Below are 57,671 nucleotides of genomic sequence, written 5' to 3' on the forward strand. Positions count from 1 at the left end.
CCGTCGACGACGCAAGCCGTACCGTGCGCGCGCTCGCGGCCGCCTCCGATGATCCGTCGGCGGTCGACGCCGCGTACTTCGACGCGGTCGCACGGCGCGCACTTGCAGCCGCGTTGAGCGACGGCCAGCAAAAAGTGCGCGACGCGACGCGGGCGATGCTCGAGGCGAACCTGCGGCTCGTGCTGTCGATCGCGCGCAAGTACCTGAACCGCGGCGTCGATCTGTCCGACCTCGTGCAGGACGGCTGTCTCGGCCTGATGCGCGCGATCGAGAAATTCGAATACCGGCGTGGGTTCAAGTTCTCGACCTATGCGACCTGGTGGATTCGCCAGGCGATCGCACGCGCGGTCGCGGATCGCTCGCGTACGATCCGCGTGCCGGTGCACGTCGGCGATCAGTACCAGCGCGTGCAGCGGCATGCACTGCGCTTTCGCCAGCGCACGGGCCGCCGCGCCACGCCGGCCGAGCTCGCGGCTGAAACCGGCCTCGCCGAAGACAAGCTGCGTGCGGTGCTCGCGCTGCCCGCCGAGCCGGTCTCGCTCGATACGCCGCTGCCGGACGCAGACACCGGCCTCGTGGAACTGATCGAGGACCAGGCATCGGCCAGCCCGTTCGAGCAACTGGCCGACACGCGCATGCGCGACTGCGTGCGATCGCTGCTGCGCTCGGTCACGCCGACCGAGGCCGACGTGCTGCGCCGGCGGTTCGGCCTCGGCGGCGCCGAGCCCGACACCTACGACGCGATCGCGCAGGATGCGGGGATGTCGCGCGAGCGTGTCCGGCAGATCGAGAAACGGGCGCTCGCCGCGCTGCGTACGGCCGCCGAAGCCGAGAACGCACAGTCGTTTCTCGACGCGTAAGCGCATCGCGCAACGCGCACGGTCGTGCCGCGTTCCGGCACGACCGTGCGCCGCGCGCCTGTGTTACGTTTGCCATTGACGCGCATCAAGTTTTCTTCATCGCGCGTCGCGACAATGGTTGACAGCCGACCGGCGCATCGTTCGCCGCGTCCATTCCGTTTGTGCTTTCCGGGTCCCTTGCCATGCAGTCGACCGTCAGCCAGACGTACGAGGAAAACCGGCCTGTCGCGGCCTGCCTGCGCGAGGCCGCGCAGTGGCTCGTCGACCAGGGCGCGAACCCGTACCGGGTGGCCGCGTACCGCGCCGCAGCCGATACGGTCGACGCGCTCGACCGCGACATCCGCGGCGTGTTCGACACCGGCGGCGTCGAGGCGCTCGGCGCGCTGCCCGACATCGGCGCGGGCGTCGCGCAGGCGATCGCCGAGCTGCTGGTGACGGGCCGCTGGCGCCAGCTCGACCGCTTGCGCGGTGACGCGGAACGCGCGTCGGCGTTCGAAGCGGTGCCGGGCATCGGCCACGCGCTCGCGCTGCGCATTCATGACGCGCTGCACATCGACACGCTGGAGGAGCTCGAACGCGCGGCGCGCAACGGCCAGCTCGAAACGATCGCGGGCGTCGGCCCGCGGCGCGCGGTCGGCATCCGCGCCGCGCTCGACGACGTGCTGAGCCGCCGCCGGCGCTGGCAAGGCCACATGCAAAGCGCCGGCCCCGGCACGGAACCGCCCGTCGAACTGCTGCTGTACATCGATCGCCAGTACCGCAACAAGGCGGCCGCGGGCGTGCTGCCGACGCTCGCGCACCGACGCCTGAACGCGGACGGTTACGTGCCGCCGCCGGTGATGCACATGACCAAGGGCGGCTGGCATTTCACGGCGCTGAGCCAGCACGCGGCCATGCGCACGCCGGAAGCCGATCGACCGACCGACTGGGTCTCGCTCTACTTCTACGACGCCGTGCAGTGCGAGCACCAGCGCACCGTCTTCACCGAAACGTACGGCGCGCTCGTCGGCAAGCGGATCGTGCGCGGGCGCGAGATGGAATGCCGCGTGTATTACGCGGGGTGAGTCCGGCGTAGGCGGCTTCGCTTAAATCGAAAGCCCCACTGACGGCTTCGCCTTTTCTCGACCCGGCACGTCAAGCCGATGGCGTCGCCACGTCGCCGCCTTCCTGCCGACCCGCTACCGCACCGCCCGCTTCGCGCCGGCCCGCCGGCTACGCACCTTCCCCCTTCGCCCGGCGCGCCGGATGACGATGTGCGGCAATGCGCAGCAGTTTCTGGAACGACGGACATTCGAGATGGTTCGCGGCCGGGCACACGGCCGCATGCCGCAGCGCATCGCGCACGGCGCCGAGACGGCGGATCGTGCGGTCGAGCTCGTCGGCCTTGCCGTCGAGTTTCGCGCGATCGATCGCGGGTCGCCCCTCCGCGCCGACCATCGCGAGGATGTCGTCGAGCGAGAAACCGGCCTCGCGGCCGAGCGCGATCAACGCCAGGCGCTCCAGCACCGCCTCGTCGTATTGCCGCCGCAGCCCATGCCGGCCAATCGGAACGATCAGCCCTTTTTCCTCGTAGTAACGCAGCGTCGATGCGGGCAGCCCCGTGCGCCGCGCAACGTCCGCAATGTCCAGTCGGCTCATGCTTGACCTCAAGTGAACTTGAAGTTGCAAGATAGTCGCTCGACTCCATGAAGACAAGCCCGGACCGCCATGAAACCGTTGAACCCGCGTCGTATTCCGTCGTGCCGCATCGCCATCGCCGTCCGTAGCGGAGGTGTGCGATGAGCCCATCCGACATCCTGCTCAAATTGCTGTTGATCGGCGCGGGCGCCACGCTGTTGATGGACCTATGGACGCTGTTCCGGCGGCAAGCGTTCGGGATTCCGTCGCTCGACTACGCACTGGTCGGCCGCTGGCTCGGCCACATGATGCACGGCCGGTTCCGGCATGCGTCGATCGTCGCCGCCGCACCCGTGCCCGGCGAACGCGCGCTCGGCTGGGTCGCGCATTACGCGATCGGCATCGCGTTCGCGGCACTACCCGTGCTGATCGCCGGCCCGGCATGGATCGATGCGCCGACGCCGCTTCCCGCACTCGTCGCCGGGCTCGCGAGCGTGGTCGCGCCGTTCTTCGTGATGCAGCCGGCGTTCGGCTTCGGCATCGCGGCGTCGCGCACGCCGCAGCCGGGTGTCGCGCGCCGGCGCAGCCTCGTCACGCATCTGTCGTACGGGGTGGGACTCTATCTTGCGGCGTACATGCTGGCGGCGCTGTCGCGTTAAGCAGCGCACCGGCATCCCCTCGGCCTCCTTCACCGTCCCCGTACACGCGGCCGGGATTCACCACGCATTCCCGTTGCCCGGTGCGCCCGGCCGGACACCCGCGTCACTCGCCGCCGCAGTCGATCAGGTTGCGGCGCACCCGCCCGAGCAGCCGCACCAGCGTATCGCGCTCGTCGGGCGTGAAGCCGCGCAGCCCGTCGTCGGCGACGGTATCGCCCACCTCCAGCATCTGCGGAAAGATCTCGCGCGACTTGTCGGTCAGCCGGATCACGAACGCGCGGCGGTCGTCGTCGTTCGCGATGCGTTCGATCCAGCCATAGCTTTCCATCCGGTCGAGCAGCCGCGTGAGCGAGATCGGCGTGATCTCGAGCCATTCGGCGAGCCGCGCCTGGTTCATCTCGCCCTTCCACGTGAGGTACGCGAGCACGCGGCTTTGCGCCCGCGTCAGCCCGATGCGCTTCGCGCGCCGGTCGAACAGGCGTCCGTTCAGACGGGCCACGTCGGCGATCAGGTAACCGATCCGGTTCTCGTAGGTCTTGTCCATGCGGCGATTATAGGGTCAAGCCGGAACCGGCCCGTGGCTCGCGACCCAGCGATAAGCGGCTATATAATAAGCATGCTTATAATTTACGCCATACCGGATCGCTGACCACGGCGGCCGCCCCACGGAGACACCGCTTGAACCCCGCCGCCGACGCCGCCGATACCCCCTCCTCGCCCGCCCTGAACCGGCCGATGCTGACCCTGTCGATCATGCTCGCCACGCTGATCCAGACCCTCGACAGCACCATCGCGAACGTCGCGCTGCCGCACATGCAGGGCACGCTGTCCGCGTCGCAGGACGAAATCACGTGGGTGCTGACCTCCTACATCGTCGCGGCGGCGATCGCGACGCCGCTCACCGGCTGGCTGTCCGACCGGCTCAGCGTGAAGCGGCTGCTGATCGTATCGATTGCGGGCTTCACGGTGGCGTCGGCGCTGTGCGGGCTGTCGGAGACGCTCGTGCAGATCGTCGGCGCGCGGCTGCTGCAGGGTGTGTTCGGCGCCGCACTGGTGCCGCTGTCGCAATCGATCCTGCTCGACATCAATCCGCGCGAGAAACAGGGCCAGGCAATGGCGATCTGGGGAATGGGCGTGATGGTCGGCCCCATTCTCGGCCCGACGCTCGGCGGCTGGCTCACCGACAGCTACAACTGGCGCTGGGTGTTCTTCATCAACGTGCCGATCGGCGCGTTCGCGCTCGCCGGCGTGATGACCTTCCTGCCGGCACGCGCGCCGCGTCCGCACGTGAAATTCGACGCGTTCGGCTTCGCGACGCTCGCGCTCGCGATCGGCGCGTTCCAGGCGATGCTCGATCGCGGCGAGCAGCTCGACTGGTTCGGTTCGTACGAGATCCGCATCGAGGCGCTCGTCGCGGCCCTGAGCTTCGCGTTCTTCCTCGCACACACGGCGACCGTCGGCAAGGCGTCGTTCTTCAAGTCGGAATTGCTGCGCGATCCGAATTTCGCGACGGGCACGCTGTTCATCTTCGTGGTCGGCGCGGTGCTGTATGCCACTCGCGCGCTGCTGCCGCCGATGCTGCAGAACCTGATGGGCTATCCGGTCGCGACGACGGGCCTCGTCACCGCGCCGAGCGGCGCCGGCACGATGATCGCGATGCTGTTCGTCGGGAGGCTGCTGAAATACGTGGATGCGCGGATGCTGCTGCTCGCCGGGCTGGCGATTTCCGCGCTCGCGCTGTGGCAGATGATGCAGTACACGATCGTGCTGTCCGAAGCGGACATCGTATGGCCCGGCGTGATCCAGGGCTTCGGCCTCGGGCTCGTGTTCGTGCCGCTGAGCGCGCTGTCGTTCTCGACGCTGCCGCCCGAGCTGCGCGCGGACGGCACGGCCACCTACAGCCTGATGCGCAACATCGGCAGCAGTATCGGCATCTCGATCGTGCAGACGCTGATGACGCGCAACACGCAGGTCGCGCATGCCGACCTCGCGACCCACATCACGCCGTTCGACCCGGCCGTGCAGGCGCTGGCCGGCAGCCGTGTCGACCTCGCGCTGCTCGACCGCACGATCAACCAGCAGGCCGCGATGATCGCGTACCTGAACGATTTCAAGCTGATGTTCGTCGCGACGCTGCTGATGATCCCGCTGTTGCTGCTGATCCGCCCGCCGCAGAAAACGGCGAGTGTCGACGTCGCGCATGCGGCGCTGGATTGACGGGCGCGCATGCGCCCGTCCGAGGCCGCGTCAGGCCTTCATCGTCCCGGTGCGCACGTAGCGTTCGTGCCACGACAGCGCCTCGGCGAGCAGGTGCGGCGTGTGCTTGCCGAAGCTGTCGCGCGACGCCCGCTCGAAGTAGTCCTCGAGCATCGGGCGATAGTCCGGGTGCGCGCAGGTCGCGATGATCTTGCGCGCGCGCTGCTTCGGCGACAGGCCGCGCAGGTCGGCCAGCCCCTGCTCGGTGACGACCACCGCGACATCGTGCTCGGTATGGTCGACGTGGCTCGCCATCGGCACGATCCGCGAGATCGCCCCGCCCTTCGCGGTGCTCGCCGACATGAAGCACGACAGGTAGCCGTTGCGCGCGAAGTCGCCCGAGCCGCCGATGCCGTTCTGGATCTTCGTGCCCATCACGTGCGTCGAGTTCACGTTGCCGTAGATGTCGGCTTCGATCATCCCGTTCATCGCGATGCAGCCGAGCCGGCGCACGAGCTCCGGATGGTTGCTGATCTCCTGCGGGCGCAGCACGATCTTCTCGCGGAACGTCGCGATTTCGTCGGCGAAACGCTGCACGGCGGCCGGGCTCAGCGACAGCGCGGTGGCCGACGCGAAGCTCAGCGTGCCGTCGTCGAGCAGGTCGAGCATGCCGTCCTGGATCACCTCGGTGTAGGCCGTCAGGTTCGAGAAGCCGGCCGAGCTGAGCTCCGCGAGCACCGCGTTCGTGATGTTGCCGACGCCCGACTGCAGCGGCAGCAGGTTTTCCGGCAGGCGGCCGCGCTTCACTTCGTGGCGCAGGAAATCGATCAGTTGCAGCGCGATCTGCTTGGACGTCGCATCCGGCGCGGAGAATGCATTGCTGCGATCGGGCGCGTCGGTCTCGACGATCGCGACGATCTTGTCGGCAGGACAGCGCAGGTACGGCTCGCCGATCCGGTCGTCGCTCTTCGTCAGCGGAATCGGCTTGCGGTGCGGCGGCAGCGCGGTGCCGTAATAGATGTCGTGCATCCCGTCGAGGCCGAGCGGCTGGCGCGCATTCACTTCGAGGATCACGTGCTTCGCGCGCTCCAGCCAGGTCTTGTTGTTGCCGATCGACGCGGACGGGATCAGCAGGCCGTCCTCGCGGATGCCCGCGACCTCGACGATCGCGACGTCGAGGTCGCCGTACAGCCCGAACCACGCGTATTGCGCGACGTGGCTCAGGTGGACGTCCTGGTAATCGACTTCGCCGCCGTTGATCTTGTCGCGCAACGTCGGGTCGGACTGGTACGGCAAGCGCATCGAGATGCCGTTGGTGCGGGCGAGCGCGCCGTCGAGTTCCGGTGCGGTCGACGCGCCCGTCAGTACGTTGATCCGGAAGTCCTCGCCGCGCGCGTGCGCCGCGTCGATATGGGCGGCCAGCGCGGCCGGCACGGCCTTCGGATAGCCCGACCCGGTGAAGCCGCTCATGGCGACGGTCATGCCGGGGCGGATCAGCGCGGCGGCTTCGTCGGCGGTGCGGACGAGCGAACGCAGGGCGGGAGCGAGGATGCGTGAAGAAGACATGGCTGGTTATCTGACGCTTGGGTCTGTCGTTGACGTCGCGGGGGGTGTCTCCTGAGCGACGCGAAGCCCTTGGGGCCGCGAGGGGCGGCCCGGCACCACGGGCACGGTCCGGAGTATCGCAGAGGCCATCGCTGCGAAATGTCCGCTGGATGCAAAAGATCCTTGCCGGATTTGCCGGGTATCGAACGACCGTTCTGTGACAGGCGATCCGCCCGCGCCGGGCGCACGCGAAAGGCACATGAAAGCATCGAGCGAATCGCCGGTTCGCGATCGCCGACCGGCGCGAAAAACCCGGTCGGATCGGCCTACGAGGCCCGTCCGGCCTTGACAGCCGCGCGATGCGGACCACACTGGAAGACGGGTCCGGCGGCCCGGTTGGCCGCCTCGTTCATAGGTGTGTTTTTGAACCGGCCGATGCCTGCAAGACGCGGTAACACTCCCGTATGTCAGGACATTGATCGAATAAAAAGCACCAAATTACAATTCCGTATATATTTCGCCGATGGACCAAAGAAAAACCGCCACACGACCCGAGCCGCCCCCGCCACGCACCTGGGATGCGCGGCTCGCGCGCTCGCTTGTCCGACCGCTCGTCGATACGCCGGTCACCCCGAATCACCTCACTACCCTTCGTCTGCTGATCGGCCTCGCCGGCGCCTGGTGCCTCGCGCACGGCGGTTTCGGCTGGAGCAATGCAGGCGCGTTCCTGATCGTGCTGTCGAACTTCGTCGACCACACCGACGGCGAGCTCGCGCGCATCAGCGGCAAGTCCAGCAAGATCGGTCATTTTTACGACCTCGCGGCGGATGCGCTCGTAACGGTCGCGCTGTTCGTCAGCATGGGCGTCGGCATCGTCGCGCAGGGCGGCCAGATGGCCGCGTCGCCGGTGCTGCTCGGCGCGGTGGCCGGCGCGGCCGTCGCACTGATTTTCTTCCTGCGCATGCGGATCGAGTCGATCGCCGGCAAGGCCGGCACCAAGCAGGCGTTCGCCGGCGGCTTCGAGACCGAAGACGTGCTGTACCTGCTGCCGATCGTGACGCTCGTGGACGGCGTCGAGCCGTTCCTGCTCGCGGCGTCGATCGGCGCCCCGCTGTTCGCCGCCTGGGTCGTGATCGACTGGTGGCGCATCGTGCGGCGCGGCAACCTTCCGCAGAACCCGGCCGCGCAGAACCCAACCGAAATCCAGGCTTCCAAATGACTCCTAGCACGCGCGACGATTCCGTGCTGAGCCCGGCACGCCCCGCGCCCGTGCGCGCGGCCGCGGCCGATCCCGACCGCACCGTGGCCGACTGCGTCGGCCAGCTCGACCTCGACCGCCTGCGCGGCGACTACACGCGCCAGGGCTCGTTCCTCTATCTCGACGCGTTCCTGCCGCCCGACGCGCACGCGAAGCTGGCGAACGCCGCCCGCGCGATGCAGGCCGGCCTGAACCGCAATTACCTGCCCGGCCACAAGCAGGGCGGCAGCGTGAGCCGCCATACGATCGACGAGCAGGCGCCGTACATCGCCGAGCTGTACCGCTCGAAGGCACTCATCTCCTTCCTCGAGAAGATCACCGGCGACAAGCTGATGCTGTCGCCGGCCGACGATCCGCACGCGTACGCGCTGTATTACTACACGAAGCCCGGCGACCACATCGGCTGGCACTACGACACGTCGTACTACGACGGCCGGCGCTACACGCTGCTGATCGGCGTGATCGACGAATCGTCGTGCCGGCTCGACTACGAGCTGCATACGCGCAACCCGGACGTCGCCGACGAACCGGGCTCCGTGCAGATCGCCGACGGCGGCATCGTGCTGTTCGACGGCGACAAGCTGCGCCACCGCATCACGCCGCTCGGCCAGAACGAGATGCGCGTGTCGCTCACGTTCGAATACGTGACGAACCCCGGCATGCGGCCGTGGAAGCGCTTCATCTCGAACATGAAGGACGCGATCGCGTATTTCGGTTTCCGCCAGGTGTTCAAGCAACTGGCGACGCGACGCACGAGCGGGTCATGACACGCGCGGGCCTCATCCTGCTGTCCCTCGGGACCGCACTCTTCATCGCACTGCTGGCCTGGCAGGGCGTCGGCGCGGTGGCGTCCACGTTCCTCGCGGCCGGCTGGGGCCTCGCGCTCGTCGCGGCGTTCCACGTCGTGCCGCTCGCGATCGACGCGGTCGCGATCTCCGTGATGTTCCGCCGCGGGCAGCCGGGCGCCGAACTCGGCAACGCGCTGCGCGCGCGCTGGGTCGGCGAATCGGTGAACAGCCTGCTGCCCGCCGGGCAGATCGGCGGCCCGGTGCTGATGGTGCGCCACCTCGCGCAGCGCGGCACGCGGATGGCCGACGCGGCCGCCGCCGTGACCGTCAGCACGACGATGCAGGCGCTCGCGCAGATGGCGTTCGCGCTGATCGGCATCGCCGCGTTCAGCCTGTATGCGACGCACGAGTCGGTCGCGTATCTGCGCACGCCCGCGCTGATCGCCACCGGCGTGCTCGGCGCGCTCGCCGTCGCGTTCTACGCGGCACAGCGGCGCGGGCTGTTCGGCCGCGGCCTGCGCCTCGCGTCGAAGCTGCTCGGCCCGCGCGACTGGTCGTCGCTGGCCACGCGCGCCGACGCGATCGACGACGCGGTCGGCGCGCTGTACCGCGATCGCGCGAAAGTCGCGAAGACCTTCGCGTTGAGTCTCGCGGGCTGGATCGTCGGCACCGCGGAAGTGTGGCTCGCGCTGCACTTCCTCGGGCACCCGGTGAGCTGGCTCGACGCGCTGCTGCTCGAAAGCGTCGGCCAGGCGATTCGTGGCGCAGCCTTCGCGATCCCGGGCTCGCTCGGCGCGCAGGAAGGCGGCTACCTGCTGCTCGCGCCGCTGGTCGGCTTGCCGCCCGACGCGGCGCTCGCGCTGTCGCTCGCGAAGCGCGCGCGCGAACTCGCGCTCGGCCTGCCCGGCCTGCTCTATCTGCATTTCAGTGAAAGAAACTGGCAGCGGCGCCGTGCGCCGCAGCCGCTCGCCGACTGATCGTTCAGATCGCCGGCTTTTTGGTTGGAGAACCCATGCGAGCCATCATTCTTGCGGCAGGCCTCGGCTTGCGCCTGCAACAACCGCCCGAGGCGCAGTTCCCGAAGTGCCTGCTGCGCTTCGACGACGTGTCGCTGCTCGAGCGCCATCTGCGTGTGCTCGACGCCGCGGGCGTCGATGAAATCGTGCTCGGGCTCGGCTTCCAGCACGAGAAGGTCGAGCAGGAACTGAAGCGCCTCGGCCGCACCGCCGAGATCGTGATCAACGAGCGCTACGACCTCGGCAGCGTGCTGACCGTGCATACCGTCGCCGATGCGATGACGCGCGGCGGCGACGTGCTGCTGATGGACGCGGACGTGCTGTACGACGAGAACATCCTGCACGCGCTGGTGGCCGATGCCGACAAGACGGTCGACCGCCTGCTGATCGACCGCGACTTCGAGGCCGGCGACGAACCCGTCAAGCTGTGCCTGAAGAACGGCGTGCCGGTCGAGCTGCGCAAGCAGCTCGCGGTCGACCTCGACTACGACACGATCGGCGAATCGGTCGGCTTCTTCCGCTTCACCGAAGGCACCGCGCGCCGCCTCGCGACCCTCGTCGCGGGCTACGTCGACAGCGGCCGCGCGAACATGCCGCACGAGGAAGCCGTGCGCGACCTGCTGCTCGAAGGCGGCCATTCGTTCGACGTCGCCGACGTCACCGGCTTGCCGTGGATCGAGATCGATTTCCCGAACGACGTCGCACGCGCGACGCAAGACATTCTTCCCCTGATTCAACGCACCACCGCCGGAGCCGCACGATGAACGCACGCGAACCCAACTTCACCGAATCACGCAGCGCGCGCCTGCGCCGCATGCTCGTCAGCAGCGATCTCGAATTCCTGATGGAAGCGCACAACGGCCTGTCCGCGCGGATCGTCCGCGAGGCCGGCTTCAAGGGTATCTGGGCGTCGGGCCTCGCGATCTCCGCGCAGTTCGGCGTGCGCGACAACAACGAAGCGAGCTGGACGCAAGTCGTCGACGTGCTCGAATTCATGGCTGACGCGAGCGACCTGCCGATCCTGCTCGACGGCGACACCGGCTACGGCAACTTCAACAACGTGCGCCGCCTCGTGAAGAAGCTCGAACAGCGCGGCATCGCGGGCGTGTGCATCGAGGACAAGCAGTTCCCGAAGACGAACAGCTTCATCGGCGGCGAGCGCCAGCCGCTCGCGGAAATCGACGAGTTCTGCGGCAAGATCAAGGCCGGCAAGGATTCGCAGACCGATCCCGACTTCTCGATCGTCGCGCGCGTCGAGGCGCTGATCGCGGGCTGGGGGATGGACGAGGCGCTGCGCCGCGCGAACGCGTATGCGGAAGCCGGCGCCGACGCGATCCTGATCCACAGCAAGCTGTCGCGCCCGGACGAGATCCTGCAGTTCGCGCGCGAATGGAGCGGCAAGGCGCCGCTCGTGATCGTGCCGACCAAGTACTACAGCACGCCGACCGACGTGTTCCGCCAGGCCGGCATCAGCACCGTGATCTGGGCGAATCATCTGATCCGCGCGTCGGCATCCGCGATGCAGGCGACCGCGCGCGAGATCCACGAGAGCGAAACGCTGATCAACGTCGAGGACCGCGTGGCATCGGTCAACGAGATCTTCCGCCTGCAGGACGCCGACGAGTACTCGGCCGCCGAGCGTATCTACCTGTCGTCGTCGTCGCGCGCGTCGAATGCCGCGATCGTGCTCGCCGCGAGCCGCGGCAAGGGCCTCGAAGCCGTGACCGAAGACAAGCCGAAGGTCATGCTGCCGGTCGCCGGCAAGCCGCTGCTGCGCTGGCTCGTCGACGGCTTCAAGACGCATGGCGTAAACGACATCACCGTGGTCGGCGGCTATCGCGCCGATGCGATCGATACGTCGGGCATCAAGCTCGTCGTCAACGAGCGCCACGCGGAAACGGGCGAGCTCGCGTCGCTCGCCTGCGCGGCCGAACGCCTGACCGGCGACACCGTGATCTCGTACGGCGATCTGCTGTTCCGCAGCTACATCGTGCGCGACCTCGCGGAGAGCGAGGCCGAGTTCAGCGTGGTGGTCGATTCGTCGCTCACCGAGACCAACCAGAGCGTGCGCGACTTCGCCCTCTGCTCGGCGGCCGACGATCGCGGCCTGTTCGGCCAGAAGACCTACCTGCAACGTGTGTCGAGCGACGTCGCCACGAGCACGCCGCACGGCCGCTGGATCGGCCTGCTGAACGTGCGCGGCGCGGGCGTCGATCGCCTGAAGGCGATGCTCGCGACGCTGCAGGCGCGCCCTGATTTCGACACGCTCGACATTCCGTCGCTGCTGAACGAACTGATCGCCGCCGGCGAGAAGATCGAGGTGCAGTACGTGCACGGCCACTGGCGCGGCGTCAACGACCTGGAAGACTTCCGCCGCGCGGGCGACTTCGCGCACGGCCAGACGCCGCTGTCCGAACCGGGCACCGGCAACGGGGGCGCGCAATGATCGAAGCGGCCCAGTTCGTCGAGGCCGCGCGCGAACGCGGCTTCGACTGGTACGCGGGCGTGCCCTGCTCGTACCTGACGCCGTTCATCAATTACGTGTTGCAGGACCCGACGCTGCACTACGTGTCGGCCGCGAACGAAGGCGACGCGGTCGCGCTGATCGCAGGCGCGACGCTCGGCGGCAAGCGCGGGATCGCGATGATGCAGAACTCGGGGCTCGGCAACGCGGTGAGCCCGCTCACGTCGCTCACCTGGACGTTCCGCCTGCCGCAATTGCTGATCGTCACGTGGCGCGGCCAGCCGGGCGTGGCCGACGAGCCGCAGCACGCGCTGATGGGCCCGATCACGCCCGCGATGCTCGATACGATGGAGATTCCGTGGGAGACGTTCCCGACCGACCCCGAACAGGTCGGCCCGGCGCTCGACCGCGCGATCGCGCACATGGACGAAACGGGCCGCCCGTACGCGCTCGTGATGCAGAAAGGCAGCGTCGCGCCGTATGAGCTGAAGGCGAACCCGGCCGCGAAGCCGCGTGCGCACGTCGCCGCGCAATCGGCGTCGGGCGCGGCGTCGGCCGATGCGTGGCCGACCCGTCACGACGCGCTGCAGCGCGTGATCGCGCATACGCCGGTCGATTCGACCGTCGTGCTCGCGTCGACCGGTTTCTGCGGTCGCGAACTCTACGCGCTCGACGATCGCCCGAACCAGCTGTACATGGTCGGCTCGATGGGCTGCGTGACGCCGCTCGCGCTCGGCCTCGCGCTCGCGCGCCCCGACCTGCACGTGGTGGCCGTCGACGGCGACGGCGCCGCGCTGATGCGCATGGGCGTGTTCGCGACGCTCGGCACCTACGGCCCGGCCAACCTCACGCACGTGCTGCTCGACAACGGCGCGCACGAATCGACGGGCGGCCAGGCGACGGTGTCGCAGCATGTGTCGTTCGCGGGTGTCGCGGCCGCGTGCGGCTACGCGTCGGCGGTCGAAGGCGATACGCTCGACGTGCTCGATGCGACGCTTTCCACTCAAGCCGACGGGGTCCGGCCATCCGGTGTGCAGTTCGTTCGCGTGGGGATCCGCACGGGCGTACCCGACGGCCTGCCCCGCCCGACCGTCACGCCGGTCGAGGTCAAGACCCGTCTGATGCGGCACATCGGCGCCGCGCAGACCGAAGCCCACGTTGAAGGAGCCCATTGATGCTGCTGCTGAACCCCGGCCCGGTCACGCTCTCCGAACGCGTGCGCCGCAGCCTGCTGCAACCCGATCTGTGTCATCGCGAAAGCGAATTCTTCGACCTGCAGGATGAAGCGCGCGCGCGCCTCGTCGCCGCGTACGAACTCGATCCGGCCGAATGGGCCGCCGTGCTGATGACGGGCTCGGGCACGGCCGCCGTCGAAAGCATGATCGCGGCGCTCGTGCCGCAGGACGGCAAGCTGCTCGTGATCGAGAACGGCGTGTACGGCGAGCGGATCACGCAGATCGCCACGCAGTACGGCATCGCGCATGCGGTGTTGAAGCATGAGTGGATGCAGGCGCCCGATCTCGCGCAGATCGCTGCGAAGCTCGATGCGGGTGGGTATTCGCATGTCGCCGTGATTCATCACGAAACGACGACGGGCCGACTGAACGACCTCGGCGCGATTGCAGAAGTGTGCCGTGCGCGCGGCGTGAAGATGCTCGTGGACGGTGTCAGCAGCTTCGGCGCGGAAGCGATCGACTTCGCCGGCGGCGACATCGACGCGGTTGCCGCGACCGCGAACAAATGCCTGCACGGCGTGCCGGGCGCGGCGTTCGTGATCGTGCGCCGCAGCGCGCTCGCGAAAGCGGCGAGCCGTACCTATTACCTCGATCTCGGCCGTCTCGCGAAGCTGCAGGATCAGCGAAATACGCCGTTTACGCCGTCCGTGCATGCGTATTACGCGCTCGTCGAGGCGCTGCGCGAGTTCGATGAGGCCGGCGGTTGGCGTGCGCGGCATGCGCATTACAAGGCGCTTGCCGACCAGGCTCAAGCCGGGCTTGCTGCGCGCGGCATGCCGCTGGTGCTGCCGGAAGGCGCGTCGTCGGTCGTCCTGCGTGCGTATCGGTTGCCGCAGGGTATGACGTATGAAGCGCTGCACGACGGACTGAAGGCGCGTGGCTTCGTGATTTACGCGGGGCAAGGCGGGCTGTCAAAGGAACTGTTCCGGATCTCGACGATGGGCGCGATTCAGGCAGCTGATGTCGATCGATTGCTGGACGGGTTTACGGCGCTGACTCGGTAAGCGTTGTCCGAACCTCGTCTACGAAAGGCCCGCAAGGGCCTTTTTTGTTGTTCTTTGCAAATTTTGGGGAACATGGGACAGGTTGTCGGCATTCGGCCACGAATAATCGGCCGCATGCACCGCCTGCCGGCCACTTGTATCTCGCTATCGAATTAGAAAACTGTCGTTCGGAGCGCAACACTCTTCGGACACCGGCCACGCCAAAGTCGTGTGCGTGCATAGATAGCGCAAACAATGGTCACCGAGCATCACAATAAGGGACAGGCCTAATAATTTTCGTATTTAACATGCAAAACCGAGTCGCTTTGATCTCCTCGCTTCTAATCGCTGCAATATTGGCCGTTGGATGCGCACCAAATATCGCCGGATCACCCGAAGCATCACTCTCGGTCGGAAACCGCTCCGAACCAATTCTCCAGAAACAGGTGTGTTCTGCAAACGGTAGCGGCCAAAATACCGCATTCTTCTTGACCATTTCAGGGGGAGGGTCTCGAGCTGCCTATTTAGGCGCGCGCGTAATATCAGAGTTAAAGGACGTCGACGGAACTGATCTAACGAACTACATCAACGTTGTTTCGTCCGTGTCAGGAGGATCGCTAGCCGCCGCGCTGTACGGCATTTCAACCGACCGGACTACAGGGGACAGTTGGCGGCCTGTATGGAATGATTCACTGATTCGCACACGGCTCGCTGAAAATTTGAAATTCGACATGGCCGAACAACTAGCAAATCCTGAGTTCCTTGGCGGCTACATTTTCGGTCACACGAATCGTACAGACGCGTTTTTTGCGGCTTTGAACTCAAGCGTTTTGTTTGGACTGTCGCCAGCTAAACGGCAACTGACACTTGGCGACTTTAATCCAAATCGTCCCCAGATTATTATCAATTCTACCGTTGCCACAGCCGAAGGCACCACGGCATTTCAGCCTCGACCGTTCGGGAGTCTGTTCACGTTTTCACCGTCGGACCTAGACTCCATCGGTGTCAATTACTCGACGTTGCCTCTCTCCCGTGCTGTCGCAGCATCTGCAGCGTTTCCCGGGTTGCTTTCTCCCGTCGTTCTAAACCGATTTCGGTTAGGCTCGACCGAGCGGGAGTTGGGAAAGCCGAGGTTCATCCATCTCATCGACGGCGGAAACGTTGACAACCTTGGTCTACTGGCGGTGAAAAGAGCATTGATTGAAGACTCGCATCGCCTCTTAACGAACTGCGACCAGATCGTGGTCCTGACGGTTGATGCATTTGGAGCGCAAGGGTTTCACCAAGATGACACGCCAAGCATGCGATCGGCTTCGGGATGGGTACTAGATACTCATACGCTTCTCGCTGCTTTTGACGCATTGTTGGCCGCAAATCGTACTCGCCTACTTGCGGAGTTCAAGTCACGCATGTTCACACCTCCCGCCGACAGCGAGCAGTGTCGCAAAGATGACTTGCCTTCGGACATCTGTGGTGGCGGCGTACGCGTGAATTGGGACGAAGTTAATGCCCTCCTGAAGCGTAAACTGTATTTTGTTCACCTATCGTTCGATAGCAGCGAGCTTGCAGAACCGCCAAACGTCGTTTACTGCGACGGTAAATACGGCGATCCAGACTCAAAGTGCCATGAACCGCCAATAAATTTGTGGGTATACAACAACGAGGAGAGAGCCCTCAGACTCCGCTTGAAACAAATTCCGACGACGTTCGGTTTGTCGCTTGAGCAGCAAAGCGACATATCGATGTACGTGAAGCTACTGTTTAACCCAAAAAATATTTGTTTGATGCACTTACGGAAAATACTTTCTGGAACTGCTAAACATGCGTCAGGGTTCTACGAGAAAGCCTCGAATTCATGTGACGAGACGACCTCGTTTACAGAGGCACAGATGACTCGTCGAAGAAGTGGCGAGGAGGTGTTCGGTGACTGGATAGCTACACCGGGGCACAAAGTCGGTGACAATCCTTATATTGAAAGACGACGCTATGACCCGATTCCAACACTCGAGGCTCGGGAGGCGTTTTGGAAAAATGTCCTCAAATATTATGGATGGAATGGATCAGAGGCCAAGGGGCAATAGCGCCTACGGTTCGACTAGGTTTTCGATAAATATCGGCGAGAGGCCGCTGTACCGCGGAATCCGTCGTTAGGCCCGAGAGGCCGCTTCGGGCCAGTGGCGACACTCACGAAAATTCATGAAGAAACATTTCCGATCGCGACAATGAGAATCCTTCGTTTTACCCCGCTGCTGGCGCTCGCCGCCGCCCCTGTCGCCCACGCCGCCGACAGCCAGTCTTGCAGCGACGAAATCGTCACGGCCATCGCCCGCTGGGCCGGCATCGCGAGCGCACGCATCGCCACGCGCGACGCGGACCGGCTCGTCGTCGCGTCGTCGTGCAAGGCCATGCCGAACGCGCCGGAAACGACGATCGCGGCCGTCGCCTTCGATTCGCTGCCGAAGAGCAAGGACCCGTACGTCAGCCGCAAGCTACAGGTCGTGGCGCTCGTCGAGGGCGGCAAGGTCGTCGCGGCCGATCGGTCGGTGGTCGAAGAGGATGCGGCGACGGAGATCGACGAGGACAGCTACCGCATCGATACGGCGCCCTACCGGTTGTCGCCCGACGTGCGTGCGTTCGGCGTCGTGTTTACCAGCAGCGCGCGTGGGCCGAGTTGCCCGGATGCCAACACCAGTGAAGAGTTGACGCTGTGGGTGCGTGAAGGCGGCCGTATCCGCCCGGTGTTCGGCACGAATCTGTACGGCTGGGTCAGCGTCGAAGGCGACGCCTGCGGCCCGGGTACAGGCGATGCGCGCAGCGAAGACGCCCGCATGACGATCGCCGTCGAGAAAACGTCGAGCCACGGCTTCGCCGACCTCTCGATCACCGCGCACATCACGAAGACGCAGCGCAAGAACGGTGATTACTCGGATACGGGCAAGCGCACGGCGCGCACGATCGTCCACTACGACGGCAAGTCCTATGGAATCGACATGTTCCGGAACTTCTGGTATTCGCCGGCCGCGATGCAACGCTTCAAGTAATGCCACGGGCGCGACGCCGCCCCGCCCGCCTACTCCACCACCTTCGGCCCGATCGCCTCGGTCGGCGCCGGCATCCGCAACGCGTCGTCCCGCACGCGTCGCGCCTCGCGCGCCGTATAGCGATCCTTCAGCCGCAGGAACGGTTTCTCGACGAGGAAATAGCTGGCGGTCGCGGCCATCAGCGCCCACACGATGCCGAGCGGAAACCCATGCGGCACGGGCAGGCGCGGGTTCGCAAAAGGCTGCTGCCACAGATAGAGACTGAACGAAATCGTGCCGACGAACACCACCGGCTCGGCGCGCAGCCAGCGCGCGCACCAGAACTCGCCGCGGAAATTCAGCACGACGATCACGATCGCGATCAGCGCGGCTTCGAGCGTCACGCCGTACGTCGCATTCCAGAAGCCGCCGAGCCGGTGTTCGGCGAGCGGCATGCCGAGCAGCACGACGAAGACGAGCGCCGTCACGATGCGCGCCTCGCCGCGCCAGGAACCGATCCACGCTTCGAGCCGTTCGCGGTTGAGCGACGCATAGCAGCCGATCAGGATCGGATCGACACCCGTGTGCAGCATCATCCCGAGTTGGCCGCGCAGCGTCGGCGCAACGAAATACGTCATGGCGCGCACCAGCGGCACGATCAGGATCAGCGCGGCCAGCCAGCGCGTGCCGGCGCGGCGGATGCCGAACACGAACAGCAGCGGCCAGAACCAGTAGAACTGCTCCTCGAGCGCGAGCGACCAGAAATGGCCGAGGTACCACGCGCCGTCCGGATGCAGCGCGTTGTCGCCGGTCAGCCCGAACCACGCCGAGTAATTCCACAGATGCAGCGCCGCATAGAGCCATTGCCGGCGATCGACGTCGAACCCGCCGGCGAACGCCATGATCGCGACGGCCGCGAGATACACGTAGCAAGCCGGCCAGATCCGCAGCGCCCGGCGCACGTAGAACGACGTCAGCGCGATACCGCCCGTGCACGCGAATTCGGCGCGCAGCACGTTGGTGATCAGGAAACCGCTCAGCACGAAGAAGATCAGCACGCCGAGCCGGCCGTCGGCGATCAGCCGCAACGGCGCATACCAGCCCGTATAGCCGCCGGGCAGCACATGCTCGGCATGACCGACGACGACCATCGCGACCGCGACGGCGCGCAACCCGGTCAACTGCGTGACGCGATGGTTCATCGGCTGGTTTCCGTTGGCACGGTGGAGAAACAGGCGTTGCCGGCGCTCCGATTGACCCGCCGACCTGCCGCCGGGATTTTGTATGAAAAATATCGGAATGAAATTGCTTCAAAAATCCGCGGCGCACATACCGCCAGCGACGAACGCCCGGCCAAAACGTGCCGACGTCCGGCGCGGTGAATGGGCATAATGACAAGCCTTGTCCGGCGGCGGTCGGTCCGATGCCCACGCAACGAATTTTGCGGCGCAGCACGCTTCGCAGTACCTTGCCGCCCGCACACCGGCCCGCGCGTCGTCCGCCCCCTGTCGCCCCTCACCCGGAGCCTGCCTGTGTACCCACCGATCGAACCTTACGCCCACGGCCACCTCGACACCGGCGACGGCCACCGCATCTACTGGGAGCGCTGCGGCAACCCGGCCGGCAAGCCCGCCGTGTTCCTGCACGGCGGCCCCGGCGCCGGCTGCGGCCCCGACCATCGCCGCCTGTTCGATCCCGAGCGCTACGACATCCTGCTGTTCGACCAGCGCGGCTGCGGACGCTCGACGCCGCACGCGAGCCTCGAGAACAACACGACGTGGGATCTGGTCGCCGATATCGAACGCCTGCGCGAGATGGTCGGCGCCGAGCAATGGCTGGTGTTCGGCGGCTCGTGGGGCAGCGCGCTCGCGATCGCGTACGCCGAGACGCACCCCGAACGCGTGAGCGCGCTGATCGTGCGCGGCATCTTCACGATGCGTCGCGCGGAATTGCTGTGGTACTACCAGGAAGGCGCGTCGTGGCTGTTCCCCGATCACTGGGAGGACTTCCTTGCACCGATTCCGGAAGCCGAGCGCGGCGACCTGATGGCCGCCTACCATCGTCGGCTGACCGGCGACGACGAAGCCGCGAAGCTCGAAGCCGCGCGCGCGTGGAGCATCTGGGAAGGCCGCACGATCACGCTGCTGCCCGATCCCACGCTCGCCGCGCACTTCGCGGACGGCCACTACGCGCTCGCGTTCGCGCGGATCGAAAACCACTACTTCGTGAACAAGGGCTTCGTCGAGGAAGGCCAGTTGCTGCGCGACGCGCATAGGCTCGCCGGCATTCCGGGCGTGATCGTGCAGGGCCGCTACGACATCGCGACACCCGCACGCACGGCGTGGGAGCTATCGAAGGCGTGGCCGGAGGCGACGTTCGAAATCGTGCCCGGCGCCGGACATGCGTACAACGAACCGGGAATTCTGGAGGCGCTGGTCGCGGCGACGGACCGGTTCGCCGCCTGAGCAACGGAACAACGCGAAACGACGCGGCGTGTGCAGCCGTGCCTGCCGGCACGCTCACGCGCCGCCCGATCACAAAGCGGCTTCGACGATCGTCCGGCCGCTGATTGCCTGCTCGACGAGCTGTTCGTCACCGACCTTGCGGATCGCGTCGTCGAGCAGCCCTTCCGGTTCCTCGGTCGCGACCTTCAGCAAGCCTGACAGCCCGCGCGCATCGAGCACCACGAGCGTCTCCATCGAATCCGCGCGGCTCACGAGCACGCGGCGGAATGCCGGGCCCGCGCCGAAGCTCGCACAAAGCGCGATCGTCTCGTTGCCGAGCGTGTAGTCGAAGTGCTTGATCATGGTCTGCCGCCGTTGCATGGAAATGGCGACGCGCGACGGCGCGGCGCCGTGACGTCGACGCACCCGCGCGTGCCGCCGGCGCGTCGGACCGGAGTCCGAATCGCTGCCGGCATCACCATGCTAGGCGTGCAGAATTAACGAAGACTTAAAGCGCGTAAGTGCGACACGCGGCGCCCTCAAGCCGCATCGAGCGGCTCGACCGTCACGCCGACCTTCAGCTCCTGATCCGCCCCGCCGCCGCGGATCACGCCGCGCAGCGGCGTCACGTCCGCGTAGTCGCGCCCGATGGACAGCATCACGTAGTCGTCGCCCGGCGCACGATCGTTGGTCGGATCGAGTTGCAGCCAGCCGCCATCCTCGGGCCACGCCGGGTCGTACACCTCGACCCACGCATGCGACGCATCGGCGCCGATCAGCCGCGGCTGGCCGGGTGGCGGCTGCGTCAGCAGGTAGCCGCTGACGTAGCGCGCGGCCAGCCCGAGCGAGCGCAGCGCGCCGATCATCACGTGCGCGAAATCCTGGCAGACGCCCTTGCGTAGCCGCAGTGCGTCGAGCGCCGACGTCGTGATGTCGGTGCTGTTCGGCGTGTACGCGAAATCGGCATGCACGCGCCGCATCAAATCCCACGCCGCCTGCACCAGCGGCCGTTGCGGCGTGAAGCTCGCGGCCGCGTACGCGGCGAGTTCGGGGTCGCACGCCACGTGCGGCGATGCGAACAAGAATTCGCTCGCCGGGTCGTAAGGCTGCCCCGCGCGGAACCGCAAGCGGTCGCGCACGGCCTCCCACGCGGTGGCCTGCGCGGCGTCCGGGTTCGCGATCGCGGGCGGCGGCTCGCCGCGGGCACCGAGCGACCACACGGGCGGCGTCACGCGCACGGTGCTGCGGCTGCGCACCAGCAGCGTGTCGTGCGGCAGGTTCAGCGCGAACGACGCGCGTGCATTGCCGAACGCGTCGAGTTCGGTGCAGACCGATTCCGGTGCGGGCTCGATGTCGAGCGAGAACGACAGCACCTGCTGGCGCGGCGTCGCGAGCGGTTGCAGGCGTGCCTGGTGCTGCGCGGATTCAACGCGTGCCGCGTAACGGTATTCGGTGTCGTGCGTGACGCGCAGCAACCGGCCCGGTGCGGCGGCAGCCGGTGCGTTCGTTGCGGCCTGGCCTTGGCTCTGGGCCTGGGCTGGAACTGGAGCCGGAACTGGAGCCGGAACGGGAGCCGAGGCCGGCGCCTGCCGTGCGCTTCCGGAACCGGCCGGCGTTTTGGGCGCGCCTTTCGTCGTCACCATAGCGTCCTGCCCGCCTCGCGCACGTGGCTGAAATAGCGCTCGCCGATCCGGTTCGACAGATCCCAAACCGCCTTCACCGTCGTATCGAGCGCGGCGAGCAGCTTGTCGTGCCGACCGCCTTCGGTGGTCTCGCACAGCTCGTGCAGCGACCACGCGGGGATGTCCGGCACCGTCTCGGCCAGTTCGGACAGCGCATAGCCTTCGCTGCGCTCCACTTTGGTCAGCCGGCCGCGCAGCGCCTGCACGACCCAGCCGAGCGAACGCGGGTTGTCCGTATCGAGCACGACGAGCGACAGCAGCGGCGCGACGTCGAAGCCGCGCTGGAAGCGCGAGCGGAACGTGATCGTGCTGTCGAACAGTTCCAGCACGAGTTCGAAGCCGTCCTGCCGATGCACGGCGCCTTCGTCGAACGCGAACTTCAGCACACTGCACAGGAAGTCGAGTCGATCGATCTGCCGGCCGATCGACAGCAGGCGCCAGCCGTCGTCGCGTGTCATGTTGTCGGTCTGCGCGCCGGTGATCGCGCCGAGCAGCAGGCCGAGACGTTCCAGCAGTTGCAGCGCCTCGTTGCCGATCTGCTCCTCCGCCTCCGGCTGCCCTGCGCTGTCCGCGAACAGTTGCGTCGCGTCGTCGATCAGCCGCCACTGATCGCTCGACAGCCGCTCGCGGATCGCGGCCGCCGCGCCGCGCATGCCGAACAGGCACGACGCGATCCCCGACGTGCGATCGGCGCCGCGCGTCAGCGACGTCGCCAGCTCATGCTGGAACGCGCGCGGCGCATCGACGGCATTCGGCGCGTCGGCCGCGATCAGCCCGGTGTCGCGGCACAGTGTGTCGATCAGCTCCAGATGCGCGGGGCTGTCGACGTCGTCCTCGCCGCGCAGCCGTTCGAGCGCGGCACGCGCCAGGCGCATCAGGTTGGTCGCGCGCTCAGTGTAGCGGCCGAGCCAGAACAGGTTCTCGGCCGCGCGGCTCGCGATCGCGCGTGGCCGCTCGACGAGATCGTCGGGGCCGAGGTGGGTCTGCAGCAGCGTCGTCGAATCAACGATGCCCTCGGTCATCACCCACGTATCGACGGTACTGCCGCCATGCGGCATCGGCGCATTGAACAGCGTGTCGCGCGTGCCGACCCGCGACAGCCCGCCCGGCAGCAGCCGCCAGCGCTGCGCGCCGTCGGCGAGCGCGAACACGCGCAACAGCAGCGGCTTCGGCACGATCCGCGCGCTGTCGTTGCCGTCGGGTGCATCGGGCCGCGGCCAGGTCGGCGCCTGCGACAGCGGCAGATCCGCCTGCACCGTGTAATGTTCGGGCCGCGCGAGAATCCGCGCGCGCCATTCCGCCAGTTGCGCCTGCGTGAGCCGCGCGCCGATCACCGGTTCGAATGCACCGTTCTCCTGCACGTCGGGCGGATAGGATGCCTTGACGATGCTGCGCGCGAGCCGCGGCAGCGCGTCGTCGCACGCGGCCGCCTCGCCGCACCACCACGAATGCACGGCGGGCAACGTCAGCGTTTCGCCGAGCAGGCCTTCCGCGAGACGCGGCATGAAGCCGAGCATCGCCGGCGATTCGAGGAAGCCCGAGCCCGGCGCATTCGCGAGCAGCACGTTACCCGCGCGCACGGCCTGCAACAGCCCCGGCACGCCGAGCATCGAATCGGGCCGCAGTTCGAGCGGATCGAGCCACGCGTCGTCGACGCGCCGCAGGATGCCGTGCACCGGTTCGAGCCCGCTCAGCGTCTTCAGGAATACGCGGTTGTCGCGCGCGGTCAGGTCGCCGCCTTCGACGAGCGTGAGGCCAAGATAGCGCGCGAGATACGCATGCTCGAAATAGGTCGCGCTGTGCGGCCCCGGCGTCAGCAGCACGATCCGCGAATTCTTCGCGGCGGGGCTCAGCGACTGCATGCTTTGCAGCAGCGCGCGGTACGCGGAGGCGAGACGCTGCACGCGCAGCCCGCGGAAGCCGCGCGGAAAGAGCCGCGACACGATCAGCCGGTTCTCGAGCAGGTAGCCCAGCCCGGCCGCGCCCTGCGTGTGTTGCGCGACGATCCGCCACTGCCCGTCCGGGCCGCGCGCGAGATCGAACGCGACGACGTGCAGCCACGTATCGCCCGGCACGTGTGCGCCGCGCATCGCACGCAGGTAGCCGGGGTGGCCGGTGACGAGCGCGGGCGGCAGCAGCCCGCGCTCCAGGATCGTCTGCGGCCCGTACAGGTCGGCCAGCGTCGCGTTGAGCAGCCGCACGCGCTGCAGCACGCCGCGCTCGATCGCGACCCAGTCGTCGGGCGTGACGATCAGCGGCAGCAGGTCGAGCGACCACGGGCCGACCGCGCCGTCGCCGGCACGCTGCTCGTGCAACTGGTAGAACAGGCCGTTCTCGCGCATGCGCCGGTGCAGCGCGTCGGCGCGGCGGTCGAGGTCGGCCACGCCGTCGCTGCCGATCGACGTGAAGAAACTGCGCCACGCGGGCGCAAGCGCGGGCGCGTTCAGGCCGGCCGCGCTGCCGCGCAGTTCGTCGTAACGGCCGGCGGCGGCCGGCGCCGCGAGCGCGGCGGCCAGTTCGGCGGCGTCCGGCTGCGCGCCGGTATCGAAGAGCGTGGGCATCGCGTCGAGGGCGGCGGGATGGTCGAGGTCAATGGGCGGCACGATGTCGTTCCGTCGTCAGGGTGCGGCCGCGCACGCGCGCCGCCATTCGGGCGGCAAGCCGCGGTGCGGAACCGCAATCTGCCCGCATCCTAGCATTCCGGCGGCGCCGCGACCGGCCGGTGGGCCCGGAGGTCGCGAACCGCGCATCGTCGTCCGCCCCGTCATCGATCGTTCACGGCCGCCGCAAGTCGAGCGTGAACGGGAATTCGCGGCTCGGTGAGGCAGCCGCGACGTCCATCCGGCCCGGCGTGTGCCCGATCTCGACGAAGCGCGCGAGCCGGCGGCTCTCGGCCTCGTACGCATTGACCGGGAACGTCGCGTAGTTGCGCCCGCCCGGATGCGCGACGTGATACCGGCAGCCGCCGAGCGAGCGCTGCAGCCACGTATCGACGATGTCGAACGTGAGCGGCGCGTGCACGCCGATGGTCGGATGCAGCGCCGACGGCGGCGACCACGCCTTGTAGCGCACGCCCGCGACGTATTCGCCGACGGTGCCGGTCGGCTGCAGCGGCAGCGCGCGGCCGTTGACGGTCACGACGTGCCGGTTGTCGTTCAGCCCCGTCACGCGCACTTCGAGCCGTTCGACCGACGAATCGACGTAGCGCACCGTGCCGCCAGGCGCGCCCTCCTCGCCCATCACGTGCCACGGTTCCAGCGCGCCGCGCAGCGACAGTTCCATCCCGTTCACCGCGATCTGCCCGAACAGCGGGAAACGGAATTCGAAGTGCGGCGCGAACCACGCCGGATCGAACGCGAAACCGGCGTCGCGCAACTCGGCCAGCACGTCGTCGAAATCCATCTGAAGAAATTCCGGCAGCATGAACCGGTCGTGCAGCGCGGTGCCCCAGCGCGTGAGCGGCGTCGTATACGGCGCGGCCCAGAAGCGCGCGACCAGCGCGCGCAGCAGCAGTTGCTGCACGATGCTCATCCGCGCATGCGGCGGCATCTCGAACGCGCGCAGTTCGAGCAGGCCGAGCCGGCCGGTGGACGAATCGGGCGAATACAGCTTGTCGATGCAGAACTCGCTGCGGTGCGTGTTGCCCGTGACGTCGATCAGCAGGTTGCGCAGCACCCGGTCGACGAGCCACGGCGGCATGTCCTGCCCGAACAGCAGCTTGTTGCGCTGGATCTCCGCGAACGCGATGTCGAGCTCGTAGAGCTGGTCGTTGCGCGCCTCGTCGACACGCGGTGCCTGGCTCGTCGGCCCGATGAACAGCCCCGAGAACAGGTACGACAGCGACGGATGGTTGTGCCAGTACGCGATCAGGCTCGCGAGCAGATCGGGGCGGCGCAGGAACGGGCTGTCGGCCGGCGTCGCGCCGCCGAGCACGAAGTGGTTGCCGCCGCCCGTGCCCACGTGCCGCCCGTCGACCATGAACTTCTCGCTGCACAGCCGCGACTGCCACGCGGCGTCGTACAGGAATTCGGTGTGGTCGACGAGTTCGTCGAAGCTCGCGGCCGGATGGATGTTCACCTCGATCACGCCAGGGTCGGGCGTCACCTGCAGCAGCTTCAGCCGTGCGTCGCGCGGCGGCGGATAGCCTTCGAGCACGAGCTTCACCCCGAGCGCCTGCGCGGTCAGCTCGATCGCGCCGAGCAGCTCCAGATAATCCTCGAGCGCGGCAAGCGGCGGCATGAACAGGTACAGGATGCCGTTGCGCACTTCGACGCACAGCGCGGTGCGCGTGATCCACGCGGCCGATTCGAAGCGCTCGGGGCGGCGATGCGGGTCCACGGCGCCCGGTCGGCCGCGCGTGGCGGTGCCATCGTCGCGCCACTGCATCACGGTCTGCGCGGACGCTTCGCGATGCACGCCGGACAGATAGCGCGGCGCATCGGCCGGGCCCGCGTAGCGGGCACGCATGGCAGCGGCGTCCGGCAACGCGTCGCGCGGCGCGAACGGATCGCGTTCGACGAGATACGGATGGTCGCCGCGGGCCGCCCACGGCAGCGAATCGAGCGGCAGCCGATAGCCCATCGGCGAATCGCCCGGCACGAGGTACATCCGCTCGTCGCGGAAGAACCACGGGCCCGTTTGCCAGCGCGGCCCGTCGAGGCCGGGCGTGTCGTCCGTGCGCTTGACCGGCAGCACGTAACCGACCACGCTGTCGAGCTGCTGCTCGAACACCTTGCGCAGCCGCGCGCGTTCGAGCTCGTCGTCGAGGCGCGCGTCGAACGGATCGACGTTGACGGGCAGCCGGCGCTCGCGCCACAGGTAGTACCAGACGTCCTCGTAGCCGGGCTGGATGAATTCGCCGGTCAGGTTCAGCCGCGCGGCGAGCGCATCGATGAAGCGCTTCGCGTCGCCGGTCGTGTACGCGGACGGATCGCGCTCGTCGGCGAACAGCGACGGATCACGCCACACGGGCTGGCCGTCCGCGCGCCAGAAGATCGACAGCGCCCAACGCGGCAGTTGCTCGCCCGGGTACCACTTGCCCTGCCCGAAATGCAGGAAGCCGCCGTCGCCGTATTCGGCGCGCAGCCGCTGCACGAGTTCGGTCGCATAGCCGCGCTTGGTCGGGCCGAGGGCATCGGTGTTCCACTCGGCGCCGTCGCGATCGTCGATCGATACGAAGGTCGGCTCGCCGCCCTGCGTGAGCCGCACGTCGCCGGCGGCCAGCGCGCCGTCGACCTGCGTGCCGAGCGCCAGCACGGCGTCCCACTGCGATTCCGTATACGGCTTCGTCACGCGCGGCGATTCGTACACGCGCGTCACGCTCATCTCGTGCTCGAACGACACCTCGCACTCGTCGATCAGCCCCTCGACCGGCGCGGCGCTGGTCGGCTGCGGCGTGCACGCGAGCGGAATATGCCCTTCGCCGGCGAGCAGGCCGGACGTCGGGTCGAAGCCGATCCAGCCGGCGCCCGGCAGATAGACCTCGCACCACGCGTGCAGGTCGGTGAAATCGACCGACGTGCCGCTCGGACCGTCGAGCGATTTGACGTCGGGCGTGAGCTGGATCAGGTAACCCGACACGAAGCGCGCGGCAATGCCGAGATGGCGGCACAGCTGCACCAGCAGCCACGCGCTGTCGCGGCACGAGCCGGACGCGAGCTCGAGCGTCTGCGCGGGCGTCTGCACGCCGGGCTCCATCCGCACGAGATAGCCGATGTCGCGCTGGAGCTGCTGGTTCAACGCGACGAGGAAGTTCGTGGTGCCCGCCGGCGTGCGGTCCACGCCGTCGAGATACGCGCGAAACAGCGGCGCGGCGCTCGTCTGCGGGTCGCATGCGAGATACGGCGCGAGCTCGGTCTTCAGCGCGTCGTCATAGCTGAACGGGTATTGCTCCGCGCTCGCTTCGAGGAAGAAGTCGAACGGGTTGTACACCGACATCTCGGCGACGAGATCGATCGTGATCTCGAAGTGCTCGGTGCGCTCCGGAAACACGAGCCGCGCGAGATAGTTCGAGAACGGGTCCTGCTGCCAGTTGATGAAGTGTTGCGCGGGCTCGACTGTCATCGAATACGCGAGGATCGGCGTCCGGCAATGCGGCGCGGGCCGCAGCCGCACGACCTGCGGGCCGAGGTTGACGAGCCGGTCGTAGCGATAGCGGGTGGTGTGATGCAGCGCGACGTGGATGGACATGGGAGCTCGAGTCGGGTTGGGCCGCCGCGCACGCCGCGTCGCTGTCGACGCGGCGGCCCGGCATGGCGGATGCGGCGAAGGCGCGCCGCGGGTCAGACGAGTTCCGGCGTCTGCACGACGCTGATCTCGACGCCGACGGCCGTCGCGCCGAGCCCCGTCACCGGCTGCGCGTCGCGATGGTCGAGGCCGACCGCGATGCGCACGTAGCGTTCGTCCGGGCAACGGTTCATGAACGGGTCGAAGCCGACCCAGCCGAGCCCTTCGACATAGGCCTCGGCCCATGCGTGGCCGGCCGGCTGCTGGGACAGCGCCGTGGCTTGCGGCTGCGCGCCGAGCGCCGCCGGCGACTGCCCCTGGGATTGCGACTGCCCTTGCGACTGCGACTGCGATTGCGCGGCATGCGACGCGCCGAGCACCTGCTGCATGCCGTCGCCGCTCTGCAGCGCAAGCGCTTCCTCCTCCTCGATGTCGCCCGCGTTCTGCTTCGCGTCGGCGATGCGCTGCATCGCGCTGTCGGCCAGCACGTAGCCCGAGATGTAGCGCGCGGGGATCTTCAGCACGCGGGCGGCCGCGATGAACGCGTGCGCATGGTCGCGGCTCGTGCCCTCGCCGCTTTGCAGCGCGGTTTCCGCATCGACGGCGGCGTCGGCCGCCACGTTCGGCGCGTACGCGATGCGGCCGTGCACTTCCGTCATCAGCCAGTGCAATGCGTCGAGGCCGTGCGGCTCGATCGGCAGCGCCTGAGCGAGCTCGCGCACGGTCTCGCCCGCCTTCGTGAGCGCGGTCTCGCGCTCGAAGATCCACGGCGGCGCATAGCCTTCGGGATTCCCGATGATGCCCGCGCGGTCCTGCGTTTCGACGACGCCGGCCGCCACGACGACGATCTCGGCCTTCGCGCCGCGATCGTGGCGCACGAGATCGATCCGGTTGCCTAGCCCGTCGGCGTAAGACAGCGTCGGCTCGACGCCGTCGATCGTGACCTGCCACGCGCGCACCGTCTGGCCGGGGCCCGACTGCGGGCGCAGCCGCAGCCGTTGCAGCGCATGGCTGGCTTGATCGTCGAACTGATAACGCGAAATGTGTCGAATGGCGAGTCGCATGGCAAGTCTCAGTCGAAGTTGTAAGCCTGGGCGATTTCGAGCCCGAGGCTGTTGTTGCGGCCGATGAAGTCGGTTAGGAACTCGTGCAGGCCGCTCTTGAAGATCCGCTCGACCGAGGTATCGGACAGCAGTTGCAGAATCTTCGTGGCCGTGTCGTGACACGGGTGTGTCACGCCGTAATCCTTCGCGAGCAGGTTCAGGCTCGACACGACGCGTCCGTAGCAATAGCGCAGCGAACGCGGCATGCGGCCGTTCAGGATCAGGTAGTCGGCGATGTTCAGCGGCTTGTACTGCACGTCGTACACCCAGCGGTACGAACGGTGCGCGGCGACGCAACGCAGGATCGTCTCCCATTGGTAGTTGTCGAGGATCGTGCCGACGTGCGACACCGACGGCAGCAGCAGGTGATACTTCACGTCGATGATCCGCGCGGTGTTGTCCGCGCGTTCGATGAAGGCGCCGATCTGCGCGAAATCGAAGATCTCGTTGCGCAGCATCGTGCTGTAGAAGCTGCCGAGGATCAGCGCGGTTTCGCGCTTCACTTCGTCGAGCACGGCCGGCAGCTCGCTTTCCGGCACCGGCTGCGCCAGCGCGCGCCGCAACGCGAGCCACGCGCCGTTCACGCTTTCCCACGCCTCGCGCGTGAGCGCCGTGCGCACCATCCGCGCGTTCGAGCGCGCGGCCTCGATGCACGACAGCACGCTCGACGGGTTGTCGCGGTCGCGCAGCAGGTAGTCGGTCACGGTATCGGCCGCATACGCGTCGTATTTCTCCCGATAGCCGTCGTCGGCGCCCGAGCTGACGAGCACCGACGACCATTCGGCCGGCGCGTCGGCCGTGCGCGTGAGCGCCATCCGCAGCCCGGCATCCACGATGCGCGCGATGTTCTCCGCGCGCTCGATATAGCGGTACATCCAGTAGAGGCCGCTTGCAGTACGTCCCAGAAGCATCTCGTGTCCACTCCGTCTTCGTTCGGTTCGCGCGCCGGCTCCGGCGCGCGCGGTCGTGCCCGGCTCAGTCGGCCAGCACCCAGGTGTCCTTGGTGCCGCCGCCCTGGCTCGAGTTGACGACGAGCGACCCTTCCTGCAGCGCGACGCGCGTGAGCCCGCCCGGCGTGATGCGGATCCGGTCCGACACCAGCACGAACGGACGCAGGTCGACGTGGCGCGGCGCGAGGCCGGCGTCGGTCAGGATCGGCGTCGTGGACAGCGCGAGCGTCGGTTGCGCGATGTAGTTCGCGGGACGCGCGCGCAGCTTCGCGGAAAATGCCTCGAGTTCGGCCTTCGACGCGCACGGCCCGACCAGCATCCCGTAGCCGCCCGAGCCGTGCACTTCCTTCACGACCAGTTCGTCGAGATGCGCGAGCACGTACTTCAGGCTGTCGGCCTCGCCGCAGCGCCAGGTCGGCACGTTCTCCAGCAGCGCCTTGCGGCCCGTGTAGAACTCGACGATCTCCGGCATGTACGAGTAGATCGCCTTGTCGTCGGCGATGCCGGTGCCGGGCGCATTCGCGATCGTGATGTTGCCCGCGCGGTACACGTCCATGATGCCGGCCACGCCGAGCACCGAATCCGGGCGGAACGTCAGCGGATCGAGGAACGCGTCGTCGACGCGGCGGTACAGCACGTCGATCGGCTGGAAGCCTTCGGTCGTGCGCATCGCGACGCGCCCGTCGATCACCTGCAGGTCGCTGCCTTCGACGAGGTGCACGCCCATCTGGTCGGCGAGGAACGAATGCTCGTAGTACGCGGAATTGTGGATGCCGGGCGTGAGCACCGCGATGGTCGGGTTGTCGGCATTGCCGCCCGGCGGGCACACGGCCGCGAGCGACTGGCGCAGCATCTGCGGATAGGTTTCGACCGGGCGCACCTTCACCTGCTGGAACAGCTCGGGGAAGAGCTGCATCATCGTTTCGCGGTTTTCCAGCATGTACGACACGCCGGACGGCGTGCGCGCGTTGTCCTCCAGCACGTAGAACGCGTTCTCGCCGGTGCGCACGATGTCGACACCGATGATGTGCGTGTAAACGTTGCCGGGCGGCCGGAAATCGATCATCTCGGGGATGAACGCGTCGTTGTGCGCGATCAGGTGCTTCGGCACGATGCCCGCGCGCACGATTTCCTGACGGTGGTAAATGTCGTCGAGGAACGCGTTCAGCGCCATTACGCGCTGCTCGATGCCGAGCGACAGCCGGCTCCATTCCGCCCCCGAGATGATGCGCGGGACGATGTCGAACGGAATCAGCCGCTCGGCGGCCTCCGCGTCGCCGTAGACGGCGAACGTGATGCCCGTCTTGCGGAACACGCCTTCCGCGTCGTGGGCCTTCTGGGCGAGGCTCGCAGGATTCTGCGTGTCGAGCCATTGCTTCAGGCGCGCGTAAGGCGCCCTTACCATGTCGCCGGATTGCAGCATTTCATCGAATGGCTTCATCGATCTTCTCTCCATCGATCGTTTTCCCCGGCATTGCGCATGCCGGACCGGCGTACTGAATGCTTTGCAAGGAACGTGCCTTGCTCAATCTGCTCGATATCCCCCCGTTTTTCGCGCCGCGTCAGGCATGCCTGCGCGGCATTACGCACCACAACGGTGCAACCTCGGACGCGCCGGGCGCTTGCGGTGCGCCGCGAGCGTGCACGATCGATGCTGCGCCGCGTCCGACGAACATAGTTCTCCCACGTGTCACGGATGTGCAATCTGCACTGCACCAAAAGCGGCGAGCCGACGCCCCCGAAACGACCATGAACGGGTAGGCCGGCACGCACACGGCGCAGCCGGCCTTGGGGGAAGTGCCGTCCAGGCGGGCCCGGACAGTCCGACGCGATGAACTGTCCGGTTAACCGGTCCGGCCCCTCAACGCTATGCAGCCGTAATCCCGCCGACAACGCCCATGCATATTTCGACTGACACCGATCGAAAAAAAACATCGGCCCGAGCGGCGCGATGCGCGGTACGCTAGAACGTTGGTGCAGCAGACGGCGCCGCCTTTCAGGCGCCCGACTATAAAAAGCGAAGATCGAAATGGAAGCAAAGTGGCTGGAAGATTTCCTGAGCCTTGCGGATACCAAGAGCTTTTCCCGGGCCGCGCGTCACCGGCACCTGACGCAGTCGGCGTTCAGCAGGCGAATCGCCGCGCTTGAAACCTGGATGGATGCGAAGCTGGTGGACCGGAGCATCAATCCGGTCGCGCTGACGCCGGCCGGCCAGATGTTCCGCGGGCTCGCCGCGGACATCCTGCGCAGCATGTATGCGGCGCGCAATCTCGTGAACGGCTACGACCAGTTCGCGGCGAGCGACCAGGTCGTGCGCTTCGCCGTCGCGCATACGCTGGTGTTCACGCTGTTTCCCGAATGGCTCAAGCAGCTCAATAGCGAGGTCGGCCACGTCACTGCCCGCGTCAATGCGGTGAACGTGCCGGAAGGCGTGCAGCAGCTGGTCGAAGGCGAATGCGACCTGCTGCTCGGCTATCACCATCCGCAGTTGCCGATCGTGCTCGACCCGAACCACTTCCCATTCGTCAGCCTCGGCGTCGAGCGGATCCTGCCCGTGTCGTCGCCCGACGCGCGCGGCAAGCCGGTGTTCCAGCTGCCCGGCACGCCGGATGCCCCGCTGCCGCTGCTCGCGTATTCGTCGGGCGCCTTTCTCGGCAACATCGTCGAGATGCTGCTGCTGAATGCGACCGAGCCGTACGTGCTGCACCGGTGCTTCGAGACGCACATGTCCGAGGCGCTGAAAGGCATGGTCGTGGCCGGGCACGGCATCGGCTGGCTGCCGGAAAGCTGCGTCGCGAAGGAGCTCGCCGACGGCACGCTCGTGTGCGCGGGCACCGGCGACTGGATCACCGAACTCGAAATCCGCCTGTATCGATCGGCGCGCAAGCGCGGGCTCGCGGCCGAGCAGCTGTGGGCCTACATCATGAACCGGCCGCGCGCGGCGATCGACGGTGCGATCGGTACTGAAGAAGCGGCCGCGCCGGCGATGCGCAGCGCACGGCGAAGCGCGGGCGGCAGCCGCTGATGGCGTATTCGCGCCGTGGATATCCATGGCGCGAATACGCGTTCTCCCGATAGCAATCGATAATCCCGTCGGACTCCGTAAAATCCCTCAACAGCTCTTAATCGATTTTCAGAACACGCAAACGTTTGCGATTCATGTCGTATTTTTTACTGTTTTCCGTATTAAGTAAGAATAATCGGCCCGCTTTTCCAGACAGAAATACCTTGTTACACAAGTTTCGATTTACCTGTAACTGACGGAATCATCAAAAACGTCGCACCCTCATTTCATGATGTGCGATCTGTATCCGGATCTTCATCGATTCGCCTTGAATACAGGCGCAATAGTTTCTTTTATCAGTCGTTATCTTTCGGCACGAACGTCGATACCTCCGACGTAATCCAAAGCGTGCTCGATCATCGCTACCGAGTAGCAATTTTCATGTTCGGCAATATCGCCTTTATTCAGCATTAAGCGATCCTCATAAATGCTTCTTTATCCTATTTAAATAGGATCTTTTCTCTTGTCCCATTCGGGCCACACGCGGTTGTTGGTTCAAAAACCATCGTGTATCAATAGCGTGTCGCAAAAAGAACGTTGGCAAATTCGACTCGGGGTCGATGCGCGTCATCGATTCCGGACGGGAGATTGCAATGTCACCCTCGCTTCGACAGCAGGCTCGCCCTTTCCTGAGCGTCGTGCTTTCCACGCTCTGCATGAACGCCATGGCCCAGACACCGGCGGCTCCGCCGCCGGCGTCCGGTCCGGGGGCAAACCGGTACGTGATTTCGTATATCTGCGGCGACGCACGGATCGACGGTACCGCGCCGCTTCCCCCTGACGGACGCCCGTACAACCTGGGCGTGTCTTTCTTGTCCGGGAGCACCGGGCAGCCCCTGTCCAACGTGCAGGTGCGCCTGCGCCGGCATGGGCGCGTGCTCGTCGAATTCAACGCCCCGGGATCGCGCTGCCTGTTCAGCGTGCCGGATGCGAGCTATCGGGTCGAGGGAACCTATCAGGGAGCCACCCAGTTCGCGATCGTCGAGACGGGCACGCTCACCACGCAGTTGCGATGGTGAACGTCGCGTCGCGCCGCCCCGCTCCGATCGCGTCATTCGGAGAACGCATCGAATCAAGGAGTCTTGAATGCGCCGTGCAGAACGACCGGACGGCTCGCCCGCCCGTCAGCCGAAACCCTCGTGGGGTCCGGGAAAGAATGCGGCGCTCAGCGTCGCTGCATTTGCCGCGATCTTCGGTGCCTTCGCGTACGTCGAGCGAGACGCGAGGATCGGCCATGCGAGCGTGACGCACGATATCGCCGGCGTGATCGGAACCGCCGTTGGCAACTACCGCAAGCTCATCGTGGCGGCGACCGGCGGCGCGTCCGGCACCGAGGCGCCCGTCGCGCCCGCCGGCTCGACGTCGACGGTCGCGCAGGCCGGGCCGGTGACGCCTTCGGCGTCGGCCACGCCGGCCCTGTCGGCCGCGGCCGAACCGGCCGTGCCGGCCGTACCGCCGCAAGCGGCGACAGGTTCGGCCACGCAACACCCGCGCCCCGCACACGTGCCGCCGACCCGGCTCGCGGCCGCCCCGCACGCCGCGTCGACCGGCAGCCGCACGACGCGTCCGGGCGATGCGCACCGGACGTCACGTTCGCAGGCGCTGGCGCGCACGAGAAAACATCCCGACCCCGGGCCGAGACTGCAACCTCAGTCGTATATCGCCGGCACGGCGCACATGGAGGCCACCAGCGTCACGCACGACGAAGTGGAAGGTGCCCGCGCTCTGGCCAGGGCGCGCTGGTGCGCACGGATCGACGAATGGAGCTGTGTGGAGCAGAACGCGAGCCGTGCACTCGCCATCGATCCGACGAACAGCGAATCGCGCGCGTTGCTCGGACAAGCGGTCCGCAACCGCCTGTGAACCGACCGGATGCCGCCGGGCCTCGCCGCCCGGCGACGCGATAGCCGGCGAAGCACGCCGTCGGGCGTGCAACCGATGTGATCGTTTCAAAGTGAGGAGACATCGTGGCTAACAATCGTCAACAACAATGCACCACCGTCGTTCCGCCGAACCGGCGGGTCCTCCTGCATGCGCCGTTGCTGTGCCTGCTCGTCGCGTCCGGCCCGTGCCTTGCCGCCGAAGGCGACGCGAAGCCGCGCGACGCGAGTGCAATCTCCGGCTCCCATGGTGCGCCGGATGCGCTGCCGCCCGACCTGCAGCCGACGGGCGCGTCGACGCAGGCCGCCCAAGGTTCGGGCACGCAGCCCCCTCATGCGCCGACGCCGATCGCACGGGCCTCGGATGCGTCGATGCAGATCGCACAGGCGAGCCCCGCGATGCCGACCACCGTCGTCGTGGACCCGGATGCAGCGCAGCCGGGTGCTCCGGTGCCGGACGCAACCGCGTCGAATGCACCTGCGCCGGCCGCGCACGCGCCGAATGCGCCGATGCTGCTTGTGCAGGCATTCGACACGGTGCCGCCGGATGCGCCGGCACCACGCGTGCCAACGTCGGATGCACCTCAACAACTCGCCCAAACCGCGCCCCCCGCACCGCCGGCTACGCCGACGCTCGTCGCGCAGGCATCCGGCACGCCGATGCCGAACTCGCCCACGCCCGCGGCCCAGCCGCCTGGCGTCGAGCCGCCGTCGTCCCGGCAACCGGGTTCACAGTCACCGGGCGCGCAGCTCCCCGGCGAGGCGATCCAGCGATCGCAAGGACCCGACGTCGAGGCGCCGAATGCGCAGGCGCCGAATCTTCGCACCGCCGACGTCGCGACGGTGCGCAACGACGTGTTCGGCCTCGCGGCCAGCGGCGGCGCGGTCAAGGCGCTCGACGAAGCGAAGGCCCGGCCCGATGCATTCTCCGCCGTCGACATCGCGCAACTGGAAGAACTGTCGATTCGCCAGCAGGTGCGCGGCGGACGCGACAAGTCGCGTTCGATGACGAGTTCGGACCGCTTCGACGGGCTCGACAACGCGCTGCGCGCCGCCGACGACCTCGACAAGCGGATACCGGCCACGCCGGAGTACACGCCGGTCCGCACGGCGCTCGCCGGTGACCGGGTGGTCGCCCTCGCCGCACGCGGCGACATGAAGGCGGCCGTCACGACGTTCGAGACGATTCCGTCCAACGCGGAGATCTCGATCGACGCGCTGGCGGCCGTCGGCGATGCGTACCTGTACCTGAGCGAGCCGGCCAAGGCGAACACCGTGTACGCGCGGGCGTTGCAGCAGGCCACCGCGTCGCCGACCGATCGCGCGACCCGCGGCTTCCAGTATGGCGCCCGCACGCAGCCGATCGAGCTGCGCGAAGGGCTGTTCTGGTCGTACGTCGACCAGGCGCGCGCGCCCGAAGCGAAGCAGGTGCTCGACGACATGGAGAAGTCGCTGCCGCCGGTCAAGCAGGTGACCAACGTCGGTCCGGGAGAAAGCGACTATCTGCGCTACTACCGGCTGCGCGCGCAGTACCTGATCTTCACGGGTCACGTCGACCAGGGCATCGCCGCCCTCGAACAGCTCGAGAAAGAGGTGCCGTTCAACGCCGAGGTCCGTGCCGCGCACGCCGACGCCGTGTCGGGCCAGTCGCATCCGCGCCAGGCGATCTCGATGTATCGCGCATCGCTGACCGATCACCCGGACAGCGTCGAGATGCTCGCGGGCCTCGGCCGCGCATCGCTCACGGCAGACGACTACGCGACCGCGAAGACCGTCGATCAGACCCTGGGCAACACGTTCCCGGACAGCGGCTCCGTGCGCAGCTTCAAGCGCGACTACAACGCCTACCGCAGCCCGGTGTTCACGACCGACCTGAGCTTCGAGCACGGTAACAGCGCACTGGCCGACAACAGCTTCACGTCGGACAGCTACATCTATTCGCAACCGTTCGGCGACAACTGGCGGATCTTCTCGCATACGTTCTTCGGCCATGCGCAAACCGACGGCGGCAGCGTCAGCCGCACGCGCACCGGCATCGGCGGCGACTATCGGCACGGGCCGCTCACCGTGCTGGGCGAGGTCACGCGTTCGATGGGCGGGGACGGCCGGACCGGCGGTCGCGGGACGATCGCGTACGCGCTGAACGACTACTGGACGGTCGGCGCCGGGCTGGACACCAACGACAACTCGCTGCCGTGGAAGGCGTATGCCGCGCACATCTGGGGCCGCTCCGCGAACGTCGAGGTCGTGTATCGCCAGAACGACCGGCGCGAAGTCAAGCTGAGCTACGGCGTGAGCCGCTACAGCGATTCGAACCTGCACCAGGAGATCGCGGCGACCGCCACGCAGCGCGTGTACACGTCCGCGAACCAGCTCGTCAACGTCTCGCTGAATCTCGGCACCGACAGCAACACGCGCCAGGACGCGCCCTACTTCAGCCCCGGTCGCGACTACGCGGCCGCGGCGACCGTGATGCATCAGCTGACGCTGTGGAAGAAAGGTGACACGGGGCTGCAACAGCGCGTGTCGGTATCGGGCGGCGTGTACAACGAGCGCGGCTTCGGCACCAGCCCGCTGTGGAGCGCGCGCCTCGAGCACGCGTGGACGTTCAAGCACGACATCACGCTGAGCTACGGCGTCGAGGTCAGCAGCCACGCATACGACGGCCAGCGCGAACGCTCCGAAACCGGCTTCTTGTCGCTCAACCTGCCGTTTTAGCAAGGAGCTCTGAATGCAATCCAGACGGACCTTCATGTGCGGATGCCTCGGCACGTTTGCCGCCTGTTCGCTGTTCCCGGGCGTGACCGGCGCCAAGATGATCGATCTGCTGCCGCCGTCCGATCCGGCCGACGGCAAGACGTTTCGCGTGATCTGCATGCACGACGTGCGCGACAACCTGATGGCGTCGTTCTCGTCGCCGACCGCGATCATCGATCCGTTCGCGGTCGATACCGGCACGCTGACCGCGATCTTCTCGTGGCTGCAGACCAACAACTACCACACCATCACGGTCAAGCAGATCGAAGAGTCGCGCCGCGGCGGCAAGCCGCTGCCGCCGCGCTCCGTGCTGCTCACGTTCGACGACGGCTTCCGCAGCCACTACACGAAAGTGCTGCCGCTGCTCGAGCGCTTCAAGTATCCGGCCGTGATGGGCCTCGTCACCGCGTGGATCGACACGCCGCCGGATACGCCGATCCGCATCAGCGACAAGGTGCAAGTGCCGCGCGACTACTTCCTGTCGTGGGACGAGGTGAAGAAGCTCGGCCAGTCTGAATTCGTCGAGCTCGGCTGCCACACCCACAATCTCCACCATGGCGCGGTCGCGAATCCGCAAGGCAACGAGCTGCCGGCGACCACGTCGCATCTCTACCTGCAAGATCAGAAACGCTACGAGACCGACGCCGAGTTCCACGCCCGCGTGCACGACGACCTGCAGACGTGCGTGCGGCAGATCCGCGAACGCACCGGTATCGTCGCGCGCTCGATGGTGTGGCCGTACGGCGCGGAAAACCAGCCCGTGCGCCAGATCTCGACGTCGCTCGGCATGGACGTCCAGTTCAGCCTCGATGCCGGCCCGAATACGCCGGACGTGCCGCTCGACCGACTGAGACGGATTCTGATGATGTACGACGTCGACATCGGCGGGTTCGAGCGCTCGATGCGCGAACCGGCGTCGAACCGCGGCGACGTCGACGTGCCCGAGCGCACCGTGCAGGTCGATCTCGACCAGGTCTACGATCCCGATCCCGCACGGCAGGAAGCGAATCTCGGCAAGCTGATCGAGCGCATCTACCGGATGCAGCCGAAATCGGTGTACCTGCAGGCGTTTGCGGACCCGAAGGGCACGGGCGTGGCCGAAGCGGTGTATTTCCCGAACCGGCACCTGCCGATGCGTTCCGACCTGTTCTCGCGTGCCGCGTGGCAACTCAATACGCGCGCCAACGTACAGGTGTACGCGTGGATGCCGGTGCTCGCGTTCCGGCCGTCCCCCGACAAGCTCCGCTCGCTCCAGGCCGTGAGCGCGTTCGGCGGTGCGCCGGCTAGAGAGAACGGCACGCGCGTGTTCCGGCTGAGTCCGTTCGATCCCGATGCGCGGCTGATGATCCAGCAGATCTACGAGGATCTCAGCAAGCACGCGTCGTTCAGCGGCATCCTGTTCAGCGACGACGCGGTGCTCGACGACTACGAGGATGGGGGCCGGCATGCGCTGCGCACCTATTCGCAATGGGGGTTGCCGGCCGACATCGGCAAGATCCGCGAGAACCCCGACCTGATGAAACGCTGGACGCGCCAGAAGACGCGCTACCTGATCGACATGACCCGGCAACTCGAGCAGATCGTGCTGGCGCACCAGAACGTCGGCGACGTGCTGACCGCGCGCAACATCTTCGCGATGCCGGTGCTCAAGCCCGAATCGGAAGCGTGGTTCGCGCAGAACTACGACGATTTCCTCGCCGCCTACGACTACGTCGCGCTGATGGCGATGCCGTACATGGAACAGGCGAAAGACCCGGAAGGCTGGCTGGACCAGCTCGTGAAGGCCGTACGCGCGAAGCAGCGTGGGCTGCAGCGCACCGTGTTCGAACTGCAGGCATACGACTGGCACGGGCAGAAGGCGGTGCCGGCCGGCACGCTGCTCGCGCAGATGCGGCGGCTGCGCAGCGAGGGCGCCGTGAATTTCGGCTACTACCCCGACAACTTCCTGAACGGCCAGCCGGAACTCGACGCGATGCGCGACGTGATGTCGCTGAAATCGCGCCTCGACCCCACCTCGATCAACGCGCTGATGCAGATGCAGCACTCGCAGGGAACCAAGACACCATGACCTCCCATAGCCTCATCCAGCGCCTGCAGGATTTCGTCTTCTACTATCCGTTCTTCATGTCGTACCTGTGGATGATCGGCGGCGTCGTGCACTACTTCCTGCTCGAGGAAGGCCGCGAGCTGTCGACGCGCACGATCGCGTCGAGCGGCATCCCGAAGGTGTCGATCGTCGTGCCCTGCTTCAACGAAGCCGCGAACGCGCGCAGCGTGATCGGCCACCTGAACGGGATGCAGTATCCGAACTACGACATCATCGCGGTCAACGACGGCAGCAAGGATCGCACCGGCGAGATCCTCAACGAGCTGGCCGTCGAGATCCCGCGGCTGCTCGTGATCCATCACGCGCGCAACGAAGGCAAGGCGGTCGGGCTGACGACCGCGGCGGCCGTGTCGAACGCGGAATACCTGCTGTGCATCGACGGCGACGCGCTGCTCGCGCACGATGCGATCGGCTGGATGCTCGAGCACTTCCTGACCGACCCGGGCGTCGGCGCGGTGACCGGCAACCCGCGCATCCGCACGCGCACGTCGCTGCTCGGCCGCATGCAGGTCGGCGAATTCTCGTCGATCGTCGGGCTGATCAAGCGCACGCAACAGGTGTACGGCCGCATCTTCACGGTGTCGGGCGTGATCACGATGTTCCGCAAGACGGCGCTCGCCGACGTCGGCTACTGGAGCTCGGACATGCTCACCGAGGACATCGACATCAGCTGGAAGCTGCAATGCCGCGACTGGCGCGTCGTGTACGAGCCGCACGCGCTCAGCTGGATCCTGATGCCGGAGACGGTGAAGGGGCTCTACCGGCAGCGGCTGCGCTGGTCGAAGGGCGGCATCCAGGTGCTGCTCAAGTACGCGGGCACGCTGATGCGGCCGACGCAGATGATGATGTGGCCGCTGTTCGCCGAATACCTGATCGGCATCGCGTGGGCGTACTCGATGACGTTCATCCTGCTGCTCGCGTTGATCGACGTCGTCTATCCGCTTCCGCCGAACTGGCATGTGTCCGTGGTGCCGCACTGGCACGGGATGCTGCTGGTCGCGACCTGCATCCTGCAGCTGATCATCGGCAGCATGATCGATCGTCGTTACGACGAAAAACTCCTGATGTACTTCCTTGACACCATCTGGTACCCCGTCGCGTTCTGGCTGATCAGCATGATCACCACCGTCATCGCCCTGCCCGCCGTCGTGCTGCGGGGCCGTGGCAAGCGCGCCGTTTGGGTCAGTCCCGACCGAGGCATTCAACATGAAGAACGCGCCGATTATTGACCTTTCCCTGCGCGCACCGCGCGACATGATCGCCGAACGCGGCAACATCGTCGGGCCCGTGCTCGTCGCGTGGTTCCGTCTCGTGCGGCCTGCGCTGGTCGGGGGCGTATGGGCCTCGATCTGCATCTATACGTACCGTTACCTGCTGCCGTTCAACGAGGCCGAGATGCCGATCGAACAGATCGTGTTCTACGTGACGAGCATCGCGCTGATCGCCGGCACGATCGTCATGTGGCTGATCGCGGGGCGCGTCGTGCATCCGCTCGCGTACCGGTTGCGGGTGTCGAAGATGCTGCGGCGCTCGGCCAGCGTGAAGGTGCGCTCGGTACCGCCGACCGCGTTCGCGAGCGAGCGCCGGCGCGGCGCGCGACGCACGACGCGCATTCTCGTCGCGTCGCACGATGCGAACGGGTCGATTTCCGGCATCGAGTGGATCGCGCATGCCGAGCCACAACCGCGCGAATGAATCGCCGGAAACGTGCCGCGCCGGGCGCGACGCCTGCCGCGCGACGTGGCACCGCTTTCGACACCGTGCTGGCGCGCGACACGCGCCAGTCGACAACTTCCTGGAGACGAGGTGAATCATGTGCGGAATCGTCGGAGCAAGCGGCCGGAACAATCAAGTGCCGCAACTGGTCAACGCGCTGAGCCGGCTCGAATATCGCGGCTACGATTCGTGCGGCATCGCCGTGCAGGGCGACGGCCGCCTGCGCAGCGAACGCACGTTGAGACGCGTGACCGACTTGCAGGACCGCGTGCTGACGCTCGGCCTCGAAGCGCAGACCTGCATCGCGCATACGCGCTGGGCGACGCACGGCGCGCCATCGGAAATGAACGCGCACCCGATCATGTCGGGCGACACGATCGCGGTCGTGCACAACGGGATCATCGAGAACCACGACACGCTGCGCGCCGAACTGAAGCAACGCGGCTATACGTTCCGCGGGCAGACCGATACCGAAGTCATCGCGCACCTGATCCACAGCCTCTATCGCGACGACCTGTTCGACGCGGTCGTACGCGCCGTCAAGCGGCTGCACGGTGCGTACGCGATCGCGGTGCTCAGTGCGCGCGAGCCGCAGCGCCTCGTCGCCGCGCGCGCCGGCTCGCCGCTCGTGATCGGCATCGGCGCCGAGCAGAACTACCTGGCGTCCGACTGCGCGGCGCTCGGCGACCTGACCGACCGCTTCGTGTACCTGGAGGACGGCGACGTCGCGCTGATCACGCCGGAGCGCATCGCCGTGGTCGATGCGGGCGGGCAGGAAGCGCGGCGCCCGTTGTGCGAAGTGAAGGCGCGCGCGGACGACGCCGCGCTCGGCCCGTACCAGCACTTCATGCAGAAGGAAATCTTCGAGCAGCCGAAGGCGATCGACAGCACGCTCGACGGCATCGACGCGATCTCGCCGGCGCTGTTCGACGCGACGGAAGGTACGCGCGCGCTGCTGTCGCGGGTGAGAAGCGTGCTGCTGCTCGGCTGCGGCACCAGCTACTACGCGGGCCTGACCGCGAAGTACTGGCTCGAAAGCATCGCGGGCGTGCCGGCGCAGGTCGAGATCGCCAGCGAATACCGCTACCGCGACACGGTGGCCGATCCGCGCACGCTCGTCGTCGGTATCTCGCAGTCGGGTGAAACGGCCGACACCATCGGCGCGATCGAGCAGGCGCGTGCGATGGGCCAGGACCTGTCGATGGCGATCTGCAACGTCGCGACCAGCACGATCGCGCGCAACGCGCCGCTGCGGTTCCTCACGCGGGCCGGCGCCGAACTCGGTGTCGCGTCGACCAAGGCGTTCACCACGCAGCTCGTCGCGCTGTTCGTGCTGACGCTGACGCTCGCGCAACTGCGCGGCCGGCTCGATGCGGCACAAGTCGCGACGCACCTGAAGCAATTACGCGCGCTGCCCGATCGCATCAGCCACGCGCTCGCGCTGGAAACGCAGATCATGGGCTGGGCCACGAAGTTCGCCCGCACCGAGAACGCGCTGTTCCTCGGGCGCGGCATCCATTTCCCGATCGCGCTGGAAGGCGCGCTGAAGTTGAAGGAGGTGTCGTACATCCATGCGGAAGGCTATGCGGCCGGCGAACTGAAGCACGGGCCGCTCGCGCTCGTCACGAGCGCGATGCCGGTCGTCACGATCGCGCCGGACGACCGCCTGTTCCAGAAGCTGAAGTCCAACATGGCCGAGGTGCGTGCGCGCGGCGGGCGGCTTTACGTGCTGGCCGGCAATCAGCTCGAGATCGACGCCGACCGCGACACGCACCTGATCCGCGTGCGCGAATCGGGCGACCTGCTGTCGCCGATCGTCAACGTGATTCCGCTGCAACTGCTCGCGTATCACGTCGGCTGCGCACGCGGCGCGGACGTCGACAAGCCGCGCAACCTCGCGAAATCGGTGACCGTCGAATGACGCGACGAACGCGCCCGGTACAGGCGGTCATGCGGCTGGCCATGGCTGCCCTCTGCGGCGCGGGCGGCATCGGCACGGCGTCGCCGCCTGCCTTTGCCGGCGCGCCGGTCGTGCATACGGTCACCGTGCCGAGCACCCCGGCGCCGCAGGACACCGGCGACCCGCGGCGCTTCATGCACGGCATCGGCGTGGCCGACGCCGGTGACGGCAAACGCTGGGTGTTCTTCAGCAGCTCGGGTGTCGTGCCGCGCGGCGCGCGGCGCGGCGGTAGCTGGCCGCATGACGTGTACGTCGGCGAATGGGCGCCCGGCGAGCCGCGCGTGCTGCGCGTGCGCACGTTCATCAGCCGCCCCGAGGCGCAGGAGCCCGTCTCGATCGCGCAGAACGCGCACGGCGACATCTTCGTCACGTTCGAGGATGGCTGGAATACGTCGCAGGAAGTCAGCCAGCGCTACGGCGTCTACCGCCGCGACCTGAAACCGATCAAGCCCTACCCGAACGACGTCGAATCGGGCGGCCACTCGGGTCACGTCGCGACGGTCGCCGACCGCTTCGTCGTGTTCTATTCCGCGGACTGGGTCAACGGCGGCGGGGTCGACAACCTCGGCAGCGGCAACGGCGTCTACCTGAAAACCTACGACGCGGCCGGGCGCGTGCTGAACCATGTCGCGGTCGCGCCGCGCCGCCGCGAGTGGTGGCCCGTGATCGCGGGCTCGCCGCGCAACGCGCTGCTCGTGTGGCAGAAATTCATCGACGGCAGCACGGACGCGACGCTCGAATACGCGATGTTCGACCCGGTCACCGCGAAACTGGACAAACTCGGATCGCTGAACGATGCGATCCAGTACTACGTGTATTCAGCCGCCTATGTGCCGGAGATCGACCGTTTCATCGTCGTCACGACGACCGCGGACGAGCGCGGCGTCGCGATGCTGATTGCGCCGGACGGCCGCCGCACGGCGACGCTCGATTGCCTGCCCGCGTCGGTGCGCGAATCGGGCCTCGGCGTCGTCGGCACGCACGCGTATGTGCCGACCCGCGACGGGCGGCTGCTGACGCTCGCGCTCACGCCGGCGGACATGAAGGTAAGCGGCGTGCAGCGCTCGCCGATTCCGTGGGGCTCGACCGGCATCGCCGGCTTCCCGGCGCGCGGCACGGCGATGCATTTCGTGTCGCTGACGCCGTCGGGGCTGCGCGAAGCCGATTTCGATCCGAAGCAGGACACGCCGATGCCGAAGAACGAAGTGTCGTGTTCGAGTCATTGACGGCGCTCCGGTAACGCACTGTCGTCGTGAACGCGGACTGGCCGCGTGTCTCCCCGTGCCCGTCGTCTTTCCGCCGTCCGAACCACGCCGCGACAGACGACACCTCGCCCACTCGGTCGCCCGGTAGTCGGGCATGCCGTCGTGGGCCTGCCCGACCCCAACTGCCGCGCCTTTCCTCTGCCGAATTCGCCAGCGCCGCCCGTACCGGCTAGACTGTCGCCCGATTCCTTCCATCGGCCGCGGCGTCCCGCCTCCTGCCGCCGCCGGAACGCCCCTTCCCGGAGAACGAATGCTGAAGCGCCAGTGGTTTTCGCTCGTGCTGCTGACGGTTTGCCTGCTCGGGCAACGCGCGTCGGCCCAGTCCACGCTCGAACTCGACACCGACGGCACGACGCGTGCCCTCACCCGCCAGACGTTGCTCGCGCGCGCCGATGCGGCCGCCATCCACGTGCCGCGCGATATCGCCTACGGGCGGCCGATGACGTTCCGCGCGGTGCCGTTCGCCGCGCTGCTCGGCGACACGCCGCTGCCGGCCGACGGCGTGCTCGAAACGCGCGCGGCCGACGGTTTCGCCGCGCAACTGCCGCTCGAGCTCGTGCGCCGCCGCGCGCCGGCCGGCGCGATCCCGTGGCTCGCGATCGAGGACCCGGCCCATCCATGGCCGAAGCTGCCCGGCAAGCAGGTCAGCGCGGGGCCGTTCTATCTCGTCTGGCTCGGGCCGGACGCGTCGTCGGTGCGCGGCGAGCAGTGGCCGTACCAGATCGTGCGCATCACGATCGAATCGTCACCGCTCGCGCGCTGGCCGTCGCTCGCGGTCGACACCGCGTTGCCCGCGAACGACCCGGCCCGCGCGGGCCAGCGCCTGTTCGTCACGCAATGTCTCGCGTGTCACCGCGTCGACGGCGCGGGCAGCAGCCACGCCGGCCCCGACCTGAACACGCCGATGAACCCGGTCGACTACTTCCAGCCCGCCGCGCTGCGCCGCTACATCCGCAATCCGGCGTCGGTACGCGACTGGCCGGGCCGCAGCATGCCGGCGTTTCCGCCCGATCAACTGAGCGATCGCGAACTCGACCAGATCGTCGCGTATCTCGCGTACATGGCGCGGCGCAAGACGGCAAAATAACGCGCGCCATCCATCCGGCCGCACCCGGCGCGCTTACGCTTCCTGCGCGCTCTGCAACACCGCGCGCAACAGCACGTCGGCGCCCGCCGTCGCCCATTCCGGCGTAATCGCTTCGGCCTCGTTGTGGCTCAGCCCGTCGACGCACGGCACGAAGATCATGCCGGTCGGCGCGACACGCGCGACATAGCACGCGTCATGGCCCGCGCCGGACACGATGTCCATGTGCGACAGTCCGAGCGAGCGCGCCGCGTCACGCACCGTGTCGATGCAGCGTGGCGCGAACGGCACCGGCGCATACGTGAAGATCTGCTCGATCCGCGCGCCGAGGCCGGTTTCGTCGGCCAGGCGCGCGAGTTCCGCGCGTAGCGCCGCGTCCAGTTCATCGAGGACCGCATCGTCGGGGTGACGGAATTCCACCGTGAAGAAGCAGCCGCCCGGCACCGTGTTACGCGAATTCGGCCGCGCCTCGATCATCCCGACCGTCGCGCGCGCATCCGGTGCGTAGCGGCGGCCGAGCACTTCGATGAACGAGATCATCCGTGCCGCGCCAACCAGCGCGTCGCGACGGAACGCCATCGGCGTCGTACCGGCGTGCGCGTCGACCCCGGTGAGCGTCACCTCGTACCAGCGCTGCCCCTGCCCGGCCGTCACGACGCCGATCGTCTTGCCGGCCCGTTCCAGAATCGCGCCCTGCTCGATATGCAGTTCGTACGCCGCGTGCACCGGATAGCCGCCAACCGGCTCCGCGCCTGCGTAGCCGATCCGTTCGAGCTCCTCGCCGATCGTCCGGCCCGTGCCGTCGCTGCGCGACAACCCGTATTCGAGCGTATAGACGCCCGAGAACACGCCGGCCGACACCATCGCCGGCGCGAAGCGCGAGCCTTCCTCGTTGGTCCAGATCACGACGTCGACCGGGCGCTCGGTCTCGATGCCCGCGTCGTTCAGCGCGCGCACGACTTCGAGCCCGCCGAGCACGCCGTAAATGCCGTCGTAGCGGCCACCGGTGGGCTGCGAATCGGCGTGCGAGCCCGTCATCACCGGTGCGGCGTCCGGATTGCGGCCTGCGCGGCGCGCGAACACGTTGCCCATCCGGTCGACGCGCACCGTACAGCCGGCGTCGCGCGCCCACCGCACGAACAGGTCACGCGACTCGCGGTCGAGATCGGTCAGCGCGAGGCGGCACACGCCGCCCTTCGGCGTCGCGCCGATCTGCGCCATCCGTTCGAGCGACGCCCACAGGCGGTCGCCGTCGACGCGCGGCATGCGCGCGGTATCGGCATCGTTACGCATCGCCGTTCTCCGGCGCGCGTTGCAGCGCATAGCGAAAATCGCAGCGCTTGCCGCCCTGCATGATCGTGCTGGTGCGCGTGAGCGCGATGTCCGGCGCATAGCCCTGAATGAAATAGCTGTCGCGCGCGCAGCTCAGCAGGTGGCCGATCTCGCCGAGCCCCATCGCGTGATACATCTCCGCATAGCTGCAGCGATGCACGTCGTAGTCGTAGTGCGCGTCGTCCGCGCGCCGCACCTCGACGTCGAGCGCATCGTCCTTCTCCCACAGCACCTGCAGCGCGATGAACGACTTCACGCTCGTGCCGTCCGGCTCCTGCGCGGCGAACGTCCGGCCCGCGTCGACGGCCGCGCCGCGCACGGCCTCCGCGATCACGGCCTGCGCGCGCTCGGCGCCGAACTCGCGCTTCATGATCTCGTAGATCGGCTTGATGATTTCCGCTTCGATGCGGCGCCGCGCGAGGATCCCGAGGCGTGTGTCCTCGGGTGCGGCGGCGGATGTCGGGTGCGCTTCTGTCATGGGGATCGTCCTGGTTTTTTTGTCGTTTTGTCGTTTTGTCGTTACTTGGCCGCGGTGCGCGAGCCGCCGAGCACGTCGACGACGGCCCACTTGCCGCCGCGCACCTGGTAGATCGTGAAGGCCGGGTCCTTCAGGTTGCCTTCGGCGTCGAACGCGATGCGCCCGGTCACGCCGGGCCGCACGATCGCACGAACGGCCGCGACCAGCTTCGCCGGCTGGGTCGTGCCGGCCTTCTGCGCGGCCGCGATCAGCGTGGCGGCCGCGTCGTACGCGAACGGCGCATGCAGTTCGATCGGCGCGTGAAAGCGTGCCTGGTATTGCGTGTCGAACGCGTTGCCGCCCGGCATCCGGTCGAGCGGCAGGCCCGGTTCGAGCGCCGTCACGCCGTCGCCGTCCTTGCCGGCGAGCGACAGAAAGGTCTGACTCACGAAGCCGCCCGCACCGAGCAGCGGCGCGTTCACGCCGAGCTGGCGCATCCGGCGCGCGATCGGCGCGGCCTGCGCGTCGAGGCCGCCGAAGAACACGAGATCCGCGCGCTTGCCCTTGATCGCGGTCAGCACGCCGCTGAAGTCGGTCGTCTTGTCGTTCACGTACTGACGATCGACGATCGTGCCGCCGTTCGCCTGCACGCCCTTGATGAACTGGTCGGCCAGCCCCGCGCCGAACGACGTGCGATCGTCGAGCACCGCGATGCGCCTCGCCTTCAGCGTCTTCACCGCGTACGCACCGGTGAAGTGTCCACCTGCATCGTCGTGACCCATGATGCGGAACGCCGTCGCGTAGCCCTGCTGCGTGTATTGATGACCGGTGGAGGCCGGCGCGATCTGTGGAATGCCCGCATCGCGGTACACGCGCGACGCCGGCACGCTGCAGCCCGTGTTCCAGTGACCGACGACGCCGATCACGTGCTGGTCGACGAGTTGCTGCGCGACCGCGACGGCCGTGCGCGGGTCGGACTGATCGTCGGCCGCGACGAGCTTGTAGACGACCGGCTTGCCGCCGATGGTCGGATGCTTCGCGTTCGCGTCGTCGATCGCGAGTTGCGCGCCGTTCTGCAAGTCCTTGCCGATCCGCGCGGACGGGCCGGTGAGCGGCGCGGCGAGACCGATCAGGACCGTCTGCGGAGCGGACTGCGCGAACGCGGGAACGGTGGCGACCAGGGCGGCCGCGGAGAAGGCGAGATGGGTGGAAAAGAAAGCGATTTTCATGTGCGGGGACCGGTCAGTCGGATCAAAAAAACATGAAAAATATTAAATATTCGACACTCAAACCCCAAATACCCAATTATTGGATGCTTATGCCGTTCCCGACACATTAACGCACATCACTGTAAATAAAGGGTATTTTTATGTTGTCGCTTACTCTGATTTTTCGATAAAATTCGATACATGAAAAATATCGAACAGTTGCCGCACGATCCGCCGCTGCGCGCGGTGCGTGCGTTCGAAGCATTCGCGCGTCTCGGCTCGGTCACCGCGGCGGCGGGCGAACTCGACATCACACCGTCGGCGGTCAGCCATCAGTTACAACTGCTCGAGGCGTTCATCCAGACGCCGCTGACCGTGCGCGAAGGCCGGCTGCTCGCGCTCACGGACGAGGGACGCGACTACTACCGGTCGATCAGCGCGGCGTTCTCGGTGCTGCGCAGCGCCACACGCTTCGTGCGCGATCGTTCGTCGCTGCGCCAGATCACCGTCAGCCTGATTCCGCTGCTCGGCATCGGCTGGTTCATTCCGCGGCTGCATGCGTTCCTGGCCGACAACACCGATGTCGACGTCACGGTGCTGTACGCACATCACCGCAACTACCGAAGCGATGCGTCGGATCTGTCGATCCGCTTCGGCACCGGCGACTGGCCCGGCTACCGCTGCGAGCGGCTGCTGCCGGGCGCGATGGTGCCGATGTGCAGCCCGTCGTTCCTGAAGCGTCACGGGCCGTTCCGCACGCCGGCCGATCTCGCCCGCGCGCCGCTCGTGCATGACGAGGATCGCAGCACGTGGGTCAACTGGCTGCAGGGCGCCGGCGTGCGGCACGTATCGCACGCGGTGGGGCCGATGTTCGAGGACGGCCAGCTCACGCTGAGCGCCGCCCGCGCCGATCTCGGCGCCGCGCTGCTGCGCGCGCCGCTGGTCCAGCGCGAACTGGCGAACGGCGAGCTGGTGCAACTGTCCGATCACGCGCTGGACGACGGGCGTGATTACTACCTGTGCACGCGCGAGGACGCGGACATGCCGGACGGGGCGCGGCGGCTGGCGGAATGGTTGCGGGAGATGGCGGGGATTTGAGCGGGGCACCTTGCCGCGTCGACCTACCCAAGAGCCTTGCATGCTTTCAAGGCGGCATATATGATATGCATATCATATATCGGAGGTTGCCATGAGCCGGATTCTGGTCGATCTGTCGGATGGCCAACTCGACGAGTTGGCCGTCATCGTCGAGACTCAACACCGTCCCCGCGCCGCCATCATTCGTGACGCGATCGACGCCTACATTGCCCTGAACAAGCACCGGCTTGCCGACGACGTCTTCGGTCTATGGAAAGATCGCACGGTCGACGGGCTCGCCTATCAAGAGGAATTGCGCTCGGAATGGTAAAAGCCCTTTTCGACACCAACATCCTGATCGATTATCTGGGCGGCGTGGAATCCGCGCGTGCGGAGCTAGGCCGCTACGACTATCGCGCAATCAGCATGATCTCGTGGATGGAAGTCCTCGTCGGGGCGTCCGCAAGTGACGAGGCCCCCATCCGTGCATGGCTCTCGTCGTTCAATGTCATCGCGCTCGACAGCACGGTGGCGAATCGCGCCGTGACGATTCGCAAGGAACGCCGCATACGTCTGCCCGACGCAATCGTGTGGGCGTCAGCACAAGTGAACGGGCTGTTGCTCGTATCGCGCAACACGAAGGACTTTCCCGCCTCCGAGCCCGGCGTTCGCGTGCCATATCAGATCTAAGCCGGCGTGCGCGAACGCGTGCCCTCCCCCGTCACGCCTCGGTCCACGCGCACCAGCCTCTCCTCCTGCAACTGGAACACGCGGGATGCTCGCCGCACGCCCCCCATTTGCGCTCATGCCGAGCGCGCGCCCAGCCGTGTCAACGCGTCAAAACCTCCCCGCCCCCACCCAATCAAGGGCCGGAAGCAGATAGAAAATCCCGATGCCTCGGATTGAAACAAGCAATTTCACAAGCTCAGGGTGAACCCGGATACTGGCAACACTCCACTCACCACTGACGAAAAGGAATTGTCCAGATGCCGATCATCAACACCCAAATCAAGCCGTTCAAGGCAACCGCTTACCACAACGGCGAATTCGTGCCCGTGTCGGAAGAGAACTTCAAGGGCAAGTGGTCCGTCGTCGTGTTCTACCCGGCCGACTTCACGTTCGTCTGCCCGACGGAACTGGGCGACCTCGCCGACCGTTACGCGGAATTCCAGAAGCTGGGTGTCGAAATCTACGGCGTGTCGACCGACACGCACTTCACGCACAAGGCATGGCACGACACGTCGGACACGATCGCCAAGATCAAGTACCCGCTGGTCGGCGACCCGACGCTCACGCTGTCGCGCAACTTCGACGTGCTGATCGAGGAAGAAGGGATGGCGCTGCGCGGTACGTTCGTGATCAACCCGGAAGGCGAGATCAAGCTGTGCGAAATCCACGACAACGGTATCGGCCGCGACGCAGGCGAACTGCTGCGCAAGGTCCAGGCCGCGCAATACATCGCCGCGCACCCGGGTGAAGTGTGCCCGGCTAAGTGGACGCCGGGTGCGGAAACGCTGACCCCGTCGCTCGACCTGATCGGCAAGATCTGACGATCGCTCCGCGCGCCTCGCCCGAGGCGCGCGACGGCGGGCCACGCCTCGCGCGGCCCGCGCCCTCCTCCGGCACGACGTGCCCGACCAGCATTATCAATACGGAATCCGAAACGCCATGCTCGACGCCAATCTCAAGAACCAACTCAAAGCGTACCTCGAAAAGATCACGCGCCCGATCGAACTCGTCGCCTCGCTCGACGACAGCGCGAAATCGCAGGAACTGCTGGCACTGCTGAACGAGATTGCGTCGCTGACGGATCGCGTGACCGTAACCGAACGCCGCGACGACGCCGAGCGCAAGCCGTCGTTCTCGATCGGCGAGCCCGGCAAGCCGGCGGGCATCCGCTTCGCCGGCATCCCGATGGGCCATGAATTCACGTCGCTCGTGCTCGCACTGCTGCAGACGGGCGGCCATCCGATCAAGCTCGACGACGACGTGATCGAACAGATCCGCGCGCTCGACGGCGACTACGCATTCGAAACGTTTTTCTCGCTGTCGTGCCAGAACTGCCCGGAAGTCGTGCAGGCGCTGAACGTGATGTCGCTGATCAACCCGCGCATTCGCCACGTCGCGATCGACGGCGCGCTGTTCCAGGATGAAGTCGAGTCGCGCCAGATCATGGCCGTGCCGACGATGTTCCTGAACGGTGCATCGTTCGGCCAGGGCCGCAGCAGCGTGAAGGAAATCCTCGCGAAGCTCGATACGGGCGCCGGCGAACGCGCGGCGAAGTCGCTCGAAAACAAGCCGGTGTTCGACACGCTGATCGTCGGCGGCGGCCCGGCGGGCGCGGCTGCCGCGATCTACTCGGCACGCAAGGGCATCGCGACGGGTGTCGTGGCCGAGCGCTTCGGCGGCCAGGTGCTGGACACGATGGCGATCGAGAACTTCGTGTCGGTTCAGGAAACCGAAGGGCCGAAGTTCGCGACCGCACTCGAACAGCACGTGAAGCAGTACGACGTCGACATCATGGACGTGCAGCGCGCCGACGCGCTGATTCCGGGCGACGTGCATCAGATCCGCCTCGCGAACGGCGCGGTGCTGAAGGCGAAGACGATCGTCCTCGCGACCGGCGCACGCTGGCGCGAAATCAACGTGCCGGGCGAGCGCGAATACCGTAACCGCGGGGTCGCGTACTGCCCGCACTGCGACGGCCCGCTGTTCAAGGGCAAGCGTGTCGCGGTGGTCGGCGGCGGCAACTCGGGCGTCGAGGCCGCGATCGACCTCGCCGGCATCGTGAAGGAAGTCACGCTGATCGAATACGGCGCGCAACTGCGTGCGGACGAAGTGCTGCAACGCAAGCTGCGCAGCCTGCCGAACGTGACGATCGTCACGCAGGCGCAGACGACCGAACTGACCGGCGACGGCAGCAAGCTGAACGGGCTCGTCTACAAGGATTTGCGTTCCGGTGAAACGAAGCGCGTCGACCTCGAAGGCGTGTTCGTGCAGATCGGCCTCGTGCCGAACACCGAATGGCTGAAAGGCACGGTCGAACTGTCGAAGCACGGCGAGATCGTCGTCGATGCACGCGGCGCAACGTCGGTGCCGGGCGTGTTCGCGGCCGGCGACGTGACGACGGTGCCGTTCAAGCAGATCGTGATCGCGGTCGGCGAAGGGGCGAAGGCGTCGCTCGGCGCGTTCGATTACCTGATCCGGCAGGACGTGGCGGCGCCTGCGGCCACTGCGCAGCCGCAGGCCGAAGAAGCGGTCGCCGCCTGACGGACGTCAACGCACCGGCATCATAGTTTGTCTCTCTTGGCCCCGCATGCTTTGGTCGGCGTGCGGGGCCCTTTTTATGCCGAATACATTCGCGGTTACTTGGTCGTGGTCGTGCCGCCGTCCGCCGGCACGGGCGCCGTCGACTTGAAACTGCTCGACTGCCTGACCAGTTGCTCGGTCATCGCGGCCGCCACCGGATTCGCGCCGGACGACGAACCGCCCTGCCGGTACGAACCGGTGCTCGCCGGCATCGAAGAGATCGACGACATCGACGGCGGCGGCAACGACGGGTCGAGCTTCGCCGATTCCCTGACGAGCGCGGCCGTCTCCGGCGTTTCGGATTTCATCGCGGCCGGCGGCGCGGCAGCGGCGGCGTGGCGTTCGAGGCCGTCGCGCTTGCGCGGCGCGCGTTGCGTGACCTGTGCGCGTTGCGTGGCCTGCGCTGGCGCAGCCGACTGAGCGGGTTGGACCGATTGGGCGCGTTGAACGGCCGCAGTCTGGGCCGGAGCCGCGGCCGGCGCCGGAGGGGTCGAATCCTCCGGGTTCACCGTCACGACGTTGACCTTCGGCGGTGGTGCGGCCGGTTTCGTCACCGGTTGCGGCTTGTCGCTGACGACCGGCACCGGTGCAGGCGCGGCGTCGACGCGCGCGGTTGCGGCCGGCGCGGGCGTGGATGTGGTTGGTGCGGGAGGCGGCGCGGCAGCCGCCTGCTTCGGCGCCGTCGCGGCGGCCGGTGCCGGCGGCGCGATCGCGCCCTGCACTGCGTGATCGTTGCCTGCGGGCGCCGCAGCAACAGGCGCGGCCGAATCGCCGATGCCGGCGTCTTCGATCGCACGGTGGTCCGCGCGCAGCAGCATCACGTACGCGGTGCCGGCCGCGGCTACCAGCAGCCCGCCGGCGATCATCATGGTTTTACGGGTACTCGTCATGCTTGCTCACCGACATATCGATGTGAACAAGCCATCATACGCGGCCAATGCGCGTTGATCTCGTACGAATACATTTGGTTGCATTGATGACAGCGCACGGCCATCGGCGCCGCGCCGCACTATCGTCAGACGGAAAAAACCGCCCGCGCGCGCCCGTCAGATGCAGAAGATCGCGACCGCGATCCCGCCGAACAGCAGCCACTTGACGATGTAGTACACGGTGCGATTCCACGCCTTCAAGCGCTTGCCCGCGCGGCGAATCGCATACAGGTACCGGAACGCACGATTGAGCCCGCCCGTGCGATCGCCCGTTTCGTTCGGCGACGCGGCCGCGCGCATCAGCAGTTGTCCGAACGCATCGTTGACGCGCTGCGCCCAGCGATATTTCATCGGGCGATCGATGTCGCAGAACAGGATCACGCGATCGTGGGCGGTGCGGTTTTCGGCCCAGTGCAGGTACGTCTCGTCGAACATCACGGCCTCGCCGTCGCGCCATGTGTACGACTCGCCGTCGACGACGATCCGGCACGCGTCGTCGTTCGGCGTGTCGAGCCCGAGGTGGTAGCGCAACGAGCCCGCATACGGATCGCGATGCAGCCCGAGCGTCCCGCCCGGCGGCAACTGCGCGAACATCGCCGCCTTGATCGACGGAATCCGCGACAGGATCTCGACCGAGCGCGGACACAACGCCTGCGCGGACGGATGCGGCGCGTCGTACCACTTCAGGTAGAAACGCTTCCAGCCGTGGCGAAAGAACGAATTGAAGCCGATGTCGTTGTACTCGCCCGACGCCTTGATCCGGCTCGCATCGCGCAACGCGAGCGCTTCGCGGCGGAACGTGCGCCATTCGCGCTGCAGCTCCGCGAGCTCCGGAAAGTGCTCCGTGTCGAGAAACGGCGTGGTCGGCACCGACGAGAACGCATACGAAAAGCAGTTCAGCGGTGCGGTAAAGGTCGAGTGGTCGGAGAGTTGCCTGAACAACCGGTGCCGAACCTTGCCGCGCCGATGCGTGTACACGACACACGCAATGAACACGATCAACAGGACCCAGCGCATCGATATTTCCCCCATAGCTCTTTTGAAGAAATTCTAGAGACGGGGAAAATTTCTTGCTCTGACGGTGAGATCGCATGTGTGGGTCTCGCAACGGACGAGATGGCCAATCGATCCGTGCCAAAACGCCGAAAAGCCCGTATATACGGGCTTTTCGAGCAATCTGCATGCATGCGCGACAGGCTACCGACGCACGCGCCGGCAGCGATTATTCCGGAAACGGCAAATCAGTTTGTCCGTCTGCGCGCATATCGAACGTGTTGAGCGTCATCGCCACGAGCGCGTAATAGCCGAGCAGCGCGACGAGATTCACGACGGTCTCGTGGCCGAAGCGCGCCTGTGCACGCGCGAACGTCGCATCGCTCACGCGGCGCGTGTCGTACAGCTCGGTGGCGAACGCATGGATCAGCGCATCGTCGTCCGATTCGAATACGGGCGCGACGCCGCGGCGGATCGCGTCGGCCGTTGCGGCCGGCACGCCGGCCTCGAGCGCGATCGGATGATGGATGTGCCACTCGGCCTGCGAGCGCCAGCGCGCGGCCGTCACGAGAATCGCGAGCTCCGACAGGCGCAGCGGCAGCCCCGTGCGATAGCGGCAGAACGCGCCGAGCTTCTGCGCGTGCTGGGCCAGCTCGGGGCTCGCGATCCAGCCGAGGAACGGCCCGTTCAGGTTGCCGCGCGGGCCGCTGAGGATGTCGGCGAGCACGGCCTTCTGTTCGTCGGTGGCCGATGCGGGGTCGAAGGGAGGCAGTCTGTCTGTCATGGTGAGGATTCGATGAGATCGGGGTTCATGCGCCGGCCGACGCGAGCGCCGCGCCGATCGCGCCGGACAGCCGCTCGACGATCGTGTCGATCTGCTGCGCGGTGCACACGAACGGCGGCGCGACCAGGATGTGGTCGCCGTGCACGCCGTCGATCGTGCCACCCATCGGATACACCATCAACCCCCGCTGCATCGCTTCGCGCTTGACCGCCGCATGCAGCTTCAACGCGGGGTCGAAGGTCGCCTTGGTGTCGCGATCGCGCACGAGCTCGACGCCGACGAACAGCCCGCGGCCGCGCACGTCGCCGACATGCGGATGCGTGCCGTAATGCTCGCGCAACGACGCACGCAGTTGCTCGCCGCGCGCCTTCACGTTGTCAAGCAGCTTGTCTTCGGCGATCACGCGCTGCACTTCGAGCGCGGCCGCGCAGGCGGTCGCGTGGCCGAGGTAGGTGTGACCGTGCTGGAAGAAGCCCGAGCCGTCGACGATCGTTCGATAGATACGGTCGCTCACCAGCGTCGCACCGATCGGCTGGTAGCCCGCACCGAGCCCTTTCGCGATCGTCAGCAGATCGGGCGCGACGTCGTCTTCGTCGCATGCATACAGATAGCCCGTGCGCCCCATCCCCGACATGATCTCGTCGAGAATCAGCAGCACACCGTACTTGTCGCACACCGCGCGAATCTTCTTCAGGTACGTGCGCACCGGCGGCACCGCGCCGGCCGTCGCGCCCACTACCGTTTCCGCGACGAACGCCGCGACGTTTTCCGCGCCGAGTTCGACGATCTTCCGTTCGAGCTCGTCCGCGAGGCGCTGCGCGTACGCTTCGTCGGTTTCCCCCGCCTGCTGGTCGCGGTACGCATAGCACGGGCTCACGTGGTGCGCTTCGATCAGCAGCGGCAGGAACGGCTCGCGCCGCCAGGCATTGCCGCCGATCGCGAGCGCGCCGAGCGTGTTGCCGTGATAACTCTGGCGCCGGGCGATGAAATGACGGCGCTGCGGCTCGCCCTTCTCGACGAAATACTGGCGCGCGAGCTTCAGCGCGGCCTCGATCGCCTCCGAGCCGCCCGACACGAAGTACACGTGGTCGAGCCCGGCCGGCGCGGCGTCGACGAGCCGGTCTGCCAGTGCCTCGGCCACGTCGGTCGTGAAGAACGACGTATGCGCGTAAGGCAATTGCTGCGCCTGTCGCTTGATCGCGTCGATCACGCGCTGGTTGCTGTGCCCGAGACACGATACGGCCGCGCCACCGCACGCATCGATATAGCGTTTGCCGGTCGAATCGATGATCTCGATGCCGTCGCCTGCGACGGCAACGGGCAAGGTGGCGCGCGGGGCGCGATGGAAAACGGTCGTCATGCGTGGCCTCATGGATCAGGATGCGCGGTGTGCGCGTCCGGACGGCACGATACGCGTCGCGAAGCGCTGCGTGCCGTGTTGATGGACAGTGAAGTCGATCGCGGTGTCATGAATCTCGAACACCGCGGTCGCCAGCGTGTTCTCGTCGTCGGGATCGGCCGGATCGTCGCGGTAGATCGGCAGCCCTTCCGGCGCGCGATCGCCGAGCACGCTCAGCAGCGCGGCTGCGTCGATCGTATCGATGCCCGGCGTCAGCGTATCGACGCGGCGCTGGCGGTCGGCCGACGACTGCGTGACGATCTGCGCTTCCGCGTCGCAGCCGGGATGCACGAGATGGTTCGCAT

At 67.0% G+C, this 57,671-nt stretch carries 48 protein-coding genes (1 of these 48 running past the window's edge); 29 read left to right on the forward strand and 19 right to left on the reverse strand.

Features of this window, described 5'->3' with window-relative positions; all coding sequences use genetic code 11:
* Window positions 1–860, forward strand: an 860-nt coding sequence (locus AP428_RS21540; protein ID WP_156349343.1) for an RNA polymerase sigma factor RpoD/SigA, incomplete at its 5' end; no start/stop codon positions are given.
* 182 nt (window positions 861–1,042) lie between these two features.
* Window positions 1,043–1,924 carry a helix-hairpin-helix domain-containing protein gene (locus AP428_RS21545; protein WP_011547933.1) on the forward strand — a complete coding sequence of 294 codons (882 nt, stop codon included), beginning with the start codon at window positions 1,043–1,045 and terminating at the stop codon, window positions 1,922–1,924.
* A 148-nt stretch (window positions 1,925–2,072) separates the two neighbouring features.
* On the opposite strand, the gene AP428_RS21550 is transcribed toward AP428_RS21545, so the two are convergent.
* Window positions 2,073–2,498: a helix-turn-helix domain-containing protein gene (locus AP428_RS21550; protein WP_011547934.1), complete on the reverse strand. Its 426-nt coding sequence runs from the start codon at window positions 2,496–2,498 to the stop codon at window positions 2,073–2,075.
* 140 nt (window positions 2,499–2,638) lie between these two features.
* Here AP428_RS21550 and AP428_RS21555 point away from each other — a divergent pair, with 140 nt between their 5' ends.
* Window positions 2,639–3,136, forward strand: a complete 498-nt coding sequence (locus AP428_RS21555) for a DUF2938 domain-containing protein (protein WP_011547935.1) — start codon at window positions 2,639–2,641, stop codon at window positions 3,134–3,136.
* A 103-nt stretch (window positions 3,137–3,239) separates the two neighbouring features.
* Here the strand turns inward: AP428_RS21555 and AP428_RS21560 are convergent, their stop codons facing one another.
* Window positions 3,240–3,680: a MarR family winged helix-turn-helix transcriptional regulator gene (locus tag AP428_RS21560; protein ID WP_011547936.1), complete on the reverse strand. Its 441-nt coding sequence runs from the start codon at window positions 3,678–3,680 to the stop codon at window positions 3,240–3,242.
* A gap of 134 nt (window positions 3,681–3,814) precedes the next feature.
* On the opposite strand from AP428_RS21560, the gene AP428_RS21565 reads away from it, so the two are divergent.
* Window positions 3,815–5,353 carry a DHA2 family efflux MFS transporter permease subunit gene (locus AP428_RS21565; protein WP_011694708.1) on the forward strand — a complete coding sequence of 513 codons (1,539 nt, stop codon included), beginning with the start codon at window positions 3,815–3,817 and terminating at the stop codon, window positions 5,351–5,353.
* Window positions 5,354–5,383: 30 nt separating this feature from the next.
* Here AP428_RS21565 and AP428_RS21570 read toward each other — a convergent pair whose 3' ends face one another.
* Window positions 5,384–6,898 (reverse strand): acetyl-CoA hydrolase/transferase family protein, encoded by a 1,515-nt coding sequence (locus AP428_RS21570; protein WP_011547938.1) that lies wholly within the window; start codon window positions 6,896–6,898, stop codon window positions 5,384–5,386.
* 502 nt (window positions 6,899–7,400) lie between these two features.
* Here AP428_RS21570 and AP428_RS21575 point away from each other — a divergent pair.
* The 9 genes from AP428_RS21575 (at window position 7,401) to AP428_RS21610 (ending at window position 17,662) form a co-directional block, all read left to right on the forward strand.
* Window positions 7,401–8,096, forward strand: a complete 696-nt coding sequence (locus AP428_RS21575; protein WP_011547939.1) for a CDP-alcohol phosphatidyltransferase family protein — start codon at window positions 7,401–7,403, stop codon at window positions 8,094–8,096.
* Entirely contained in the window at window positions 8,093–8,902 is an 810-nt protein-coding gene (locus AP428_RS21580) for a 2OG-Fe(II) oxygenase (RefSeq protein ID WP_011694707.1), read from the forward strand. The genes AP428_RS21575 and AP428_RS21580 overlap by 4 nt, the downstream gene beginning before the upstream one ends.
* A complete protein-coding gene (locus AP428_RS21585) occupies window positions 8,899–9,900 on the forward strand; it encodes an HpnL family protein (protein ID WP_011694706.1) in 1,002 nt (333 codons plus the stop codon). The genes AP428_RS21580 and AP428_RS21585 overlap by 4 nt, the downstream gene beginning before the upstream one ends.
* A 35-nt stretch (window positions 9,901–9,935) precedes the next feature.
* Window positions 9,936–10,703 (forward strand): NTP transferase domain-containing protein, encoded by a 768-nt coding sequence (locus AP428_RS21590; RefSeq protein ID WP_011547942.1) that lies wholly within the window; start codon window positions 9,936–9,938, stop codon window positions 10,701–10,703.
* Window positions 10,700–12,385 (forward strand): phosphoenolpyruvate mutase, encoded by a 1,686-nt coding sequence (aepX, locus tag AP428_RS21595; RefSeq protein WP_011547943.1) that lies wholly within the window; start codon window positions 10,700–10,702, stop codon window positions 12,383–12,385. The genes AP428_RS21590 and aepX overlap by 4 nt, the downstream gene beginning before the upstream one ends.
* Entirely contained in the window at window positions 12,382–13,578 is a 1,197-nt protein-coding gene (aepY, locus tag AP428_RS21600; protein ID WP_011547944.1) for a phosphonopyruvate decarboxylase, read from the forward strand. Before aepX ends, aepY begins: the two co-directional genes overlap by 4 nt.
* Window positions 13,578–14,642 carry a 2-aminoethylphosphonate aminotransferase gene (locus tag AP428_RS21605; protein ID WP_011547945.1) on the forward strand — a complete coding sequence of 355 codons (1,065 nt, stop codon included), beginning with the start codon at window positions 13,578–13,580 and terminating at the stop codon, window positions 14,640–14,642. The genes aepY and AP428_RS21605 overlap by 1 nt, the downstream gene beginning before the upstream one ends.
* A gap of 287 nt (window positions 14,643–14,929) precedes the next feature.
* Window positions 14,930–16,702 (forward strand): patatin-like phospholipase family protein, encoded by a 1,773-nt coding sequence (locus AP428_RS35610; RefSeq protein WP_011547946.1) that lies wholly within the window; start codon window positions 14,930–14,932, stop codon window positions 16,700–16,702.
* Between the two features lie 141 nt (window positions 16,703–16,843).
* Window positions 16,844–17,662 (forward strand): hypothetical protein, encoded by an 819-nt coding sequence (locus AP428_RS21610; protein WP_011547947.1) that lies wholly within the window; start codon window positions 16,844–16,846, stop codon window positions 17,660–17,662.
* A gap of 29 nt (window positions 17,663–17,691) precedes the next feature.
* On the opposite strand, the gene AP428_RS21615 is transcribed toward AP428_RS21610, so the two are convergent.
* Window positions 17,692–18,843: an acyltransferase gene (locus AP428_RS21615; RefSeq protein WP_011547948.1), complete on the reverse strand. Its 1,152-nt coding sequence runs from the start codon at window positions 18,841–18,843 to the stop codon at window positions 17,692–17,694.
* Window positions 18,844–19,173: 330 nt separating this feature from the next.
* Here AP428_RS21615 and pip point away from each other — a divergent pair, with 330 nt between their 5' ends.
* A complete protein-coding gene (gene pip, locus AP428_RS21620) occupies window positions 19,174–20,106 on the forward strand; it encodes a prolyl aminopeptidase (RefSeq protein WP_011547949.1) in 933 nt (310 codons plus the stop codon).
* A 69-nt stretch (window positions 20,107–20,175) separates the two neighbouring features.
* On the opposite strand, the gene AP428_RS21625 is transcribed toward pip, so the two are convergent.
* From AP428_RS21625 to AP428_RS21655, 7 genes are all read right to left on the reverse strand, one after another.
* Window positions 20,176–20,448, reverse strand: a complete 273-nt coding sequence (locus tag AP428_RS21625; protein WP_027807048.1) for a hypothetical protein — start codon at window positions 20,446–20,448, stop codon at window positions 20,176–20,178.
* Window positions 20,449–20,624: 176 nt separating this feature from the next.
* Entirely contained in the window at window positions 20,625–21,728 is a 1,104-nt protein-coding gene (locus tag AP428_RS21630) for a transglutaminase family protein (protein WP_011694705.1), read from the reverse strand.
* Window positions 21,722–24,328 carry a circularly permuted type 2 ATP-grasp protein gene (locus tag AP428_RS21635; RefSeq protein WP_011547952.1) on the reverse strand — a complete coding sequence of 869 codons (2,607 nt, stop codon included), beginning with the start codon at window positions 24,326–24,328 and terminating at the stop codon, window positions 21,722–21,724. The genes AP428_RS21630 and AP428_RS21635 overlap by 7 nt, the downstream gene beginning before the upstream one ends.
* A gap of 214 nt (window positions 24,329–24,542) precedes the next feature.
* Window positions 24,543–27,956 (reverse strand): DUF2126 domain-containing protein, encoded by a 3,414-nt coding sequence (locus tag AP428_RS21640; protein ID WP_011547953.1) that lies wholly within the window; start codon window positions 27,954–27,956, stop codon window positions 24,543–24,545.
* A gap of 92 nt (window positions 27,957–28,048) precedes the next feature.
* Window positions 28,049–29,056, reverse strand: coding sequence for a transglutaminase family protein (locus tag AP428_RS21645; protein ID WP_011694704.1), 1,008 nt, complete (start codon window positions 29,054–29,056; stop codon window positions 28,049–28,051).
* Between the two features lie 8 nt (window positions 29,057–29,064).
* A complete protein-coding gene (locus AP428_RS21650) occupies window positions 29,065–30,006 on the reverse strand; it encodes an alpha-E domain-containing protein (protein ID WP_011547955.1) in 942 nt (313 codons plus the stop codon).
* Between the two features lie 64 nt (window positions 30,007–30,070).
* Complete coding sequence (locus AP428_RS21655) at window positions 30,071–31,486, reverse strand: circularly permuted type 2 ATP-grasp protein (RefSeq protein ID WP_023477240.1); 1,416 nt, start codon at window positions 31,484–31,486, stop codon at window positions 30,071–30,073.
* A 588-nt stretch (window positions 31,487–32,074) separates the two neighbouring features.
* Here AP428_RS21655 and AP428_RS21660 point away from each other — a divergent pair.
* The 10 genes from AP428_RS21660 (at window position 32,075) to AP428_RS21705 (ending at window position 45,881) form a co-directional block, all read left to right on the forward strand.
* Window positions 32,075–33,070 (forward strand): LysR substrate-binding domain-containing protein, encoded by a 996-nt coding sequence (locus tag AP428_RS21660; protein ID WP_011547957.1) that lies wholly within the window; start codon window positions 32,075–32,077, stop codon window positions 33,068–33,070.
* 632 nt (window positions 33,071–33,702) lie between these two features.
* The gene (locus AP428_RS21665; RefSeq protein WP_011547958.1) at window positions 33,703–34,128 is read left to right on the forward strand and encodes a hypothetical protein; all 426 of its coding nucleotides are present in this window, start codon (window positions 33,703–33,705) and stop codon (window positions 34,126–34,128) included.
* Window positions 34,129–34,195: 67 nt separating this feature from the next.
* Window positions 34,196–34,972, forward strand: a complete 777-nt coding sequence (locus tag AP428_RS21670; RefSeq protein WP_011547959.1) for a hypothetical protein — start codon at window positions 34,196–34,198, stop codon at window positions 34,970–34,972.
* Window positions 34,973–35,076: 104 nt separating this feature from the next.
* Entirely contained in the window at window positions 35,077–37,707 is a 2,631-nt protein-coding gene (gene pgaA, locus AP428_RS21675; protein ID WP_011694703.1) for a poly-beta-1,6 N-acetyl-D-glucosamine export porin PgaA, read from the forward strand.
* Between the two features lie 13 nt (window positions 37,708–37,720).
* Window positions 37,721–39,814, forward strand: a complete 2,094-nt coding sequence (gene pgaB, locus AP428_RS21680; protein ID WP_011547961.1) for a poly-beta-1,6-N-acetyl-D-glucosamine N-deacetylase PgaB — start codon at window positions 37,721–37,723, stop codon at window positions 39,812–39,814.
* Window positions 39,811–41,082, forward strand: coding sequence for a poly-beta-1,6-N-acetyl-D-glucosamine synthase (gene pgaC, locus AP428_RS21685; RefSeq protein ID WP_011547962.1), 1,272 nt, complete (start codon window positions 39,811–39,813; stop codon window positions 41,080–41,082). The genes pgaB and pgaC overlap by 4 nt, the downstream gene beginning before the upstream one ends.
* Window positions 41,060–41,548, forward strand: coding sequence for a hypothetical protein (locus AP428_RS21690; RefSeq protein ID WP_011547963.1), 489 nt, complete (start codon window positions 41,060–41,062; stop codon window positions 41,546–41,548). The genes pgaC and AP428_RS21690 overlap by 23 nt, the downstream gene beginning before the upstream one ends.
* Before the next feature lie 118 nt (window positions 41,549–41,666).
* A complete protein-coding gene (gene glmS, locus AP428_RS21695) occupies window positions 41,667–43,490 on the forward strand; it encodes a glutamine--fructose-6-phosphate transaminase (isomerizing) (protein ID WP_011547964.1) in 1,824 nt (607 codons plus the stop codon).
* Window positions 43,487–44,755 (forward strand): hypothetical protein, encoded by a 1,269-nt coding sequence (locus tag AP428_RS21700; RefSeq protein WP_011547965.1) that lies wholly within the window; start codon window positions 43,487–43,489, stop codon window positions 44,753–44,755. Before glmS ends, AP428_RS21700 begins: the two co-directional genes overlap by 4 nt.
* A gap of 289 nt (window positions 44,756–45,044) precedes the next feature.
* The gene (locus tag AP428_RS21705; RefSeq protein ID WP_011547966.1) at window positions 45,045–45,881 is read left to right on the forward strand and encodes a cytochrome c; all 837 of its coding nucleotides are present in this window, start codon (window positions 45,045–45,047) and stop codon (window positions 45,879–45,881) included.
* A gap of 33 nt (window positions 45,882–45,914) precedes the next feature.
* Here the strand turns inward: AP428_RS21705 and AP428_RS21710 are convergent, their stop codons facing one another.
* The 3 genes from AP428_RS21710 to AP428_RS21720 are packed head-to-tail and all read right to left on the reverse strand — an operon-like array spanning window position 45,915 to window position 48,896.
* Complete coding sequence (locus AP428_RS21710) at window positions 45,915–47,171, reverse strand: Zn-dependent hydrolase (protein WP_011547967.1); 1,257 nt, start codon at window positions 47,169–47,171, stop codon at window positions 45,915–45,917.
* Window positions 47,164–47,688: an L-2-amino-thiazoline-4-carboxylic acid hydrolase gene (locus tag AP428_RS21715; RefSeq protein WP_011547968.1), complete on the reverse strand. Its 525-nt coding sequence runs from the start codon at window positions 47,686–47,688 to the stop codon at window positions 47,164–47,166. Before AP428_RS21715 ends, AP428_RS21710 begins: the two co-directional genes overlap by 8 nt.
* A gap of 41 nt (window positions 47,689–47,729) precedes the next feature.
* The gene (locus AP428_RS21720; RefSeq protein WP_011547969.1) at window positions 47,730–48,896 is read right to left on the reverse strand and encodes a branched-chain amino acid ABC transporter substrate-binding protein; all 1,167 of its coding nucleotides are present in this window, start codon (window positions 48,894–48,896) and stop codon (window positions 47,730–47,732) included.
* Window positions 48,897–49,076: 180 nt separating this feature from the next.
* Here AP428_RS21720 and AP428_RS21725 point away from each other — a divergent pair, with 180 nt between their 5' ends.
* From AP428_RS21725 to ahpF, 5 genes are all read left to right on the forward strand, one after another.
* A complete protein-coding gene (locus AP428_RS21725; protein WP_011547970.1) occupies window positions 49,077–49,973 on the forward strand; it encodes a LysR substrate-binding domain-containing protein in 897 nt (298 codons plus the stop codon).
* Between the two features lie 91 nt (window positions 49,974–50,064).
* Window positions 50,065–50,283, forward strand: a complete 219-nt coding sequence (locus AP428_RS21730; RefSeq protein WP_011547971.1) for a hypothetical protein — start codon at window positions 50,065–50,067, stop codon at window positions 50,281–50,283.
* Window positions 50,277–50,642 carry a type II toxin-antitoxin system VapC family toxin gene (locus AP428_RS21735; RefSeq protein WP_011547972.1) on the forward strand — a complete coding sequence of 122 codons (366 nt, stop codon included), beginning with the start codon at window positions 50,277–50,279 and terminating at the stop codon, window positions 50,640–50,642. The genes AP428_RS21730 and AP428_RS21735 overlap by 7 nt, the downstream gene beginning before the upstream one ends.
* Before the next feature lie 296 nt (window positions 50,643–50,938).
* Window positions 50,939–51,502 carry an alkyl hydroperoxide reductase subunit C gene (gene ahpC, locus AP428_RS21740; RefSeq protein WP_011547973.1) on the forward strand — a complete coding sequence of 188 codons (564 nt, stop codon included), beginning with the start codon at window positions 50,939–50,941 and terminating at the stop codon, window positions 51,500–51,502.
* 118 nt (window positions 51,503–51,620) lie between these two features.
* Window positions 51,621–53,222: an alkyl hydroperoxide reductase subunit F gene (gene ahpF / locus AP428_RS21745; protein WP_011547974.1), complete on the forward strand. Its 1,602-nt coding sequence runs from the start codon at window positions 51,621–51,623 to the stop codon at window positions 53,220–53,222.
* 95 nt (window positions 53,223–53,317) lie between these two features.
* On the opposite strand, the gene AP428_RS21750 is transcribed toward ahpF, so the two are convergent.
* From AP428_RS21750 to AP428_RS21770, 5 genes are all read right to left on the reverse strand, one after another.
* On the reverse strand, window positions 53,318–54,151 hold the full coding sequence (locus AP428_RS21750) for a hypothetical protein (protein ID WP_011547975.1): 834 nt from the start codon (window positions 54,149–54,151) through the stop codon (window positions 53,318–53,320).
* Between the two features lie 156 nt (window positions 54,152–54,307).
* Entirely contained in the window at window positions 54,308–55,207 is a 900-nt protein-coding gene (gene lpxO / locus AP428_RS21755) for a lipid A hydroxylase LpxO (RefSeq protein ID WP_011694702.1), read from the reverse strand.
* A gap of 205 nt (window positions 55,208–55,412) precedes the next feature.
* On the reverse strand, window positions 55,413–55,967 hold the full coding sequence (locus AP428_RS21760) for a carboxymuconolactone decarboxylase family protein (protein WP_011547977.1): 555 nt from the start codon (window positions 55,965–55,967) through the stop codon (window positions 55,413–55,415).
* Between the two features lie 25 nt (window positions 55,968–55,992).
* Window positions 55,993–57,327, reverse strand: a complete 1,335-nt coding sequence (locus AP428_RS21765; RefSeq protein WP_011547978.1) for an aspartate aminotransferase family protein — start codon at window positions 57,325–57,327, stop codon at window positions 55,993–55,995.
* A gap of 15 nt (window positions 57,328–57,342) precedes the next feature.
* On the reverse strand, window positions 57,343–57,671 hold the 3' portion of the coding sequence (locus AP428_RS21770; RefSeq protein ID WP_011547979.1) for a C45 family peptidase. Its footprint extends 721 nt past the window's final position; the window shows 329 of its 1,050 coding nt (coding positions 722–1,050); its start codon lies off the right edge, out of view — the gene reads right to left on this strand; its stop codon occupies window positions 57,343–57,345.

The sequence above is a fragment of the Burkholderia sp. E168m22 genome (genome assembly GCF_001319805.1).
GTDB lineage: Bacteria > Pseudomonadota > Gammaproteobacteria > Burkholderiales > Burkholderiaceae > Burkholderia > Burkholderia orbicola.

Coding starts and splice junctions, on each gene's coding strand:
- AP428_RS21545 (WP_011547933.1), top strand. CDS start 1,043: ATGCAGTCGACCGTCAGCCAGACGTACGAGGAAAACCGGCCTGTCGCG.
- AP428_RS21550 (WP_011547934.1), bottom strand. CDS start 2,498: ATGAGCCGACTGGACATTGCGGACGTTGCGCGGCGCACGGGGCTGCCC.
- AP428_RS21555 (WP_011547935.1), top strand. CDS start 2,639: ATGAGCCCATCCGACATCCTGCTCAAATTGCTGTTGATCGGCGCGGGC.
- AP428_RS21560 (WP_011547936.1), bottom strand. CDS start 3,680: ATGGACAAGACCTACGAGAACCGGATCGGTTACCTGATCGCCGACGTG.
- AP428_RS21570 (WP_011547938.1), bottom strand. CDS start 6,898: ATGTCTTCTTCACGCATCCTCGCTCCCGCCCTGCGTTCGCTCGTCCGC.
- AP428_RS21575 (WP_011547939.1), top strand. CDS start 7,401: ATGGACCAAAGAAAAACCGCCACACGACCCGAGCCGCCCCCGCCACGC.
- AP428_RS21580 (WP_011694707.1), top strand. CDS start 8,093: ATGACTCCTAGCACGCGCGACGATTCCGTGCTGAGCCCGGCACGCCCC.
- AP428_RS21585 (WP_011694706.1), top strand. CDS start 8,899: ATGACACGCGCGGGCCTCATCCTGCTGTCCCTCGGGACCGCACTCTTC.
- AP428_RS21590 (WP_011547942.1), top strand. CDS start 9,936: ATGCGAGCCATCATTCTTGCGGCAGGCCTCGGCTTGCGCCTGCAACAA.
- aepX (WP_011547943.1), top strand. CDS start 10,700: ATGAACGCACGCGAACCCAACTTCACCGAATCACGCAGCGCGCGCCTG.
- aepY (WP_011547944.1), top strand. CDS start 12,382: ATGATCGAAGCGGCCCAGTTCGTCGAGGCCGCGCGCGAACGCGGCTTC.
- AP428_RS21605 (WP_011547945.1), top strand. CDS start 13,578: ATGCTGCTGCTGAACCCCGGCCCGGTCACGCTCTCCGAACGCGTGCGC.
- AP428_RS35610 (WP_011547946.1), top strand. CDS start 14,930: ATGCAAAACCGAGTCGCTTTGATCTCCTCGCTTCTAATCGCTGCAATA.
- AP428_RS21610 (WP_011547947.1), top strand. CDS start 16,844: ATGAGAATCCTTCGTTTTACCCCGCTGCTGGCGCTCGCCGCCGCCCCT.
- AP428_RS21615 (WP_011547948.1), bottom strand. CDS start 18,843: ATGAACCATCGCGTCACGCAGTTGACCGGGTTGCGCGCCGTCGCGGTC.
- AP428_RS21625 (WP_027807048.1), bottom strand. CDS start 20,448: ATGATCAAGCACTTCGACTACACGCTCGGCAACGAGACGATCGCGCTT.
- AP428_RS21630 (WP_011694705.1), bottom strand. CDS start 21,728: ATGGTGACGACGAAAGGCGCGCCCAAAACGCCGGCCGGTTCCGGAAGC.
- AP428_RS21635 (WP_011547952.1), bottom strand. CDS start 24,328: ATGCCCACGCTCTTCGATACCGGCGCGCAGCCGGACGCCGCCGAACTG.
- AP428_RS21640 (WP_011547953.1), bottom strand. CDS start 27,956: ATGTCCATCCACGTCGCGCTGCATCACACCACCCGCTATCGCTACGAC.
- AP428_RS21645 (WP_011694704.1), bottom strand. CDS start 29,056: ATGCGACTCGCCATTCGACACATTTCGCGTTATCAGTTCGACGATCAA.
- AP428_RS21650 (WP_011547955.1), bottom strand. CDS start 30,006: ATGCTTCTGGGACGTACTGCAAGCGGCCTCTACTGGATGTACCGCTAT.
- AP428_RS21655 (WP_023477240.1), bottom strand. CDS start 31,486: ATGAAGCCATTCGATGAAATGCTGCAATCCGGCGACATGGTAAGGGCG.
- AP428_RS21660 (WP_011547957.1), top strand. CDS start 32,075: ATGGAAGCAAAGTGGCTGGAAGATTTCCTGAGCCTTGCGGATACCAAG.
- AP428_RS21665 (WP_011547958.1), top strand. CDS start 33,703: ATGTCACCCTCGCTTCGACAGCAGGCTCGCCCTTTCCTGAGCGTCGTG.
- AP428_RS21670 (WP_011547959.1), top strand. CDS start 34,196: ATGCGCCGTGCAGAACGACCGGACGGCTCGCCCGCCCGTCAGCCGAAA.
- pgaB (WP_011547961.1), top strand. CDS start 37,721: ATGCAATCCAGACGGACCTTCATGTGCGGATGCCTCGGCACGTTTGCC.
- pgaC (WP_011547962.1), top strand. CDS start 39,811: ATGACCTCCCATAGCCTCATCCAGCGCCTGCAGGATTTCGTCTTCTAC.
- AP428_RS21690 (WP_011547963.1), top strand. CDS start 41,060: ATGAAGAACGCGCCGATTATTGACCTTTCCCTGCGCGCACCGCGCGAC.
- glmS (WP_011547964.1), top strand. CDS start 41,667: ATGTGCGGAATCGTCGGAGCAAGCGGCCGGAACAATCAAGTGCCGCAA.
- AP428_RS21700 (WP_011547965.1), top strand. CDS start 43,487: ATGACGCGACGAACGCGCCCGGTACAGGCGGTCATGCGGCTGGCCATG.
- AP428_RS21705 (WP_011547966.1), top strand. CDS start 45,045: ATGCTGAAGCGCCAGTGGTTTTCGCTCGTGCTGCTGACGGTTTGCCTG.
- AP428_RS21710 (WP_011547967.1), bottom strand. CDS start 47,171: ATGCGTAACGATGCCGATACCGCGCGCATGCCGCGCGTCGACGGCGAC.
- AP428_RS21715 (WP_011547968.1), bottom strand. CDS start 47,688: ATGACAGAAGCGCACCCGACATCCGCCGCCGCACCCGAGGACACACGC.
- AP428_RS21720 (WP_011547969.1), bottom strand. CDS start 48,896: ATGAAAATCGCTTTCTTTTCCACCCATCTCGCCTTCTCCGCGGCCGCC.
- AP428_RS21725 (WP_011547970.1), top strand. CDS start 49,077: ATGAAAAATATCGAACAGTTGCCGCACGATCCGCCGCTGCGCGCGGTG.
- AP428_RS21730 (WP_011547971.1), top strand. CDS start 50,065: ATGAGCCGGATTCTGGTCGATCTGTCGGATGGCCAACTCGACGAGTTG.
- AP428_RS21735 (WP_011547972.1), top strand. CDS start 50,277: ATGGTAAAAGCCCTTTTCGACACCAACATCCTGATCGATTATCTGGGC.
- ahpC (WP_011547973.1), top strand. CDS start 50,939: ATGCCGATCATCAACACCCAAATCAAGCCGTTCAAGGCAACCGCTTAC.
- ahpF (WP_011547974.1), top strand. CDS start 51,621: ATGCTCGACGCCAATCTCAAGAACCAACTCAAAGCGTACCTCGAAAAG.
- AP428_RS21750 (WP_011547975.1), bottom strand. CDS start 54,151: ATGACGAGTACCCGTAAAACCATGATGATCGCCGGCGGGCTGCTGGTA.
- lpxO (WP_011694702.1), bottom strand. CDS start 55,207: ATGCGCTGGGTCCTGTTGATCGTGTTCATTGCGTGTGTCGTGTACACG.
- AP428_RS21760 (WP_011547977.1), bottom strand. CDS start 55,967: ATGACAGACAGACTGCCTCCCTTCGACCCCGCATCGGCCACCGACGAA.
- AP428_RS21765 (WP_011547978.1), bottom strand. CDS start 57,327: ATGACGACCGTTTTCCATCGCGCCCCGCGCGCCACCTTGCCCGTTGCC.